We start from the raw sequence: 40,481 nt of genomic DNA on the forward strand, positions 1-40,481 counted from the left end.
GCAAATTGAGGTATCGAAAGATTCCCTCAAGCTCGCGACTTTAGTCGCGGGTAGTTGACAACGAAAGACAGGAGTCATAGAGAAAATGCGAACGATTGATTTGAACCGCTGCCTCGTGCGCTATGCACAAGGGCAGTGCGATGCCTGTGAGGCCATCTGCCCGCAGGGAGCCGTTCATCAGCATGTGATAGATCCGAAGAAATGTGATGACTGCGGGCTTTGCCAGGCCGTTTGTCCCGCGGGGGCCATTGCGGGGAACGATGATTGTGCGGGGGCTCTTGCGAGGACCCGTCATCTGACTCGTCAGGTGCTCATGTGCCGCCGGGTGGAGGAGGCGGCACCTTCCTGCCTGGGCTTTCTGAACAGAAGGCTTCTCTGGTCGCTGACGCGCGAGCGTGAGCTCGCCATCGATATCTCGCGTTGCGAAACTTGCCGCCCGGCCGTTTTTCACTGGCTCGAGCAGGAGATCGCTGCTTGTCAGCAGGTCCTGGCAAAGGAGGGCCTGCCGCCCATTCGTCTCGTGAGGGTCCATCCGCGTGAACAGGCGCCGGCAGCCCCCGTCGTGGAACGCCGCAAATTTTTTCGCTCGCTTTTCCATTCGGCGACGGAAGGACTGCAGACCCTGGCTGAAGCACAGCAGACGAAACTGTATGCCTTTGATTCCGCGCTCTGGATTGCCGCACAGGGCGGTGAACCTGGCGAGCTCTTCCCTCAGCTCACGATTTCATCGGCCTGCAATACCTGCGGCCTCTGCACGGTGCTCTGCCCTGAACGCGCTCTCTCGATGCGTCAGCCGGAGGGCATGCCGAAGACGCTGTACGTTTCGGCACTGGCCTGCAGCGGTTGCGGCCTCTGCGAGGCAAGCTGCCCGGTAAAAGCCATCACCTGCAAAAAAAACGGCGCAGATGTGCGATTGCCCGCCGATGGAGGCAGGGGAAAGCACAATGTATGTTGAATACATAAAGCATATTCCATATAATAATGTAGGATAGCTTATTTCGGTATGGATGAAGGAAGTGGGATATTGATTACGATAAATGGTGAGGCGAAAATCAACCTGACGCTTGACATCCTGGGCAAGCGCCCCGATGGCTACCATGAAGTCTCCATGGTCATGCAATCGGTGAGCCTTTATGATACGCTGCAACTGGAACGGATTCCAGAAGGCATCGAGCTCTCGATTGACGTGCCATGGCTCAAGGCTGACGACAAGAATCTCGCGTATCGTGCGGCGGCCCTGCTGCTTGCGCACAGCAGGGTACAGGGAGGTGTCCGGATCCATCTTACGAAGCGCATTCCGATGGCAGCGGGGCTGGCGGGCGGCAGCGCCGATGCGGCGGCTGTGCTGCGTGGCGTCAATGCGCTCTATGAGCTCGGGCTTTCCGTCGATGAGCTCTGTGAGCTCGCCGGCAGGCTGGGTTCGGACATCCCGTTCTGCGTGCGCGGCGGCACGATGCTGGCCACGGGGCGCGGCGAGGTCCTGAGGCGTCTGCCGCCTGTCCCTGCGTTCTGGGTCGTGCTCGCCAAGCCGCCGATTTCTGTATCGACGGCCTGGGCCTATCAGCATTACGATGCCGAGGGAGCTGAGCGCCATCCGGACAACGATGCCATGTGCCGGGCCCTTGCCGCAGGCAGCAGGGAAGAGCTTGCGCCGTTGTTGTGCAATGTCCTCGAAAGTGTTACTATAAAACAGTATCCTGTCATCGCCGCGTATAAGGAACAGATGATGCAGCAGGGTGTTCTGGCGAGTATGATGTCGGGCAGCGGGCCGACGGTCTTTGGACTGCTGGAGACGAGAGAGGCGGCAGAACGGTTGGCCGCAGCGCTTAGAGAGAAAACCGATGCAGACGTATTCGTCTGCCATACGACCCAGGAAGATTATGTTTAGAATTGAGGGAACCATTATGGATCAGAGATTAGCTCCGATTAAATTAGACAGCTATCAACCGTTACGCGAAGTCGTCTGCGAGTCCTTGCGCGATGCTATCCGCAAGGGCATCCTGAAACCCGGTGAGCGCATCATGGAAATCAAGCTGGCCGAGGAACTCGGCGTGAGCCGCACGCCTGTGCGCGAGGCCATCCGCAAGCTCGAGCTCGAGGGCTACGTGGTCATGATGCCGCGCCGCGGCACGTACGTCGCCGATATGTCCATCCGCGACATCAATGAGATCTTTGAGATCCGCACGGCGCTCGAATCGCTCTCGAACGGGCTGGCGGCCGAACATATCACCGAGGACGAGCTCGAGCATCTGCAGCGCCTGCTCGTCATCATCGGCGGCTACATCAAAGAAGGGGATATGGACAAGATTGTCGAAACGGATATCGAGTTCCACGATCTCCTCTATCATGCGGCACGCAACAACCGCCTCGTCGGCATCATCTCGAATCTGCGCGATCAGCTCACGCGTTTCCGCACGCTCTCGATGTCGTATCCCGGCCGCCTCGAAGCCACGCTCGACGAGCACCGGGCCATCGTGGAAGCGATTGCCAATGGCGATGACCGTGCAGCCCGCAAGGCTGCTGAGCACCATATGGAGAATTCGGAGAAGACCCTGCTGAAGGCCATGGATGCCCAGAAGAAGCAGCAGGAAGTCTTTGCCGCCAAGAAGAGAACGCATGCGGGCCGCAAGTGATCCTGCGGACAAGACGTGTGCGTCAAGGCATAGCCAAACATTATTAATAGATAGGAGTCGTTTGAAACATGTCAGATTTAGTAACGGTAATCCTCGCGGCCGGTAAGGGTACGCGCATGAAATCGAAGCTGCCGAAAGTCCTGCACAAGGCCGGCGGCAAGACGATGCTGCAGCATGTCATCGACGCGGCCAAGGCGGCCGGTGCCAAGCGCAATATCGTCGTGACGGGGTTTGGCGGCGACGAAGTGCGCGCAGCCATCGGCGATCAGGCGGAATTCGTCACGCAGACGGAGCAGCTCGGCACGGGCCATGCCGTTCTGCAGACGGCAGACCTCCTGAAGGATGAGCAGGGCACGGTCATGGTCCTTTGCGGCGACACGCCGCTCCTGACGGGGCCGCTGCTCAAGAAACTCTATGAAGAACATGTCGCAGCCGGTGCCAAGGCGACGGTGCTGACAGCCATCATGCCCGATGCCACGGGATATGGCCGCATCATCCGCTCGGCCGACGGCTCGGTCGAGAAGATCGTCGAGCATAAGGACGCGACGGAAGAGGAGCGCCAGGTGAAGGAAGTCAACTCCGGCATTTACTGCTTTGCCGCCCGCGATCTCTTCGAAGCACTCTCGCATGTCACGAACGACAATGCACAGGGTGAGTATTATCTGCCGGATGTGCTGGAGATACTCAAGAAGAAGGGCGAGAAGATCTGGGCCGTCGCTGCCGATGATTATGAGGATACGCTCGGCATCAATTCGCGCCAGCAGCTCGCCGGTGCCGAAAAGATCCTGCGCCGCCGCAAGAATGAGGAGCTCATGGCAGCGGGCGTCACGATCATGGACCCCGATACGACGTATGTCGATGACGATGTCGTCGTCGGCCGCGACACGATCCTCTATCCGGGGACCTGGCTCGAGCACGGCACGGTCATCGGTGAGGAATGCGAGCTCGGCCCGAATGTCCGCTTCCAGGATGTCAAATGCGGCAACCGTGTGACGGGGCAGTTCGTCTACGCGCACGAGTGCCAGATTGACGATGATGTCAAACTCGGCCAGTTCGTCCATCTGCGCCCGAATACGCATCTCTTTGAGGGCGTCAAGATCGACAACTTCATCGAGGTCAAGAATTCAAACATCGGTAAGGGCTCGAAACTGCCGCATCTCTCCTATATCGGCGACTGCGACATGGGTGAGAATGTCAACATGGGCTGCGGCACGATCACGGTCAATTACGACGGCAAGATCAAGCACCGCACGAAGATCGGCGACAATGTCTTTGTCGGCTGCAACTCGAATCTCGTCGCACCGGTGACGCTTGAAGACGGTGCCTACATCGCAGCTGGCTCCACAATCACGAAGACGGCACCGGGCGGCAAGCTGACGATTGCCCGCGCCCGCCAGACCACAATCGAGAGATGGAGTGACAAGCGCGATCAGTGAGAATCCGCGAGAACCTGTGAGATAACGGGGCAGGAAGACGCGCAGGGAAAAAAGAAATGGGCAAATTTCAAGTCCATATGTCCTTTTTTGTCCAATCGTGTTATACTGATAAAAGAAGGAAGGCAGGTTCCAGCCTGCTCTTCCGGCAGAGAGATGTACATGTAAGGATTTGGAGGTTTTTTACAAAATGGCTTTAGACACTGGAAACTTATGCATCCTGACCGGTAACGCAAACCCGGATCTGGCGAAGAAGATTGCCGATCATATCGGCGTGAACCTCTGCGATGCATATGTCGGTCATTTCAACAACGGTGAGACGCAGGTCATGATCAGTGAGAGCATCCGCGGCAAGGATATCTTCATCATCCAGCCGACGTCTTATCCAGTCAATGATAACCTCATGGAGCTGCTCATCATGGCAGATGCCTGCAAGCGCGCTTCGGCACACAGCATCACGGCTGTCGTCCCGTATTATGCCTATGCTCGTCAGGATCGCAAGACGCGCGGCCGTGAGCCGATTTCCGCAAAGCTCGTGGCAAATCTCATGACCACGGCTGGTGTAACTCGTGTCGTAACGGTTGACCTCCATGCCGGTCAGATCCAGGGCTTCTTTGATATCCCTGTCGATCATCTGGCTGCTGCCCCGGTCATTGCGAACTATTTCCGTACGCAAAAGCTCGAAGATGTCGTCGTCGTCTCGCCGGATCTCGGCGGTGTAACGCGTGCGCGTATCCTCGCCGATCATCTGCAGGCACCGATCGCCATCATCGAGAAGCGCCGTCCGCGTCCGGGCTGCGCTGAGGTCATGAACCTCATCGGCGATGTCGAGGGCAAGACTGCCATCATCATCGATGATATCGTCGATACGGCCGGCTCCCTCTGCGAAGGCGCCCGCGCACTCGAGAAACGCGGTGCCAAGCGCATCTTCGCTTCCTGCTCCCATGCCATCCTGTCCGATCCGGCAGTCCAGCGCATCAACGAGTCTCCGATTGAGAAGCTCGTCATCACGGATACGATTCCGCTGCCGCCAGAGAAGCAGTCCGACAAGATCGTCGTTCTCTCGTTGGCTGATGCCCTCGGCGATGTCATCATGCGCATCCAGAGCCATCGTTCGGTCAGCCAGCTCTTCCGCTGATTTTCGGAAGCGCAGGCAATGGATCCCGGCCCGTGTGGCCGGGATTTTTCTATCTCAGGACGTGTTTTGGACGTGTTCCCTGGCCGGAGGTCCCGGTATTGCGAGGTTTATAGATTGCTATGGCAGAAAAGAATGCGACGGACCTCTTTATCCGTCATTTTGATTTTTGGCCGCATCTGAGCGACCAGGAGAAGGCCCTTCTGAACGAGCATACGCATGCCGTCCATTACGAGGCGGGCACACAGGTGCACCGCGGGCCATTTGACTGCATCGGCGTGCTGCTCGTCAAGAAGGGGCAGCTGCGCGTTTACACGCTGTCGGAGGATGGGCGCGATGTGACGCTTTACCGCCTGTTTGCCGACGACATCGGCATCTTGTCGGCAGCCTGTACGCTCGATGCCGTGACGTTCGATGTCTACATCGATGCCGAGGAGGATACGGATGTGCTGCTCACGGATGCCGCCTCGTTCCGCCGCCTGGCTGACAACAATATCTACGTGCGCTGCTATGGCTACGAGATGGCAGCCGGCCGTCTGTCGGAGATGTTGTTCAAGATGCAGCAGGTGCTGTTTCTCTCGGCTGACCGCCGCTTCGCGATCTTTTTGCTCGAGGAGTGCGAGAAGACGAAGCAGGATGAGATCCATCTGACTCATGAGCAGATGGCGCGCTACATGGGCACGGCACGCGAGGTTGTGAGCCGCCTCGTCAAGTATTTCGGCCAGGAGGGCTGGGTGCAGTCGGCACGCGGCAGGCTGCGCATCCTCAACAAAGAAGCGCTGAAGAAGCTTGCAGGAGAATATTGATAGATAAAAGAGCCGTCCCACAGCACGATATGTGCAGAGGACGGTTCTTTTCTGTGACAGGAGTATGGGAATGTGTATGGGAGTGGGAATATGGATTTCAGCTTAACAGGGACTCTACCTTTTCCTTCGGGATGAGGCCGACGGATTCATTGACTTTCTGGCCGTTGCGGAAGACGAGCAGCGTCGGGATGCTCATGATGTCGAACTGCTGCGCGAGTTCCGGCTGTTCGTCGACGTTGATCTTGCCGACTTTGACATCCGGGTGTTCATCGGCAACCTGATCGACGATCGGGGAGAGCATGCGGCAGGGGCCGCACCAGGTAGCCCAGAAATCGACGAGTACCGTGCCGCTGGCTTTCAGGACCTCGGCTTCGAAATTCTCCTTGGTGATGACGATGGCAGACATGATAAAACCTCCTATGGCTTCGATATGAAAATCGTATTGCAAGCGCTGTGTTGGGGAAAAGCGGCGCTTTGTTATCGTTGCTTTTAGTATAGTCGGGAAAACGGCGGTTTTCTGTGATTTACTCACATTTCCGCGGGAGGAAAGCCAGATGCACTTTTTTTCGCGTTGTTTAAGTTCCGTTTACCTTGGTTTGCTATACTCGGACCATAAATAGAAGGCTGGGAGCCGCATGATTCCCGCAAAATTCCATGCATAGCCCGTGGAGCTGTGCTATAATGGGACATGCTGCAATGAAGAAAACAAACCGTAGGGGGAGAAAAACGTGGATTTAAGTATTGCCGATTTGCTTAAGACTATCATTCTGGGCATCGTCGAAGGCCTGACGGAATGGCTGCCGGTATCAAGTACGGGTCATATGATCCTGGTCGATGAGTTCATTAAGCTCAATGTCACGAAACAGTTCATGGACATGTTCCTGGTGGTCATCCAGCTCGGCGCCATCATGGCCGTCGTCGTGCTGAGCTTCGAGAAGCTCAATCCGTTCTCGTCCTGGAAGACGCGTCAGGAAAAACGGGATACCGTACAGCTTTGGATGAAGGTTATCGTGGCCTGCATCCCGGCGGCCGTCATCGGCCTGCTCTTCAACAAGTACATGGAAGAGCATTTCATGACGGCTCTCGTCGTGGCGACGACGCTGATTTTCTACGGCATCATGTTCATCATCGTCGAGAATTACAACAAGCATCGCCGTCCGCGCATCACGGATCTGCGCCGTCTCGACTACAAGACGGCACTCATCATCGGCCTCTTCCAGGTGCTCTCGCTGGTGCCTGGCACGAGCCGGTCCGGTGCGACGATCCTCGGCGGCCTGCTCTTCGGCACGAGCCGCACGGTGGCTGCCGAGTTCACGTTTTTCCTGGCGATTCCCGTCATGTTCGGCGCCAGCGCGCTCAAGATGGTCAAGTTCGGCTTCCACTATACGGGCGCTGAGATCGTCATCATGGTCGTGGGCATGGTCACGGCATTCATCGTCTCCGTCTTGTCCATCAAGTTCCTGATGCGCTACATCAAGACGAATGACTTCAAGGCGTTCGGCTGGTACCGCATCGCGCTCGGCATCGTCGTGCTCGCTTACCTGTTCCTGGTTGGCGATCCGACGGCCAACGACTGATTTTCATCAGCTTTCAGGCTGCTGCACAGGCATTTGTTGTGCAGCAGCTTTTTCATTATGGAAGCAGGGAACTTCATGGCCCGGGGCTTGGTGCTGACAGTATGGCTTCGATGTGATAAACTTATTGGTACAATGTTTGTTGACGTTTTGTTTCATAATAATAGAAAGAGGATCATTGCATGAAAATCATCGCAGGCCTTGGCAATCCGGGAACGGAGTATGCCAGGACGAAACACAATGTGGGCTTTATGTTTGTCGACGCGCTGGCGGAGGCACTGGGCGTCTCCGCCTCGGAATGGCAGGCGAAGTTCGATGCGCTCGTCGCTCCTGCCCGCATCGGCACGCAGAAGGTGCTGCTCGTCAAACCGCAGACGTACATGAATGAGAGCGGCCGCGCCATCGGACCGCTGCTCTCCTGGTACAAGCTCGAGCCGGAGGATCTCATCGTCGTGCACGACGATATGGATATACCCGTGGGCACCATCCGCATCCGCAAGAAGGGCAGTGCGGGCGGTCACAACGGTATCAAGTCCATTCTCGCGCATGTCGGGGACGAGCATTTCGCGCGCGTGCGCATCGGCATCGGCCGGCCGCTGCCGGGCTGGACGGTCGTCAATCACGTGCTGGCACCATTTTCTGACGAAGGGCAGCAGAAGATCGAGGATGCAATCAAGTACCTGGAACCCGCAGTGGAATGCATCGTGACGGATGATGTCGATGTGGCGATGAACCGTTACAATCCCAAGAAGCAGAAGAAAAAGAAGGCAAAGCAGGAAACGGCAGAGCCCGTTTCAGCAGGACAGAAGGAGCTTATAACTGTTAAATAAAATATAGAATATAATAGGTACATATGGTATCATATAAGTATGAATACCTATAAACCGAAAGATTTTGCTAAGATGCTCGGTGTGACAGTCCGGACGCTCCAGAAGTGGGATGTCGCGGGCAAATTGAAAGCTTTCAGAACCCCGACGAATCGGAGGTTTTATACACAGGAACAGTTGGATGTGTATATGGGGAACAGTACGAGAGTACAGAATCAGAAGAAAGTGATCCTATACGCCAGAGTGTCAACGGCAAAGCAGCGTGACGACTTGAAGAACCAAGTGTCATTCTTGCGCGAGTTTGTCAATGCGCGCGGTGTCATTGCCGACCGTGTCATGACGGATATTGGCAGTGGCCTGAATCTCAAGCGGAAACAATGGAATGAACTCATCAAGATAGCGGAGGAAGGCAAAGTTGCTGAAATCTATATCGCACATAAGGATCGGTTCGTCCGTTTCGGTTTTGACTGGTTCGAGCGCCATCTGGCGGAGCACGGGGCAAAGATCATTGTCGTCAACAATGAGGATCTCAGCCCGGAACGCGAGATGATACAGGACCTCATCAGCATCATTCGTATGTTTTCTAGCCGTATTCATGGATTGGGAAAATACGAAGGGAAACTGAAAGGGGATGAAGCGGTTGCTCAAATCCTTCAAGACCGAACTCCGTCTCACCGAAAGCCAAACGGATAAGGTGCGCCGTTCTCTCGGCATCTGCCGATTCCTGGCAAATCAGTACATCGCCCGTAATATCTGGCTGTGCCGCCTGTATCAGCGCGGCGTCCTTGATGAGAAACAGCCTCACTTCATTACAGCCAATGACTTCGACAAATACGTCAACCACGTGCTGAAGAAGAAATTCCCATGGATTGACCAGTGCGGCTCTAAGGCGCGCAAGAAAGTCCTCGTCAATGCGGAGCAGGCGTTCAGGCGCTTCTTCAAAGGCCCGGCGCGCTTCCCACGCTTCAAGCGGAAGAACCAGCAGAATGTGAAGCTCTACTTCCCGAAGAACAATAAGGGAGACTGGACCATCTGGCGGCACAAGATCCAGATTCCGACCATCGGCAGGGTGCGTCTGAAAGAATTTGGCTACCTGCCGCAGGGCGTGACCATCAAGAACGGGCATGTCTCCTGTGAAGCGGGTCGCTACTACGTCTCGGTCACGGCCGAGATTGAGGAGACGAGCCGCTATAACAATGACCTGGAAGCATCGTACCATCCGCAGTCGGATGGCATCGGTGTGGACCTCGGCGTCAAATCGCTTGCCATCGTCAGCGATGGCAGGATTTTTGAGAATATCAACACGTCTTCTCGGGCCAGACGGCTTGAGAAGCGGCTGAGAAGAGAGCAGAGGCGTCTCAGCCGCAAGTACGAGATACGAAAGAAGAAAGGTGGTAGTACTGCTACTGCCTCTGCAAACATAGAGAAAAAGAGATTATCGGTACAGAAACTGCATCAGCGGCTGACGAATCTTCGCCGCAATTACGAGAATCAGGTTATCCACGCACTGGTCGAGCAAAAACCACGCTTCATCACGATGGAAGACCTCAATGTGACCGGCATGATGAAAAATCGTCATCTTTCAAAGTCCGTGGCGCAGCAGCGCTTCTACTCCTTACGCGAGAAGCTCCGGCGCAAGGCAGAGATCATCGGGATTGAATTCCGCATCGCAGACCGCTTCTACCCGAGTTCCAAGACCTGCCATGCCTGCGGGCATGTGCATGGCGGCCTGAAACTCAAAGACCGCATCTATGTCTGCCCTGTATGCGGCTACACGGAAGACCGCGACTTGAATGCAGCGCTGAATCTGCGCGATACGAAGAACTATCGCATCGCCTGATTCACGTTTTCACGTCTTGATACATGTACCGATGGCTAGTCGGGAACAGGCCGTTGCCTTGTGAGGCAAGGAATACGGCCAACGCCTTTGGAGTGTACAAGAACTTGTGAGTAGTCTCAGGCTTGCCTGGACAAAAGCATACACGATGAATAAGGAATTTTTCTAGGCATAGATAATTTCTATGTTATTCTATGTTTTTAGTAGCAGAATCAGCATGAATGAGCGGATTACAGCCGTATATGCCGATGAGGACGGCAATATCCTCGATGCGCCGGGGATGACCGGCATGGGACGCACGGGCCGTGAGAATGTGCTGCTGAAGCCGGAAGACCTCATCCCGCTGCCGGAGAGCGCTGACCTCATGCTGCTGCCGGACCATCTGGCCGTGGGCATGGGGCCTGACGGCGAGGTCATGCCAATCAGCGGGCTCGCCGTCGCCGCCATCCTGCCTGCCGGCTACACGCGCCTTTATCTGCCTGCCTATGAGCGGGCGGAGGAAGCACAGCGCCTGCCGCTCTACGGGTATACGGCCGTCGTCGTCTACAAGGATGAGCTTTATTGTGCAGCCGTCTACACCGATGAGAATGACAAGTGGGATCCCGTGCACTATAATACGAAGGAGCTGGCAAGGCTCGTCAAGCGCACGAAGAAGGATCTGCCGGGCAACCGCATCGTCGAGCAGGTCGGCGGCTGCTCGCTCAAGTGGCACTGCTGCACAGCGCAGAATCTCTTTTACCGCCGCTGGGAATGCGGCATCCCGACGTCGCCCGTCTGCAATGCCAACTGCTTCGGCTGCATCTCGCTGCAGCCGGCCGAGTGCTGCCCGTCGCCGCAGGAGCGCATCAAATTCCGTCCGACGCCGGAGGAGATTGCCGAAGTCGGCATCTACCACCTGTCGGTCGCACCGGATGGCATCATCAGCTTCGGTCAAGGCTGCGAGGGTGAGCCGTCGCTGGCCGCCGACCGCATCGCTGCGGCTATTCCGATGATCCGGGCCAGGACGAAGCGCGGCCAGATCAACATGAATTCCAACGCGGGCTGGACGGAAGGCATTCAGAAAATCGTCGATGCCGGCCTCGACTCCATCCGCGTCTCGATCATCAGCGCGCGCGAGGAGGGCTACGATGCATATTACCGCGCGAGCTACCACCTGAAGGACGTCAAGGCATCCATCCGCTATGCGCTCGACCACGGCGTCTACGTCTCGCTGAACCTCCTGTATTTCCCGGGCTTCAACGACCGCGAGGAGGAGCTGGAGGCCTGGCAGGAATTCTTCCGCGAGCTGCCCGTGCAGATGATCCAGGTGCGCAACCTCAACATCGACCCCGATGCGTTCCTGGACATCATGCCGGCTGCGCAGGGCAAGATCCTCGGTACGCGCCATTTCCTGACGACGCTTCACGAGGAATTCCCACAGCTCGTCATCGGCAGCTTCAGCCATTATGTCGAAGATTGACGCCTTCTTCTCGGGGCAGCAGCGACGGGCGGCGGGTAACAAATGATACAGCCCGTTCGCCTTGTTCCATACTATAATCGGGTCATACGAACGATGCATCAGCATGACAGATTACGGTTGACAACGATTGATAAGGAGCATTTTCATGAAAGAACTCGATCTCAATAAAAGCGTGGCGGAGCTTGTCCGCGAATACCCGGAACTGCGGGATGTGCTGGCTTCCCTGGGCTTTACGGATATCCTGAGGCCCGGCGCCCTGCAGCTCATGGGCCGCATCATGACGCTGCCGCGCGGTGCAGTCGTCAAGGGCATTTCATTTGACCGCCTGGCGGAAGCTCTGGAGAAGGAGGGCTTTGTCCTGAAGAACGGCGAACAGCAGAAGCGCCAGGCGCGGCTGCGCGATTACATCGGCCGCCTGCACCGCGGTGAGGAAGCCGCGGAGGTCCGCAAGGATTTCGTGCAGAACTTCGAGGATGTGGCGCCCGAGGAAATCGCTGCGGCGGAACAGGAGCTCATCAAGGGCGGCGTGCCCGTGCGCGAGGTCCAGCGCCTCTGCGACCTGCATGCGTCGCTGTTCGAGGGACACATTGAAACGAAGCCGGCTGCGCCGAAGGGCGAAGCGGAAATCGACGATTTGCCGGCCGGCCATCCGCTCTCGCTGCTGCGCCTCGAGAATGAGGGCCTTTCGAAGGCACTCACGAGTCTCGAGCAGGCTCTCGGCAAGGGCGATATGCAGGCCGTTGCCGCTGAGACGGCCGCACTCAACGCCATCCGTTCGCATTACGCGAAAAAAGAGGAACTCCTGATGCCCTTCCTTTACGATTACGGCGTGACGGGACCCTCACAGGTCATGTGGGGCGTGGACGACGAGATCAAGAAAGAACTCGGCGTATTGACGAAAACGCTGAAGGAAGACCCCGAGAACCTGATGATCGTGCGCGGACGCCTGAATCAGGTCATCACGCGCATTCGCGAGATGATCGTCAAGGAGGACAAGATTCTGTTCCCGCTGTCGCTGCGTTTCTTCACGCAGGAGCAGTGGTATCAAGTTTACCGGGATCTCTTCGAGATGGGCATGGCCTTCGTTGATGCCGAGACGCTGCCGCGCTGGCAGGAAGGCGAGCAGTGGATCCTGAGCCAGCAGGCTCCGCCGGAGGCGCTCGACGGCCGCGTCAAGCTGCCGACGGGTGAACTCACGGTGCGTCAGCTCCAGGGCATTCTCAAGCTGCTTGACGTCGACATCACCTTCATCGACAAGGATGATATCCTGCGGTATTTCCTCAATGAAGGACGTATTTTCTCGCGTCCGCTGACGGCGCTCGGGCGCGAGGTCTACAGCTGCCATCCGCCCGAGGTTATCCCGGTCGTGCGCCAGATGCTGCTCGATTTCAAGGCGAAGAAGCGCGACCACATGGAGGTCTGGCGCCGCATCATGGGACGCCCGGTCGGCGTGCGCTACCTTGCCGTCTACGATGAGCAGGGCGAGTACATGGGCACGGTGGAGTTCGTGCAGGATTACCAGAAGGCGCTGGATCACTTCGCCAGACCAGTGCGCCCGCAGAAGGGATGACAGAATGATTGCTGTTTGATGATGGTATTTTCTTGAAATTTTCATACAATTTTACTATAATAAAGATGTAGTACAAGAAATCATCATCTCTTCTTGGAGGCGATCATCATGTTTAGACCAATCCCGTTCAATATCCGTGAGAATGCCGAGCGCGGCCGCGAGGCCGTGGAGAAAGTCCTGGATTTCGTGGCGGAGCAGCCCTGCAATCCAATCGGGCGCGTCAGCGGAGCGCTTTCGTCGTTCCGCGTCGATGTCATCGACACGCCGGACCGCTATGAGCTCTTTGCCGAGCTGCCGGGCTTCCACAAGGATCAGATCACGGTATCGTATGATGACAATAATTACCTGACGATCAAGGCAGAGCGCCCGGAGCCCGACATGGATGTCCGCTACATCTGCCGAGAGCGCCGCATGGGCACGTTCGAGCGCAGATTTGAGATTGACGGCATCCTCAAGGATGAGGTCACCGTCTCGTTTGCGGACGGCGTGCTGCACATCGTGATGCCGAAGGAGCCGGACGACAAGGGCCGCACAGTTTTCGACATCAAGTAATCGCATACACCGGCAAAGGCCGCTGCATCCTCGTGGTGCGGCGGCCTTTTTCAGCAGGACTTTTGCGGCTCGGGAAGGAATATATAAATAGACTTTTGCGTTATGGAGGTTTTTTATGTTTGCAAATCCTCAGGTGGAAACGATGGACCGTGCGCAGCTTTTGCTCCTGCAGGGACAAAAGCTCTCGAAGGCCGTGCGCTGGGCGCAGGAAAAGACGGCGTTCTTTCATGAATCGCTCGTGCGGCAGGGCGTTTCGTATACGGATATCGAAACGGCAGAGGACATCCGGAAGCTGCCGTTTCTGACGTTCAATCAATTGCATGCGGTGCCGATGCTGGATTTCTCGACGATGCCGCTTTCAAGCATGCTGCGCCTGAGCGCGCTGCGGGGCGGGAAGGGCGCGCTCACGCGCCTCTACACGAATGGCGATATCGCGCACGATATCGAGCTCGTGACGCGCTGCCTCGTATCTGCCGGCCTGCACCGGGCTGCGGTCGCCGGCTGGCTCGGGAGCGGCGCGGACAGCCGTCTGCTCGACATCCAGTACGGCCTGGAATTCGTCGGTGCCACGGTGGTGCCCATGGGCGATGACTGCTCTGCCTGGCAGCCGTTGCTCGAAGGTTCGCATCTCGATACCCTGGCCGGTGCGCCGGCACGGATCCGGGAGCTTGAAAATGTGCTGGCAGCAGGCGGGGAGGACTTGTCCGCGTATCCCGTCAACAGGCTCATCCTGCTGCATGATTCGGCGGCTTCGGCACTTGCGCCTTTGCCAAAGGCATGGAGCAGCCTGAAGATCTACCATCTTTTGGCACTGCCGGAATTCGGCACGCCCGGCATTTTCCTGCCATGTGAGGCGGGCAGGCTGGCCTTCCATGTTGCGGAAGACCTTTATTTAGTGGAAATCCTCAAGGCAGATGGAAGCGAGACCGCAGCAGGCGAGACGGGCGAACTCGTGCTGACTTCGCTCGAGGCTCAGGCCATGCCGCTCCTGCGCCTGCGCACGGGACTCATGGTCCGGAAGCTTGGAGCCTGCGCGTGCGGGCGGACGGGGCTGCGCGTCGAGCTTACAGGCATAAGTGCCGCCGAGTAATGCGGAAACGGAAAGGAAGAGAGCATGCGTTTTATCCATACAGCTGACTGGCATCTCGGCCGGTATTTCCACGGGATGCATCTGACAGAGGACCAGGCCGATCTCATCGAGCATCAGCTTCTGCCGCTCATCGCGGAGGAAAAGGCTGAGGCAGTGGTGATTGCCGGTGACATCTACGACCGCGGCGTGCCGCCCGTCGAGGCCGTGGAACTCTTTGACGAATTCCTGGCCAGGATGAAAGAGCGGCAGGTCAAGGTCCTGTTTGTGGCGGGCAATCATGACAGCGAGGGACGGCTGGATTTCGCGAGCCGCCTCATGCAGGACGCGGGGATTTTTGCAAGAGGGCGCCTGCGCCGACCGCTGACACCGGTTGTCCTCGAGGATGAATACGGCCCGCTGGCCTTTGCGCTTTATCCCTACATGGACCCGCAGACGGTCCGGGCGGCTTTTCCCGAAGAGGCTGAGAACGGCCTTGATTTTGAGACGGCGCATGAGGTGGCCATTGCGGCGGGCGTGGCGGCACTCCCGAAGGGGGTGCGCAGCGTGGCGGTCGCGCATGCCTTTCTTGCGGGCGGCCTGTCCTCGGAATCGGAGCGTCCGCTTTCGGTCGGCGGCTCTTCAAGCGTCAGCTCCGCACTTTTCCGTCCGTTCTGCTATACGGCGCTTGGCCATCTGCACAATCCGCAGCGCGCCGGTGCCGATATCATCCGCTACAGCGGCTCGCTCATGAAATACTCCTTTGATGAAGCGGAGCAGCAGAAAGGCGTGCTGAGCGTGGAGATCGATGCAGCAGGAAGGGCGAAGCACACGTTCTTGCCGCTGACCCCGCGCCATGATGTGCGGCGTATCCGCGGGACGTTTGCCGCGATACGGGATCAGCGCGAGCAGTATCCGGCTTCCGATGATTATATGGAGGTCGAACTGCTCGATACGGGCATCATCCTCGACGTCTTCAACAAGCTCAAGGCCATCTATCCGAATCTCATGCACATCTGCTATCCGGAACTGCAGCGTGAGGGGACGATGCGCCAGCAGCAGGGACAGCAGGTCCTGAAGATGACGGAGGGCGACCTCTTTGCTCAGTATTACGAAGATATGACAGGGACTGCGATTGCGCCCGAACAGCGCGCGCTCGTGACATCCTGCCTGCAGGAAATCTATCAGGAAGAGAGGGAACGCTGATGCGGCCGGAAATCTTGAAATTATGTGCATTCGGACCATATCGCAGGGAACTGGTGCTGGACTTCCGCATCCTTGCCTCGCAGCCGTTTTTCCTCATACACGGCGTGACGGGAGCGGGCAAGACGAGCATTTTCGATGCCATCTGCTATGCCCTGTACGGTGAGGCTGCAACGGAGGGGCGGACCTCGCGCATGCTGCGCAACCGGGAGGCACGTCCCGAACAGGATACGTATGTCGAATTGACCTTCGTCGTGCGCGGCATGCGCTGGCGCATCCGCCGCAATCCTGAATATGAGCGCAAGGCCAAGCGCGGGGAGCGGCTCGTGCGCCAGGCAGCCGGCGTCCTCTTGACGCGCCTCAAGGACGATGGGGAAGAGCAGAACTGGAAGAAGGAGGGAGAGGTCCGCGCAAAGATCGTCAGTCTACTGGGCTTTGAGTGCAAGGAATTCCGTCAGGTCGTGCTGCTGCCGCAGGGCGAATTCCGCCGTTTCCTCATGGCCGATACGAGCGCACGCAAGGAAATCATGCGCGTGCTGTTCAACACGGACATCTACCAGAAATTGGAAGAGAAGCTCAAGGCCAGGGCTTCCGGCGTCAACCGCGATTATGAGGCGATCCTTCAGCAGCGCGAGCTCTACCTGCAGGAGTTCGGCGTCAGCGACGAAGCGGCCTTCGCCGAGCGGCAGCAGGCGCAGGCAAAGGAAGTGGCGGAGCTTGCGGGCCTCCTGTCCCTGAAGGCGGCTGAAAAGGAGAAAACGGCCAAAGAGCTTGAGCATGGCCGACAATTGGAGGCTCTTTTCCTGGAGGATGCGCGCGCCGGGCAGGAACTGGTGCGCGCCGAACGGGCTGCGGCAGGGGATTATGAGCAGCTGGCGCGTCTGACGCTTGCCGAGCGCGCAGCGGCGCTGCAGGATGTCTGCCGTCAGGCGCGGCAGGCGGCGCAGAAGGCCCGGCAGCGCCAGCAGCTGCTGGAGAAACTCACCGCACAGGGGCGTCAGGCCAAGCAGGAGATGGAAGCAGCGGAAAAAGACCGGAAGCAGTCGGAGGCAGAGCAGCCGCAGCGCGAGGCTCGTCGTGAGGCGCTCGTCATGAAGCGGCGGGAACTGCAGGTGGCAGAAGGCCTCCGGGCGGACCGGCAGCAGCTGAAGGCGGCACATGCGGCTTTCGCGAAAGCGGAGCATGAACGTCGGGAGCTCCAGCGTCAGGGTGAGGCTTTGCAGAAGCAGCTCGATGCGCTGCAGGCACAATTGAAGGAGACTGCAACGGCGGCCGCCGACGGGGAAGCCGCCGGCCTGCTCGTGCAGAATCTGCAGCAGGCGCAGCGGGAACAGGAACTTCGCGCGCTGGCCGAGCATCATCTGAGCGAGGCAGCTGACAAGCATGCGAAGAAGCGTGCAGCGAGTCAGGAAGCCCAAGAGCGGAGCGCAAAGGCAGCAGAAAAACTGCGCCATCTGCGCGAGCTTCTGCACGAGGCAAGGGCCGCGCTCCTTGCTGAGAACCTGGCTGATGGCGAGCCCTGTCCGGTCTGCGGTTCGCTGCATCATCCGCAGCTGGCCAGGCAGATTGAAGAAGTCGTGACCGACGACATGCTGCAGCAGCAGGAAGAAGCTTGGCAGGGGCTGGAGGCCTGCCGCGAGGCACGGCAGCGGGAAGAACAGCAGGCGGCTTCACAGCTGGCTGCCTGTCAGGCCAAGCTCGATGCGCTGCCGGCAGCGCGCGACAAGCAGCAGCTCATGCATGACCTTGCCGCGGCAACCGTGCGCCTGCAGGCGGCCGAAAAGGCTTCACAGCGCCAGCTGGAGCTGAATGAAGCGCTTGCGCAGGGGAGAAAGCAGCAGTCAGAATGGCAGCAAAAGCAGGCGGATAGCGAGAAAGCCTGTCAGGACGCAGCAGCCGCCGAGGCAGCCGCCAGGGCGCGCGTGACAGACAAAGAGGCGCAGGTGCCGGCAGATGCCGATCCTGCCGTGCTGCGGCAGCAGCTTGTGCAGGAAGAAGAGGCAGTGGGACAAGCCGAGGCCCTGGCAAAAAAAATCCAGATGCGCGCGCAGCAGACGGCACTTGCGCATGAAGGACTGCGCGCGGACTGGAAGAACGCGCATCAGGAATACCAGCAGGCAGCAGTGGAAGCCGAAGCGGCGGCACATGCATTCATGAGCCGGCTTCAGGAGGCTTCCTTTGCCTCCGTGGAGGCATACGAGGCGGCGCTTGCCGGCCCCTGGCAGGATGCCGCCTACCGCCAGACGGTGAAAGCCGGACTCGAGCAGCATGACAAGGACCTGCATGCGGCCAGGGATGCGCGGCAGCGCAGTCAGTCGGCTATCGCAGGACAAGAGCGCCCGCAGGTCACTGTGCTGGAACAGGCTTATCGCCAGGCTGAACAAGCCTGGCAGGACATTTTTGCCCGTCACGGCAAAGCAGAGCTCGTCGGGAAATCCTTTGCAAAACGCGCGCAGGAGCTTGCCAATCTTGCGGAAAAGAGCACGGCGCTTATGGATTCCTATCGCTGCATCACGAGTCTGTCGGAACTCGCGAGCGGCAAGACGGGCTCGCGCATATCCTTCCAGACGTACGTGCTCCATTCGCTCCTGGACGATGTCATGGCGATGGCCAATGAACGTCTGCTGATTATGAGCCGCGGCCAGTACGAGCTTCACGCCGGCGAGCGCCTGAGCGGCAACAAGCAGGGCGGCCTCGACATGGAGGTGTTCGACCATTATTCGGGATATGCGAGGCCCGTGGCGACGCTGTCAGGCGGCGAATCCTTCCTGGCTTCGCTGGCCCTGGCCCTGGGCCTTGCCGATGTCGTGCAGGCCTATGCGGGCGGCACGCGCCTTGATACGATGTTCATCGACGAGGGGTTCGGCACGCTGGACGAGGATACGCTCGACGTCGCGCTGAAAGCCTTGTTCGAGCTCCAGAAGAGCGGCCGTCTCATCGGCATCATCTCGCATGTGGAGGAACTGCGCAGCCGCATCCCCGCAAGGCTCGAGGTGACGAAGACGAGAAGCGGCGGCAGCACGGCGCGCTTTGTGCTCGGTGCCGCGAAAGAATGAGCCGGAGAGGGCGCAGCCTGGTGTCCTCAGGGACCGTTTGTGAAAAGGTGGTTTGAAAACGTATGACAGCAACACTCGATTGTATCATCGGCCGGGCCGGCACGGGCAAGACGGAAGCCTGCCTCTCCGCCATGGAGCGGCGCCTGCGGGAAAATCCGATGGGCCCGCCGCTCATCCTGCTCGTCCCCGAGCATATGACGTTTAAGATGGAGCGTGCACTCGCCGCACGCGCGGGGAAGGGGCACGGCTTTTTCCGGGCATATGTGTTCGGCTTCCGCCGCTTTGCCCGCCATGTCCTGCTGGAAACGGGGGAACTCACGGTTCCGCGCATCAGCGAAGTCGGCAGGCGTCTGCTCTTGCGCAAGATCCTCGTGCATCATCAGCGCGAGAAGGACCTCACGGTCTTTGCGCGGGCCGTACGGCAGCGCGGCTTCACGCAAAGCCTGTCGGAGGCCATCCAGGAATTCAAGAGCTACCGTCTCGATACGGATACGCTGCGTGAAACCGCCGCGCAGCTGGCGCCTGGCAACGGCCGTCTTGCCGGCAAGCTCGAAGAGATGTCCATCCTGACCGATGAATTTGATGCGGCCATGGCAGGCAAGGCCAACGATGCCGAGGATATGATGGAAAAGCTTGCGGCCTCTTTGCCGCAGGCTTCTTTCATGCGTGGGGCGGAGGTCTGGCTCGATGGCTTCATCTTCTTCAATCCGCAGGAGCGCGAGGTCGTCAAATCACTGCTGCTGGCAGCCGACAAGGTCCATGTGACCCTGCCGATGGCCGGACGCCGCGAAGGGGAATGCATCCGGCTCGATTTGCCGGATAATACGAGAGAGGCAGGCCTCTTCCAGCGTTCTTACCGGACCTGGCTTGATTTGTGCCAGCTGGCCCGTGAGGAGCTCGGCATTCCCGGCGTGCCCGTCCGGCTGCTCGATGCGCCGCACCGCTATGCTGCGGGCAGCCTGCTCGGCACGATGGAGCGCGAGTTTTTCCGGCCGGGAAAGATGGAGCATCCAGCACAGACGGATGACGGTACGGCTCTCTGCCTCGTGCAGGCGGCCAACCGCCGCCTGGAAGTCGAGAATGCGGCGGCCGATATCCTGCGACTCGTGCGCGATGAGGGCTGGCGCTACCGTGACATCGGCGTGCTCGTGCGCGACGACGACGCATACGATGATCTCGTGCGTCTCGTCTTTGCGGATTACGGCATCCCGTTCTATCAGGATGCGAAGCGCCCGATCATCCATCATCCGCTGGCCGAACTCATGCGCTCGGCACTCGAGGTCGTGACGAAGGACTGGCGCTATGAGACGGTCTTCCGGTGCCTGCGCACGGGGTTCTTCCCGCCGGTGCGCGAGGACATCGACCGCCTCGAGAATTACGTGCTCGAGTTCGGCATCCGCGGGCGCAGGCGCTGGCAGCAGCCGGAGGCGTGGAACTGGCATCGCCGCTACACGCTCGACGACGGGGAGACCGCCGATGATGAGACGGCCGCGACGCTGACGCTCATCGATGCGCTGCGGCGCCAGGCGGTCGCAGTTCTCGTCACCTTCGAGCAGGAGGTCCGCGCCGCGCAGGATGTGCGCGGCATCACGACGGCGCTTTACCATTTCCTCGTGGCGCTCGATGTGCCCGCGCGCCTGCAGGAGTGGGCGGAGCGGGCCGAACAGGAGGGCCGCCTGGCTGATGCGGCCGAGCATCGTCAGCTCTGGGAGGACAGCATGGCCCTCTTTGATCAGCTCGTCGAGACGAGCGGGGATGAGGCGATGAGTCTCAGCGATTATGAGAACGTGCTGAGTGACGGTCTCGATGCCCTGCAGATCTCGCTGATTCCGCCAGGACTCGACTATGTGACGCTGGCTCCCTTTGATCAGAACAGCCTCGACAACATGAGCGGCCTCTACATCCTCGGTGCCGATGCCGATACCATGCCGCGACGCGTGCGCGAGCAGGGCCTCTTTTCCGATGCCGACCGTCTTCACATCGCCGAACTTTTGGCAACGCTTCCCGGTGAGCAGCGCCATACGATTTCACGCGGCGGGCAGGAGCGCAGCTTTGGCGAGAAATTCCTGCTCTATCGCGGCTTTTGCGAGGCGCGTGCATACGTATGGCTCTCGTATCCGATGGCTGATGCCGAAGGCAATGGCCTTGAGCCATCGCCAATCTTTACGGCCCTGCGGGAACGCTTCCCTGAAGCGCGCTTCCTCTCCATTCCGCTGGAAACGCTGCGGCGTGACGACGATCTTTTGCTCTCAGCCCCGCGGCCGGCACTGGCGGGCCTGGCAAACGCCCTGCGCGGCGAGAAGGAACGCGGCGTGATGGCCGGCCTCTGGCGTGATGTCTACAACTGGGCGCGGCAGCAGCCCGCCTTCGCGCAGCCGCTCAATCTTGCGCTCTCCGGGCTCTTTGCGCATGCGGGTGAGGGGAAGATCCCTGAGGAACTTGCGCGCCAGATCTATGCCAAGGGGCATATCCTGCGTGGCAGTGTGACGCAGTTCGAGAAATTCCGCCAGTGCCCGTTTGCGCATTTTGCCGCCTACGGCCTGAAGCTCCAGGAACGGCGGGAATACCAGTTCCGCTCCATGGACCTCGGGCAGCTGCTGCATGCCGTGCTCAAGGAATACGGCACGGTCGTCAAGGAACAGTATGCAAGCCGCTGGCAGGATGTCCCCGAAGAAGAGAGCCGCAGGATCTGCGAGGAGCTCGTCAATGCGCTGGCGCCGCGCCTGCAGAGCGAGATCCTGCTGAGCCGGGACAATTACCGCCATTTAAAGCAGCGCATCACGCGCACGGCCCAGCAGGCCGTCCATCATTTATCGGCCTGGGCGGCCGTTTCCGAATTCCAGCCGGCCTTCTTTGAAGAAGCGTTCGGTCACCGCGAGGACCGCGTGCATCTGAAGCCGCTGCCGCTTGCGGACGGCTATGCGCTTTCGTTCAAGGGGCAGATTGACCGGCTCGATCTGCACACGCAGGCACCGTATTTCCTGATCCTCGATTACAAGACCGGGCAGGTGGCCATTAATCTCTTTGAGGTCTACTACGGACTGCGGCTGCAGCTGCTTGTCTACCTCATGGTCGGTCAGGAACTCCTGCGCCAGCAGGGCGAGGAACGCATGCCCGCGGGCATCCTCTATTCCTTCCTGCAGAATCCCCTGATGATTGCGAAGAAGAAGTATACGGAACAGGAACTTGAGAAGCGCGTCAACGCTGAGCTGCGCATGCCGGGCTGGGTACTGGCTGACCTCGACGTCGCACGGGCCATCGATCCATCGTTCCAGTTCATCAAGCCGGGTCTGAGCCAGGTGCGCGATGAGAAGAACAAGGTCGTCAAGGATGCAGACGGCAACCCCGTCATGGATTTCGATGCCAACAGCAGGAAGTACGGCTATATCCGCAAGCCTGAGGAATTTGCCCTCATGCTGTCGTATGTCGACTATCTGCTGCGCGATACGGGCGATGCCATTTTGTCCGGCGACATCCGCATCAGTCCCTACCGCATCCGGGACAAGAAGGAGCAGAATGCCTGTGCGTTCTGCCCGTATCACGATGTCTGCGGCTTTGATCCGGAGATTGACGGCTTTTCCTATCGCGACATCGACAAGGAGGCCGATGAAGTGCTCGAAGAAAAAATGGCAGCTTGTACAGAGAAAGGACGGACACCTGATGCAATATACGCAGGACCAGGAAAAGGCAATCAAGACCAGGCATAAGAATATTCTCGTGGCGGCAGCTGCGGGCTCCGGCAAGACGCGCGTGCTCGTCGACCGCATCATCTCGCAGCTCCTCGCACATGAATGCAGTGTCGATGAGATGCTGGTCGTGACCTTCACGAATGCTGCCGCAGCCGAGATGCGCGAGCGCATCGATAAGGCTCTCGGCAAAGCTTTGCAGGAAGCGGAAAGCCGCGAGGCGGCCGCCTGGCTCGAACGCCAGCAGGTCCTGCTTTCCGGCGCGTCTATCTGCACCTTCCATGCCTTCTGTCAGCGCGTCATCCGCCAGAACATCGAAGCCATCGACGTGGACCCGCAGTTTCGCCTGGCGAGCGATCAGGAGATGACGCTGATGAAGCGGGATGTCCTTGAAGACCTGCTGGAGCAGGAATACAAGATGCCGGAGCAGGAAGAAGACCGTACCGCCTGGCAGGATTTCCTCGCCTTTGCCGACGATTACGGCGATGATCATGGTGACGAGAAGGTCTGTGAGGCCGTGCTGAAGCTTTACGAATTCTGCCAGAGCCAGCCGTACCCCGCCTCGTGGCTGCGCGAGCAGAAGGAACGCTATGCGCAGAGCGGCAGTGACATCTGGCAGACGCCCTGGACGGATACCATCGTCACGGCCTTCGGGCAGGAACTCGCGCGTGCCATCCAGGCCTTCGAGGAAACGTGCTTCCTCGTCCATGCGGGGGAAGAGAGTGATATTGCCAGGGCCTGGCAGCCCTATGTCGACCTCCTGCAGCAGTGCATCGAGCAGCTCGAGGACGTGGAGGGCATGCTGAAAAGCGCCTGTCAGGCAAGGGAACCGGGCGGCTTCGATGCACTCGGAAATATGGCGGCAGGCGTCAAGTTTCCCGCGCTGCGCGGCAAGAAATACAATGAACTCAAAGAGCAATTCCCCGAGATTCGGCAGGCCTTCGAGAAGCAGCGCGACGCGGCCAAGAAAATCTTTACCGACGCCCGCGACCGTTATTTCGGTGAAAGTGAGGCGGAAATCCTCGCGCGCATCGAGGAATGCGGCGCGACCGTACGCCGCTATGTCAATCTGACGCTCGATTTCATCACGGCGTTCCAGGCTGCCAAGAAAGAGCGCAATGTGCTGGATTTCAATGACCTTGAGCATTTTGCCCTGGCCATCCTCTGTGCGGACCCCGTGAAGCTGCAGCAGGCCGGGGCTGCAGATTTTTCCGGGCCCGGGGGCGAGGAATTGCGCACGGACGCCGCCTGCGCCCTGCGGGAAAAATACGCTGTCATCATGGTCGATGAGTACCAGGACACCAACAGCGTGCAGGAGGCCATTCTGAACCTCATTGCCCGCGAGGACAACCGCTTTACGGTCGGTGATGTCAAGCAGAGCATCTACCGGTTTCGTCTGGCTGACCCGTACCTGTTCCAGGCAAAATATGACGCGTATCCTGAAAAGCCGCAGCCCGATGATGTCAACCAGCTCATCACGATGAAGCAGAATTTCCGCAGCCGGGCGGAGGTGCTGGCACCCATCAATTTCATCTTCGACCAGGTCATGACGCGCGAAGCCATGGAAATCGAATACGATGAGAAGAGCCGCCTTTATCCGGGGGCGCAGTATCCTGCGGAGGAACACAGCCTGGCGGGCCCCATGGAGCTTGACATCATCCTGCGCCAGACGGCGGAGGAGACGCCGGCGGATACGGAAGGTCGGGATGGAGGCGAAGAGCTTTCAGGCTTTGCCCTTGAGGCGCAGCATATCGCGGACCGCATTGCATCGCTCATGGAGGAAGCACCGCTCGTCTTTGACAAGGATGCCGGCGGCTATCGTCCGCTTGCCTATCGCGATATCGCCATCTTGCTGCGCGCCGTCAAGGGCAAGGCCAACGTGCTGCTGGAAAATCTGCGCCAGAACAGCATCCCGGCTTACGCCGATGTCGACGGCGGCTACTTCGAGGCCAATGAGGTGCGCCTCGTGCTGGCACTGCTGCAGGTCATCGACAATTCCCGCCAGGAAATCCCGTTGGCCGCCGTCCTCGTCTCTCCGCTGGGAGGATTCTCGATGGAGGAACTCGCGCGCCTGCGCATGTCCGTGCCGGAGGAAGATCTTTACGGGGCATTGCTCAAAAGCCATTCTCTGGAAACCGAGCTGCCGGAGGCACTGGCCGACCGGGCAGCCACGTTCTGCGCAAGGCTAGATGGCTGGCGCAACTACGCCGTCAGCCACAGCGTGCCGGAACTCATCTGGAAGCTCTACCGCGATACGGGGTATTACGAATACGTCGGCGGACTCAAAGGCGGCCTACTGCGTCAGGCCAATCTGCGCATGCTGGCCGACCGGGCGGCCGATTACGAAAAGACGAACTACCGCGGCCTCTTCCGTTTCCTGCGCTTCATCGAGGACCTGCGCAAGCGCGATACCGATCTTTCCGTAGCCCGCACGCTTGGTGCCAGTGAGGATGTCGTGCGCATCATGAGCATCCACAAGAGCAAGGGCCTTGAGTTTCCCGTGGTGTTTCTCGCCGACGTCGCGAAAGGCTTCAACCTGCGGGACACGCAGGGCGCGTTCCTGTTCCACAAGGAACTCGGCATCGGTCCGCGCGTCGTCTCGCGCTCAGCGGCAGGACGTCAGATGTACGATACGGTTCCGGCTGAGGCTGTGGCGGCCCGTCTCGTGGCGGAAAGCAAGGCCGAGGAAATGCGCGTGCTCTACGTCGCCATGACGCGTGCGCGCGAACGGCTGATCCTGACGGGAACAGTGGCAGCGGCGCAGTGGCAGAAGAAAGCACAGGCCTGGTGCCAGAGCCTGGCGGAAACGGATACGGCTCTGCCGGCCGTGATGATCCGGCGTGCAAACAGTTATCTCGACTGGGTGGCGCCGGCCATTGCCCGCCACAAAGATGGCGAGCCGCTGCGCAAGGCTGCCGGCTGCGACTGGGGAACCTTGCTCACACTCGAGCCGGATGCGCATTTCGCCGTGCAGATCCTGTCATCGTCTGATGTTCAACCGCATGAAGAAGAAACGCAGGAGGATGATCCCATCCTGCTGGCCGTGCAGCGGGATGAGCCGCTGCCGCCGTCGGAGCAGCGGGCATGGGTGGAAACGCGCCTGAACTGGCAGTATCCGTGGCCGCAGCTTGAACACATCACGGCCAAGATGACGGTTTCGGAGATCAAGGAGCGCTTTGCGTCCATGGCACGCGAGGACGATCCCCTGCCGGGGCGCCCCCTCGTGCGGCCGGAAGAGACGGCATGGCGGCGCCCAAGCTTCTTGCAGCGCACGACGGAGCTCTCGGCCACAGAACGAGGTACCCTGTTCCACACGGTTCTGCAGCATATTGACCTCCGTGGCGATGTTGGCGCAGCCGGTGTCCGCCGGCAGGTCATGGAGATGGAGGAGCAGGGGTATATCCCCGCAGGCTGCGGAGCGTCCGTTGACTGCGGCAGATTGTCAGCGTTCTGCGGCTCAGAGCTCGGCAGGCGTATGCGCCGGGCCGTGCGTCTCTGGCGCGAACTGCCATTCAGCCGCCTGCTGCCGGTCCGCGAGGTCAATCCGAATGCTTCGGAGGAAGAAGAATCCATCTTCATCCAGGGTGTCATCGATGTGCTGTTTGAGGAAGATGACGGCAGGCTCGTGCTGCTGGACTACAAGACCGATCATGATACGCGTCCTGCGCGCGTGCGGGAGCGATATGCCAGACAGGTGGAACTTTACCGCGAGGCCGTGGAGGAGATTCTCGGACGTCCGGTCAAGGAAAGCATCCTGTATCTCCTGCATGATGGCACCGAAGTCCGTCTTTGAACAGGATTGACAAAGAAAAACGTCATCTGCTGTGCTGAAGACAGCTCGCCTTATATAAAATTTACCATAAAAGACGGTTTGTCGACTCCAGGGAATCGACGAGCCGTCTTTTTAGCGGAAGGCTTGACCTCGTTTTTTTGATGACGATACCACGCCAATACGCAAGTACTTTATACTAACGCAAGAGAAAAATCGTACTTGTAGCGTTTTCACATATTGCTTATTATATTGGTATGTAATATATGGTTTATATTTGATAGGAGGGGCTCCAATGAAAATGAAAAAAGTACTTATCACCATGCTCGCTGCGCTTTCTTTTGCCAGCATTTGCTCGGCAGCAGATACGAGTGCGAAGTCTGTCGTGCCGACGGCAGAACAGGTAGCAGCGGCACAGGAAGCGGCGGAAAAGAGCAAGATTGCCACGGCTGCTACGGCTGAAAAGGAGAAGCAGGCCTTCTTCAAGCATGTTGAGGGCAAGACCATATCTGTGAGCTATGATAGCGGCTTCAAGTTCAACATCGACTATCCGGAAGTCGGCGTGCTGAGATGGACGCCGACGACCGGTCTCTCCCTCGCGCCGTCTGATAACGAGGAGTATGAGGTTGCCGAAGTCGGCAAGGACGTCTATCAGGTCAACTGGATTGAGCAGAAGGGTGTCGTCATCTCGCAGGTCATCAACTTCAAGACCCACAAGGTCTTTGCCTACATGACCTGGAACAAGGAAGGCGAACGCGGCAACCGTGCCTCAATCTTCCATCGCGGCACCTTTACCATCCACGAGGCCAACAAGTAAGCATCTATACCAGTAAGGAGAAATCATCATGAAAGTTGCGGTTGCAGCAGCAAACGGCCGTGTGGCCAAGAAAGTCATCGCCGAGGCACTGAGCCGCGGCCATGAAGTTGTCGCATTCGGCCGCCATGCAGAGAATGACACGCAGGCGAAGGATTACCGCCAGAAGGACATCCTCGACCTCACGAAGGAAGACCTCGCCGGTTTCGATGCCGTTGTCGATGCGTTTGGCGCCTGGAAAAAAGAGACGCTGCCGCTCCATTCCACGACGACACAGCACCTTGCTGACATCCTCTCGGGGACGGATACGCGCCTGCTGATCGTCGGCGGCGCCGGTTCCCTCTACGTCGACCCGGAACACAAAGTCCAGCTTTTCGATACGCCGGATTTCCCGGATGCCTTCAAGCCGCTCGCTACGGCGATGGGCAAGGCACTCGCTGAGCTTCGCGAGCGCAACGATGTCAAATGGACCTACATCAGTCCGGCAGCCGACTTCCAGGCCGACGGTGAGCGCACGGGCAAGTACATCCTTGCTGGCGAGGAGTTCACGCTCAACGGCAAGAATGAGTCCGTCATCTCGTATGCCGACTATGCCATCGCGATGGTCGACGAGATTGAGAAGAACGCACACATCCAGCAGCGCATCTCCGTTGTCCGCGCCTGATTCCCCGCATCAAACACAGCCCCCGGCCGACTGATATGCTTAGCCCTTGAATAACGTACATAAAATTTTCCCACAAAAGACGGTTTGTCGACTCCATGGAATCGATGAACCGTCTTTGTTGTCTATATGATACTACTGATTTACTTTACTAATCAATATTACAAAAACAATATATTGACTTACCTAAGCAAACAATATATAATTAGATTAAAAGAAAATAAACAATAAAAAGAAAGGAGCAAGAAATGACGACATATTGGGGACATACTGCAGAGGATGGGCGGAAGCAGTTGTTGATCGATCATCTGCAAGGAACAAGTCAGCTGGCTGAACGTTTTGCCAGCGTTTTTGATGCAGCAGAGTGGGGGAAGACAGCTGGGCTGTTTCATGACGTAGGGAAATACAGTGCGGCTTTTCAGCAGCGAATCCTCAATGACGGACCGCGTGTCGATCATTCTACAGCAGGCGCCTTATTGATGAGGCAAATAAAGAATGTTCCACTATCACTCTGTATTGCCAGCCATCATAGCGGACTCCTGGATTTGGGAACGAATCTATCGAAGGCTGATGATGGTACGTTCAAGGGACGGCTGAAAAAAGAATTAAAAGGAAAACTCGATTATTCGGCATACAGACAAGAAATCCCTGAACCAGTATCAATTTGCAAGATACCGAATTTTTCATATTCAAAAGATCAGTTTTATTTCTCTTTCTTTAACCGTATGCTTTTTTCCTGCTTGGTTGATGCCGATTTTCTGGATACGGAACGCTTTGTGAATGATGGCAGGGTTCAGCGTGGCGGTTTTGCATCCATGCAGGAACTTCATACACGATTTTTTTCGTACTATGCGAAATTTGGCAACCCGACTACGCCTATCAATGAGAAAAGGCAGGAGATTTATCAGCAATGTTTGGCTGCAGCGGAGTGGGAACCGGGGATGTTCAGCCTCACGGTTCCGACCGGAGGTGGCAAGACCTTGTCATCATTGGCCTTTGCTTTGCAACACGCTATAAAATACAAGAAACAGCGGATTATCTATGTCATTCCCTATACATCTATCATTGAGCAGACTGCCGATGTTTTTCGTAATATTCTGGGCAATGATAACATCATCGAACATCATATGAATGTCGATTACGATGACGAACAGGAAGATGGCAGTTTGAACCGCAAGAAACTGGCGACGGAAAATTGGGATGCACCAGTCATCGTGACGACAAATGTGCAGTTTTTTGAATCCTTATTCGCTGCCAAGACCAGCCGCTGTCGCAAGGTGCATAATATCGCCAACAGTGTTCTCATTTTTGATGAGGCGCAGATGCTTCCAGAGCCCTATCTGCGGCCCTGTATCCGGAGTATTGGCGAATTGGTGGCCAATTATCGCTGTACGGCCGTACTGTGTACAGCCACACAGCCGAGCCTGGAAGCGTATTTTTCTCAAATTGGTAAAGGGCTGCATGTGCGGGAAATTTGCCCGGATGTACAGAACTTGTATGAATTTTTCCGGCGCGTCACCTATCAATTTACCGATATAGACTCATTGGAGTCATTGGCGGAACAGCTGAACAGCCAGAAACAGGTTCTGTGTGTCACCAATTCCAAGAAGGATGCCAGGGAGTTGTATCGGATGATGGAGGGTGACGGATGCTATCATTTGTCGACGTTTATGTATCCGGCTCATCGACGTCATGTTTTAGCTGTTATACGTCAACGCCTTAAAGATAGACTGCCTTGCCGTGTTGTTTCAACCAGCTTGATCCAGGCTGGCGTTGATGTGGATTTTCCCGTCGTTTATCGTGAGATTTCTGGCTTGGACAGTATCATTCAGACTGGCGGACGTTGTAATCGGGAAGGAAGACAACAGCCAGAAGACAGCATTGTGTATATTTATGATTTGCATAAATCTATGAATCGAATTCCGGCTTTTGTTCGGCGTCCTATCGAAATAACGCAGATGGTGGCAAAGAATCATGATGATATAGCCAGTGTAGCGAGCATCAAAGCCTACTTTGATCAGCTCCATTACACGACTGGCGACGATCAGCTGGACCGTAAAAATATCTTGAAACGGCTGGAAGATGGAACCCTTGATTTCGCAGGCATTGCTAATGATTTCAAGTTGATAGAAGAAGATAGCAAGCCTGTATTCATTCCGATTGCGGATGATGTAGATAACCAAAGGATCCTGTCACAGTTGAGAGCGGGGGTTCGCACTCGTTCCCTTCTTCGCAGGGCCAATTTGTATATGGTCAGCGTCTATACTAATCAGTTCAAGAAACTTTATGAAACAAATAAGCTGGACGAATTGGATTTAGAGCTGTATCTGTTGAGCGATTCTGCTGCATATGATTCAGCTACAGGGCTCATTGTCGATATGGACGATGGAGCAGGCATATTTTTGTAAATAAGGGAGATGGTGAGATGGCAATACGAGTAGAAGTTTGGGGAGATTATGCTTTGTTTTCCCGACCAGAAATGAAAACCGAACGCGTCAGCTATGATGTCATGACGCCGTCTGCAGCACGTGGTATCATTGAAGCGATTTATTGGCATCCTGGACTTAAATGGATTATCGATAAAATCTATGTTCTCAGTCCGATAGAATTTACCAATATCCGGCGCAATGAAGTCAAGGCAAAGTCCAGTGCCAGCCGGGCAAAGCAGGCTATGACCAAAAAAGGCGTGCCGTTATATTTGAGTACCAAGGAAACGATTCAGCAACGAGCATCCATGATATTGCGCAAGGTACATTATGTGATTGAAGCGCATTTTGAAATGACTGATAATGCGAATAATTCGGATAATGCTGGGAAATTCCAGGCCATCATTCGCCGTCGTCTGAAGCGGGGGCAATGTTATCACACGCCTTATTTTGGCTGTCGCGAATTTCCGGTTAATTTTCGTGAATATGAATTTGACCATGTGCCGACAGCCTATGATGGAGAAGATAAGGAATTAGGCTTTATGCTGTATGATATGGACTATTCCGATTTACAGCACATACGTCCCATGTTCTTTAAAGCAACTTTACATAACGGAGTCTTGGACTTACGGGATTGTGAGGTGCACTCATGATTTTACAATCTTTGGTAGATTATTATGAAATCTTGGCCCGAAAGGGTGCGATTGCCAAACCGGGGTGGGGGACATATAAGATTTCCTATGCGGTGAATCTGAATCGGCAGGGCGAAGTAATCGGCATTCTATCCTTGGAAAAGGAAGTGATGCGTGGGAAAAAGACAGTGTCCGTGCCTACCATCCATATGCTGCCGGAAGGAGTCAAAAAATCATCGGGTATCCGTCCACAGTTTCTTTGGGCCAATGCCGCTTACTGTTTGGGGCTGCCTAAAGAGAATAGAACAGCAGATATGGCGGACGATGCGCTGACAAAATGGAAAAAGGATAAAAAACGCAGTGTAGATTGCTTTGAAGCCATGAAGGAATACCATTTGAATATTTTAGATGCTGTCCATACACCGGCAGCAGATGCTTTGAAGCTGTTTTTTTCGACTTGGAATCCAGAGGCAGCGGAAGAGGATCCTATCTTGAAACCGTACTTGGAAACAAATCTGCTGACAGCTAATGTGATGTATGCCGTTGAGGGTGTTTTTGTCCAGGATGATGCGGCCATCAAGGATGTCTGGGATGCTTATTATAATCAACCGGCTGTAGACGCTGTCAAAGGGCAGTGTTTGGTAACAGGGAAAATAGCATCAATAGCCCGCATCCATCCCAGTATTAAAGGTGTACGTGGAGCTCAGTCCTCAGGAGCTTCATTAGTATCCTTTAATGCCGAAGCTTTTGAATCGTATGGTCATTCTGGAGGACAGTGCTATAATGCTCCCGTCAGTGAACGCGCTGCTTTCGCGTATACGACGGCATTGAACCAGCTGATTGCGGATGAGAAACATTGTAAAGTCATTGGTAATACGACTGTCGTCTATTGGGCGGCCAATGGAGAAAAGGCATACCAGGATTTGCTTCATAGTGCTTTTTTCGAAGAGGACGATACCATCGATGACAAGACACTCGATGACCTGTTTTCTCATATACAAAAGGGACAGCCATTTGATTTCCAAGGCGTTTCCATTTATCCAGATACTCGTTTTTTTATTCTGGGGTTGGCGCCAAACGCAGCAAGACTTTCCGTCCGCTTCTTCTTACAGGATACGTTTGGCCATTTTATTGACCATGTGCGCAAGCATTACGAGAGATTGGAAATTGTTACGCCTAAACAGCATCGGGCTTATCTGCCATTATGGAAACTGCTGGGAGCAACTGTAAACCCAAAGAGCAAGGATAAAGCATCATCACCGCTCCTGGCAGGTGCTGTGATGCGAAGTATCCTTTCTGATACTCCTTATCCACAGGCTCTGTATAGCAATGTCCTGCTTAGAGTCAAAGCAGACCAGGACGATAGTGATAAGCACATCTACAAGATCAGTGCTGAAAAAGCCGCTATTATCAAGGCTTGTTTATTGAAGAATTTTTCGAAAGGAGAGGAAGTAACTGTGGCATTGAATGAAGAAAGCACGAATACAGCCTATGTGCTGGGCAGATTGTTCTCCGTATTGGAACAGATTCAGGAAGAAGCAAATCCCAATATCAACAGCACCATCAAGGACCGGTACTTTAACAGTGCCGCTGCGACACCAGGCGTGGTGTTCCCCATTTTATTGAAAGTAGCCAACCATCATTTACGTAAATTAAATGACAAAAAAGGATTAAAGATTAAGCTGGAGAAAATGGTTACGAATCTGGAAGGAAAAATTGAGATGAATGATCATCCTATTCCAGTGCGGATGAACTTGAATGATCAGGGCTTGTTTATTTTAGGCTATTATCATCAGACCCAGAAACGGTATGCGAAGAAGGAGGAGAAATAAGATGTCAGAACCCATTAAGAACCGTTATGAATTTACCATCCTGTTTGATGTAGAGAATGGCAATCCCAATGGAGATCCCGATGCAGGCAATATGCCGCGCGTAGACCCTGAAACGGGATACGGACTGGTTACAGATGTATGCTTGAAACGTAAGATCCGCAATTGTATCGAAACGATTTGCGAAGATAAGCCAGGTTATCGTATTTATGTCAAAGAAGGCGTTCCTTTGCAGCGTAGCGATAACGAAGCTTTAAGCTACGTGGGCATTGATGAAAAAACGGATGTTAAGAAGATGAAGAAAGACGACTCGGAGCTGGACCGTAAAATCTGTGACTTTATGTGTCGGAATTTCTTTGATATTCGTACCTTTGGTGCTGTAATGACGACCTTTGTCAAGAGTGCTCTCAATTGTGGACAGGTACGCGGCCCTGTTCAGCTTGGGTTTGCCCGCAGTATCGACCCCATTGTAACACAGGAAGTTACCATTACCCGCGTAGCGATTACAACGGAAAAAGATGCAGAAAATAAGAATACTGAAATGGGCAGAAAATACATCATTCCTTATGCGTTATATCGTGTGGATGGTTATGTATCGGCAAATCTGGCACGGAAGGTGACTGGCTTTAGCGAAGATGATTTGCAGCTTTTATGGAAGGCAATCATCAATATGTTTGAATATGACCGCTCCGCTGCCAGAGGCAATATGGCTGTACGTGAACTCATCGTATTCAAACATGAAAGTGAATTGGGAAATGCGCCAGCCTATAAACTCTTTGACACTATTCACGTTCAGAAAAAAGAAGGCGTTGTTGCTCCTAGAAGTTATATGGATTATGATGTTACCATAGATGAAGCTAAGATGCCAGAACGCGTTACTTGTATTCGCATGATTTAAAAGGGATATATAGTGTCGCGAAGTGGCATCACACATGAAATGTCTGATACCTTCGCGATACTGTGATTTCCTAGGTAAGAGAATGATTGCTGGATAGTTTGCTCGTGCGGTTGATTTTTCATTTACAGGTTCGCAATACAACCGTCGTAAATTAAGTCTGTGACTGAGTTAATTTGAAGGCCGTCGCACCCTTCATGGGTGCGTGGATTGAAACCAACAGGTTGCCGTTTTTATCGAAATCTGCATCTGTCGCACCCTTCATGGGTGCGTGGATTGAAACTTGTCTGGATTGGTGTGTGGCGTAGCATCTTGGGGTCGCACCCTTCATGGGTGCGTGGATTGAAACCCCGCTTACGATGATACGAGCATTGCGGCGAGGAGCGGTCGCACCCTTCATGGGTGCGTGGATTGAAACTCCGCGTGTACAGTCCATTCGCCGAGCTTCGGGATAGTCGCACCCTTCATGGGTGCGTGGATTGAAACTGTCAAAGTGCCGGAATGTATCTAATACTTCGCGACGTCGCACCCTTCATGGGTGCGTGGATTGAAACGTCTCGGCATCAGTCTCCGGAGGATCACTGTATCGGTCGCACCCTTCATGGGTGCGTGGATTGAAACGCAGATGACGGCAAGCCGGTGACGGTCCAGCAGAGGTCGCACCCTTCATGGGTGCGTGGATTGAAACTGCGCGGGAAAATGGAAGGGCTCAGCGATGTACAGCAGTCGCACCCTTCATGGGTGCGTGGATTGAAACCCCTTGCGATTGGCCAGAAGAACGTTGTTTTTTGGGCGTCGCACCCTTCATGGGTGCGTGGATTGAAACAACAACCTGATCGTTACTTTCCCAGCGCTGTGAAGTCGCACCCTTCATGGGTGCGTGGATTGAAACCGTTCGGCTCGACGCTGGCACCGACGATCCGCGCGAGTCGCACCCTTCATGGGTGCGTGGATTGAAACACGTTTTGGTAGAATTCAGAATCAAGATTTCCCTGAGTCGCACCCTTCATGGGTGCGTGGATTGAAACCTTCGTCCCGAACAGGTCGAACGGAATCCGGCGAGGTCGCACCCTTCATGGGTGCGTGGATTGAAACAATGAATGCCGATGCTTCCGCCTTGCCGATATACGGTCGCACCCTTCATGGGTGCGTGGATTGAAACTCGTGCGAGCTCGGCGCTTGCCGCAGCATCATTGGCGTCGCACCCTTCATGGGTGCGTGGATTGAAACGTTATCGTCACATGCACATCAATGGCTTGATAGGTTGTCGCACCCTTCATGGGTGCGTGGATTGAAACCGCGATGTCACGTCATTGTCGCGTGAAACCCTGGTCGCACCCTTCATGGGTGCGTGGATTGAAACTGCGACGAACGCGACAACCGGCCTCAAGAGCCGCGGTCGCACCCTTCATGGGTGCGTGGATTGAAACCACCAGCGATGCAGACAGCACCGAGCATGATGCTAGTCGCACCCTTCATGGGTGCGTGGATTGAAACACATGGCTGAAAACGCGATACATCTTGACCGACACGTCGCACCCTTCATGGGTGCGTGGATTGAAACATTGCAAAATCCTCCTCAAGATGTGATAAAATAGGTCGCACCCTTCATGGGTGCGTGGATTGAAACACTTTTCCGCCACACAGCAAAAGCCTTCAGCACTTGTCGCACCCTTCATGGGTGCGTGGATTGAAACTTAAAACGACGGCCATCATCGCGCCTGGCGTTGCTGTCGCACCCTTCATGGGTGCGTGGATTGAAACACAAATCAAGACGGCCTTGAGTGGCTGGCTGAACGTCGCACCCTTCATGGGTGCGTGGATTGAAACTATTGATGATACCGGAACCAGAGATAGAGGAAGAAGTCGCACCCTTCATGGGTGCGTGGATTGAAACTCCACGCCGGTAAAGTCTACGAGATTGACAGCGTTGTCGCACCCTTCATGGGTGCGTGGATTGAAACTTCGGTTTGATCTGTACCTGTCTAAGCTGTGGTACGTCGCACCCTTCATGGGTGCGTGGATTGAAACCTATTATATACTGTGTTACACAACCCAAAGGGCAATGTCGCACCCTTCATGGGTGCGTGGATTGAAACAAAGATCCGTAAATATCGTGAGGCTTACGTCCAGGTCGCACCCTTCATGGGTGCGTGGATTGAAACAGCCAACTGCGTATAATCCGTCGGTTACGATAAAGTCGCACCCTTCATGGGTGCGTGGATTGAAACTTGACTGCATAAATTGCTGGCCCTGATGGTTGGTAAGTCGCACCCTTCATGGGTGCGTGGATTGAAACACGATATTGGCAGCCGTTGCCGTTGCGTCAGCTGGTCGCACCCTTCATGGGTGCGTGGATTGAAACCCCTTGCGATTGGCCAGAAGAACGTTGTTTTTTGGTCGCACCCTTCATGGGTGCGTGGATTGAAACGTCGGTTAAGGTCACTTCGTACGGATCGCCGTGGCTGGTCGCACCCTTCATGGGTGCGTGGATTGAAACTTTGGGCAAACGTACCCAGCCGGGTGCATCCGGCCAGTCGCACCCTTCATGGGTGCGTGGATTGAAACCAATAATAAGAGCAATACGAGCAGCAGCGGACGTAGTCGCACCCTTCATGGGTGCGTGGATTGAAACAACTCCCTTGTCCTACTGACTGGCAATAAGACAGGTCGCACCCTTCATGGGTGCGTGGATTGAAACGAATTATTGTTTATCCAGAAAGCGTAACCTGTCTTGTCGCACCCTTCATGGGTGCGTGGATTGAAACTGTCTGCGGTCAAGGATCGTCAGATTAAGGTTGAGTCGCACCCTTCATGGGTGCGTGGATTGAAACTTCGTGCCGTAGTCGCAGGCAATATAGCGGCGGCACGTCGCACCCTTCATGGGTGCGTGGATTGAAACATGATGTCCATGCGCTGGTCCAATAGCTTGCCGATGTCGCACCCTTCATGGGTGCGTGGATTGAAACCTTGCGTCCATGACGTCGGCTGCATCTTCATCGTCCTGGTCGCACCCTTCATGGGTGCGTGGATTGAAACTTCTGACACCGCTGTCACCGTTACTGTTGCCGAGGTCACACCCTTCATGGGTGCGTGGATTGAAACAACAGATATGCTTGACGCGGTAATTCTGGCCACAGAGTCGCACCCTTCATGGGTGCGTGGATTGAAACTATGTTGGTTCGATGTTTGACTACGTTGCTTATTGTCGCACCCTTCATGGGTGCGTGGATTGAAACATCGTTTGTCTTTATGGTTGCCGCCATCTTATCAGTCGCACCCTTCATGGGTGCGTGGATTGAAACTACGAGGTCTCGGCCGTCAATGAGCCAGCCTACGTCGCACCCTTCATGGGTGCGTGGATTGAAACTCTCCTCCAAAAGCAACCAGTATACAGTGGGGATGTCGCACCCTTCATGGGTGCGTGGATTGAAACAAAAGCTCGATAGAGCAAGTGCCATTGCAAAGATGGGTCGCACCCTTCATGGGTGCGTGGATTGAAACCTGCGCTCGAAAGTCCGGCAGAAACCTTCGCACCGTCGCACCCTTCATGGGTGCGTGGATTGAAACTACCGCTGGGCGAAGGATGCGCTGATCACGAACCTGGGGTCGCACCCTTCATGGGTGCGTGGATTGAAACCTTTTGCCTCGATGACATCACCGGTTGCAATGTCGATGAGGTCGCACCCTTCATGGGTGCGTGGATTGAAACCATGCAGACTGATGACAAAAAGAAAGAGAAATATGTCGCACCCTTCATGGGTGCGTGGATTGAAACATCCGCGCCGCCCGCGCTGGCTGTCGTATTTTTTAGTCGCACCCTTCATGGGTGCGTGGATTGAAACAGATAATCTTGTTCTTTTTCCGAGAGGAACAACTCGTCGCACCCTTCATGGGTGCGTGGATTGAAACTCCGGTACATGGGTCGAAGAATACGCAGATAGCATGTCGCACCCTTCATGGGTGCGTGGATTGAAACTCGTCCAAGTGGCGTCCAGAAGATTATCAGACCAGTCGCACCCTTCATGGGTGCGTGGATTGAAACTTCCACGCCGCGATAAAAACTACTGTCAAGGTTCCCCGTCGCACCCTTCATGGGTGCGTGGATTGAAACTTGATACAGGTATTTTTAAAGACTATAAGGGCTTGTCGCACCCTTCATGGGTGCGTGGATTGAAACATCAGCGTCAGCGGGTCTGTGTAGGCGTACTGGAAGTCGCACCCTTCATGGGTGCGTGGATTGAAACTTCAGTCAGCCAAGCATCCCACTTGCTAGGCCTGCCGTCGCACCCTTCATGGGTGCGTGGATTGAAACAGCAGGGCCGATGATACATTGAAATAGCCGAGGCACGTCGCACCCTTCATGGGTGCGTGGATTGAAACGCAGGCCGGCTGAACCAGGGAAGAGAAAAACCGAGGTCGCACCCTTCATGGGTGCGTGGATTGAAACTCAAGCGCTACCCGATGCAGCTCGATGCCAAGGAGTCGCACCCTTCATGGGTGCGTGGATTGAAACGGCGAGAAGCAGGTGGAGAAGCGCCTGCAGCTCAGTCGCACCCTTCATGGGTGCGTGGATTGAAACTTGAGCTCGCCCACCTTCATCCAGCGCGTGATCTCGTCGCACCCTTCAGGGGTGCGTGGATTGAAACGAAAAATCCGCATAGTTTACCTTGAAAATCTGAACGTCGCACCCTTCATGGGTGCGTGGATTGAAACATTCAGTAGTCTTACCAAACGGTTTGCGATATCAGTCGCACCCTTCATGGGTGCGTGGATTGAAACTGGCTGAGAGTCAAGGATGGCCTCGGCGATCATCGGTCGCACCCTTCATGGGTGCGTGGATTGAAACACTGGCCCACGTGACGAAAAGACGGCCCCCGCTCGTCGCACCCTTCATGGGTGCGTGGATTGAAATACCGAACGCTTTAGCGTATTCCGTCAGTACCTTAGTCGCACCCTTCATGGGTGCGTGGATTGAAACGCCGCCGTAAGCAATCGACAGATCATTGATATCCTCGTCGCACCCTTCATGGGTGCGTGGATTGAAACATCCAGCGCGTAATCTCCGGATGGACTTCTTTCAAGTCGCACCCTTCATGGGTGCGTGGATTGAAACTCGCCGAACTCCGTGCTCAGCATATCGGCCAAAGTCGCACCCTTCATGGGTGCGTGGATTGAAACAGTCGCTGGGAGTGAAATCAGAGAAAGACGGAAAGTCGCACCCTTCATGGGTGCGTGGATTGAAACATAAGGTGTCCAGCGCGTAGCTACGTCGCACGGCCCCGTCGCACCCTTCATGGGTGCGTGGATTGAAACTTGTCGCGTTCGCGCTCCATCACGAGATAATGGAAGTCGCACCCTTCATGGGTGCGTGGATTGAAACTCAACATGTCAGATGATATCGTGCTGATTGGCGACGTCGCACCCTTCATGGGTGCGTGGATTGAAACTAAGACATGCTGCAACACGACTTTCAGCCGCGCGTGTCGCACCCTTCATGGGTGCGTGGATTGAAACTTGTAAATTGCGACAGCCCCCAGGACGATGGCAGCCGTCGCACCCTTCATGGGTGCGTGGATTGAAACACGGTTACCTACAATCGGCAAACATTACAATCATGTCGCACCCTTCATGGGTGCGTGGATTGAAACACCATCCACTTGATGTCGCGTACGCCGCGCTTCGGTCGCACCCTTCATGGGTGCGTGGATTGAAACTCCGCACGGTCCGAGTCAGCATCCGTACCATCCGCACGTCGCACCCTTCATGGGTGCGTGGATTGAAACTCCTCGCGGATCTCGTCGAGGTCCTTTTTGGGGGGGGCGCACCCTTCATGGGTGCGTGGATTGAAACAATGGCGTCCTTCAGCCGCTCAATATCGCTAAGATGTCGCACCCTTCATGGGTGCGTGGATTGAAACCGAACCGCTACACTACTTCCGCATCCATCGCTGGAGGTCGCACCCTTCATGGGTGCGTGGATTGAAATTCCGTATGATTCAGATAGGGATTCATGGCCATCACGTCGCACCCTTCATGGGTGCGTGGATTGAAATTTTGACCAGCATGACGATGGCGGCAGAAGGTAGGGAGGTCGCACCCTTCATGGGTGCGTGGATTGAAATTACCACGTATGCTACGGCAGCAAATCGAGCAGGCAGTCGCACCCTTCATGGGTGCGTGGATTGAAATGGTGGCAGAATATCCAGTAGTGAGACGCTTTGTAGATGTCGCACCCTTCATGGGTGCGTGGATTGAAATGCGTGAGGGCATTGAGAAGGCAAAGGCGATGCTCGGTCGCACCCTTCATGGGTGCGTGGATTGAAATGCTTATGCGGGTTCCTGTGACGAATTCGGTCAGTGTCGCACCTTCATGGAACGCATTGTAGCAGACATCATTGAACGATTAAAGTTCAATAGCGTTCGAAACATGGCCAAGTCTTCCTTAAATGTGATATAATAAATAGTTGTATTCTTCTTAATCGTACAAATTAAAAGAAAATTTATTTTGCCTTGTTGTTAGCTTCGGCTTTTTCGTTGCATTCTTCATGGATGCGTGGATGATAAAACAGTAGGGGTGTTCGCGTCGGGTGAAATTCGCCAAATTGCGTCGGTCGAA

Annotated in this window: 25 protein-coding genes and 1 CRISPR repeat array; of the genes, 24 read left to right on the forward strand and 1 reads right to left on the reverse strand. The window is 55.8% G+C overall.

Annotated elements, in window-relative coordinates; translation table 11 throughout:
* The first annotated feature begins 85 nt into the window (after positions 1-85).
* The 6 genes from DWZ54_RS11090 (at position 86) to DWZ54_RS11115 (ending at position 6,007) form a co-directional block, all read left to right on the forward strand.
* Positions 86-955, forward strand: a complete 870-nt coding sequence (locus DWZ54_RS11090; protein ID WP_118476349.1) for a 4Fe-4S binding protein — start codon at positions 86-88, stop codon at positions 953-955.
* Positions 956-1,024: 69 nt separating this feature from the next.
* Positions 1,025-1,888, forward strand: a complete 864-nt coding sequence (gene ispE / locus DWZ54_RS11095; protein WP_199663371.1) for a 4-(cytidine 5'-diphospho)-2-C-methyl-D-erythritol kinase — start codon at positions 1,025-1,027, stop codon at positions 1,886-1,888.
* Positions 1,889-1,904: 16 nt separating this feature from the next.
* A complete protein-coding gene (locus tag DWZ54_RS11100) occupies positions 1,905-2,633 on the forward strand; it encodes a GntR family transcriptional regulator (RefSeq protein ID WP_118476353.1) in 729 nt (242 codons plus the stop codon).
* Between the two features lie 68 nt (positions 2,634-2,701).
* On the forward strand, positions 2,702-4,069 hold the full coding sequence (gene glmU, locus DWZ54_RS11105) for a bifunctional UDP-N-acetylglucosamine diphosphorylase/glucosamine-1-phosphate N-acetyltransferase GlmU (RefSeq protein WP_118476355.1): 1,368 nt from the start codon (positions 2,702-2,704) through the stop codon (positions 4,067-4,069).
* A 187-nt stretch (positions 4,070-4,256) separates the two neighbouring features.
* Positions 4,257-5,204 (forward strand): ribose-phosphate pyrophosphokinase, encoded by a 948-nt coding sequence (locus DWZ54_RS11110; protein ID WP_118015313.1) that lies wholly within the window; start codon positions 4,257-4,259, stop codon positions 5,202-5,204.
* 119 nt (positions 5,205-5,323) lie between these two features.
* Positions 5,324-6,007, forward strand: a complete 684-nt coding sequence (locus tag DWZ54_RS11115) for a Crp/Fnr family transcriptional regulator (RefSeq protein ID WP_118015314.1) — start codon at positions 5,324-5,326, stop codon at positions 6,005-6,007.
* A gap of 97 nt (positions 6,008-6,104) precedes the next feature.
* Here DWZ54_RS11115 and trxA read toward each other — a convergent pair whose 3' ends face one another.
* Positions 6,105-6,413 (reverse strand): thioredoxin, encoded by a 309-nt coding sequence (trxA, locus tag DWZ54_RS11120; protein WP_118476357.1) that lies wholly within the window; start codon positions 6,411-6,413, stop codon positions 6,105-6,107.
* 322 nt (positions 6,414-6,735) lie between these two features.
* Between trxA and DWZ54_RS11125 the strand changes: the two genes are divergently transcribed.
* The 18 genes from DWZ54_RS11125 (at position 6,736) to cas7c (ending at position 33,866) form a co-directional block, all read left to right on the forward strand.
* Positions 6,736-7,584: an undecaprenyl-diphosphate phosphatase gene (locus tag DWZ54_RS11125; RefSeq protein ID WP_118015316.1), complete on the forward strand. Its 849-nt coding sequence runs from the start codon at positions 6,736-6,738 to the stop codon at positions 7,582-7,584.
* 179 nt (positions 7,585-7,763) lie between these two features.
* Positions 7,764-8,411, forward strand: coding sequence for an aminoacyl-tRNA hydrolase (gene pth, locus DWZ54_RS11130; RefSeq protein ID WP_118015317.1), 648 nt, complete (start codon positions 7,764-7,766; stop codon positions 8,409-8,411).
* 39 nt (positions 8,412-8,450) lie between these two features.
* Complete coding sequence (locus tag DWZ54_RS11135; RefSeq protein WP_118476359.1) at positions 8,451-9,101, forward strand: IS607 family transposase; 651 nt, start codon at positions 8,451-8,453, stop codon at positions 9,099-9,101.
* A complete protein-coding gene (locus DWZ54_RS11140) occupies positions 9,040-10,248 on the forward strand; it encodes an RNA-guided endonuclease TnpB family protein (protein WP_118476361.1) in 1,209 nt (402 codons plus the stop codon). The genes DWZ54_RS11135 and DWZ54_RS11140 overlap by 62 nt, the downstream gene beginning before the upstream one ends.
* A gap of 214 nt (positions 10,249-10,462) precedes the next feature.
* The gene (locus tag DWZ54_RS11145) at positions 10,463-11,704 is read left to right on the forward strand and encodes a radical SAM protein (RefSeq protein WP_118476362.1); all 1,242 of its coding nucleotides are present in this window, start codon (positions 10,463-10,465) and stop codon (positions 11,702-11,704) included.
* A gap of 145 nt (positions 11,705-11,849) precedes the next feature.
* The gene (locus DWZ54_RS11150; RefSeq protein ID WP_118476364.1) at positions 11,850-13,274 is read left to right on the forward strand and encodes a DUF438 domain-containing protein; all 1,425 of its coding nucleotides are present in this window, start codon (positions 11,850-11,852) and stop codon (positions 13,272-13,274) included.
* A gap of 108 nt (positions 13,275-13,382) precedes the next feature.
* On the forward strand, positions 13,383-13,826 hold the full coding sequence (locus DWZ54_RS11155) for an Hsp20 family protein (RefSeq protein WP_118476366.1): 444 nt from the start codon (positions 13,383-13,385) through the stop codon (positions 13,824-13,826).
* A gap of 115 nt (positions 13,827-13,941) precedes the next feature.
* Complete coding sequence (locus DWZ54_RS11160; protein WP_118476368.1) at positions 13,942-14,916, forward strand: phenylacetate--CoA ligase family protein; 975 nt, start codon at positions 13,942-13,944, stop codon at positions 14,914-14,916.
* Between the two features lie 24 nt (positions 14,917-14,940).
* Positions 14,941-16,098 carry an exonuclease SbcCD subunit D gene (locus DWZ54_RS11165; protein WP_118476370.1) on the forward strand — a complete coding sequence of 386 codons (1,158 nt, stop codon included), beginning with the start codon at positions 14,941-14,943 and terminating at the stop codon, positions 16,096-16,098.
* A 14-nt stretch (positions 16,099-16,112) separates the two neighbouring features.
* Positions 16,113-19,151 (forward strand): SbcC/MukB-like Walker B domain-containing protein, encoded by a 3,039-nt coding sequence (locus DWZ54_RS11170; protein ID WP_147369920.1) that lies wholly within the window; start codon positions 16,113-16,115, stop codon positions 19,149-19,151.
* Positions 19,152-19,213: 62 nt separating this feature from the next.
* The gene (gene addB, locus DWZ54_RS11175) at positions 19,214-22,858 is read left to right on the forward strand and encodes a helicase-exonuclease AddAB subunit AddB (RefSeq protein WP_118476374.1); all 3,645 of its coding nucleotides are present in this window, start codon (positions 19,214-19,216) and stop codon (positions 22,856-22,858) included.
* A complete protein-coding gene (gene addA, locus DWZ54_RS11180) occupies positions 22,812-26,630 on the forward strand; it encodes a helicase-exonuclease AddAB subunit AddA (RefSeq protein ID WP_118476376.1) in 3,819 nt (1,272 codons plus the stop codon). Before addB ends, addA begins: the two co-directional genes overlap by 47 nt.
* A gap of 277 nt (positions 26,631-26,907) precedes the next feature.
* Positions 26,908-27,423: a MoaF N-terminal domain-containing protein gene (locus DWZ54_RS11185; RefSeq protein ID WP_147369921.1), complete on the forward strand. Its 516-nt coding sequence runs from the start codon at positions 26,908-26,910 to the stop codon at positions 27,421-27,423.
* A 28-nt stretch (positions 27,424-27,451) separates the two neighbouring features.
* Positions 27,452-28,084: an NAD(P)-dependent oxidoreductase gene (locus tag DWZ54_RS11190; RefSeq protein ID WP_199663373.1), complete on the forward strand. Its 633-nt coding sequence runs from the start codon at positions 27,452-27,454 to the stop codon at positions 28,082-28,084.
* Positions 28,085-28,329: 245 nt separating this feature from the next.
* Complete coding sequence (cas3, locus tag DWZ54_RS11195) at positions 28,330-30,489, forward strand: CRISPR-associated helicase Cas3' (RefSeq protein ID WP_118476382.1); 2,160 nt, start codon at positions 28,330-28,332, stop codon at positions 30,487-30,489.
* 17 nt (positions 30,490-30,506) lie between these two features.
* Positions 30,507-31,160: a type I-C CRISPR-associated protein Cas5c gene (gene cas5c, locus DWZ54_RS11200; protein WP_118476384.1), complete on the forward strand. Its 654-nt coding sequence runs from the start codon at positions 30,507-30,509 to the stop codon at positions 31,158-31,160.
* Entirely contained in the window at positions 31,157-32,971 is a 1,815-nt protein-coding gene (gene cas8c / locus DWZ54_RS11205; RefSeq protein ID WP_118476386.1) for a type I-C CRISPR-associated protein Cas8c/Csd1, read from the forward strand. The genes cas5c and cas8c overlap by 4 nt, the downstream gene beginning before the upstream one ends.
* A gap of 1 nt (position 32,972) precedes the next feature.
* The gene (cas7c, locus tag DWZ54_RS11210) at positions 32,973-33,866 is read left to right on the forward strand and encodes a type I-C CRISPR-associated protein Cas7/Csd2 (RefSeq protein WP_118476388.1); all 894 of its coding nucleotides are present in this window, start codon (positions 32,973-32,975) and stop codon (positions 33,864-33,866) included.
* A 182-nt stretch (positions 33,867-34,048) separates the two neighbouring features.
* Positions 34,049-40,190: a CRISPR direct-repeat array (repeat unit 32 nt; unit sequence GTCGCACCCTTCATGGGTGCGTGGATTGAAAC).
* Positions 40,191-40,481 lie beyond the last annotated feature (291 nt).

It is taken from the genome of Mitsuokella sp. AF33-22 (genome assembly GCF_003475755.1).
Classification (GTDB): Bacteria; Bacillota; Negativicutes; order Selenomonadales; family Selenomonadaceae; genus Mitsuokella.

What these genes read in the sequence shown, in the direction of transcription:
- DWZ54_RS11090 (WP_118476349.1), top strand. Translation starts at nt 86, where the DNA reads ATGCGAACGATTGATTTGAACCGCTGCCTCGTGCGCTATGCACAAGGG.
- DWZ54_RS11100 (WP_118476353.1), top strand. Translation starts at nt 1,905, where the DNA reads ATGGATCAGAGATTAGCTCCGATTAAATTAGACAGCTATCAACCGTTA.
- glmU (WP_118476355.1), top strand. Translation starts at nt 2,702, where the DNA reads ATGTCAGATTTAGTAACGGTAATCCTCGCGGCCGGTAAGGGTACGCGC.
- DWZ54_RS11110 (WP_118015313.1), top strand. Translation starts at nt 4,257, where the DNA reads ATGGCTTTAGACACTGGAAACTTATGCATCCTGACCGGTAACGCAAAC.
- DWZ54_RS11115 (WP_118015314.1), top strand. Translation starts at nt 5,324, where the DNA reads ATGGCAGAAAAGAATGCGACGGACCTCTTTATCCGTCATTTTGATTTT.
- trxA (WP_118476357.1), bottom strand. Translation starts at nt 6,413, where the DNA reads ATGTCTGCCATCGTCATCACCAAGGAGAATTTCGAAGCCGAGGTCCTG.
- pth (WP_118015317.1), top strand. Translation starts at nt 7,764, where the DNA reads ATGAAAATCATCGCAGGCCTTGGCAATCCGGGAACGGAGTATGCCAGG.
- DWZ54_RS11135 (WP_118476359.1), top strand. Translation starts at nt 8,451, where the DNA reads ATGAATACCTATAAACCGAAAGATTTTGCTAAGATGCTCGGTGTGACA.
- DWZ54_RS11140 (WP_118476361.1), top strand. Translation starts at nt 9,040, where the DNA reads ATGAAGCGGTTGCTCAAATCCTTCAAGACCGAACTCCGTCTCACCGAA.
- DWZ54_RS11145 (WP_118476362.1), top strand. Translation starts at nt 10,463, where the DNA reads ATGAATGAGCGGATTACAGCCGTATATGCCGATGAGGACGGCAATATC.
- DWZ54_RS11150 (WP_118476364.1), top strand. Translation starts at nt 11,850, where the DNA reads ATGAAAGAACTCGATCTCAATAAAAGCGTGGCGGAGCTTGTCCGCGAA.
- DWZ54_RS11155 (WP_118476366.1), top strand. Translation starts at nt 13,383, where the DNA reads ATGTTTAGACCAATCCCGTTCAATATCCGTGAGAATGCCGAGCGCGGC.
- DWZ54_RS11160 (WP_118476368.1), top strand. Translation starts at nt 13,942, where the DNA reads ATGTTTGCAAATCCTCAGGTGGAAACGATGGACCGTGCGCAGCTTTTG.
- DWZ54_RS11165 (WP_118476370.1), top strand. Translation starts at nt 14,941, where the DNA reads ATGCGTTTTATCCATACAGCTGACTGGCATCTCGGCCGGTATTTCCAC.
- addB (WP_118476374.1), top strand. Translation starts at nt 19,214, where the DNA reads ATGACAGCAACACTCGATTGTATCATCGGCCGGGCCGGCACGGGCAAG.
- addA (WP_118476376.1), top strand. Translation starts at nt 22,812, where the DNA reads ATGCAATATACGCAGGACCAGGAAAAGGCAATCAAGACCAGGCATAAG.
- DWZ54_RS11185 (WP_147369921.1), top strand. Translation starts at nt 26,908, where the DNA reads ATGAAAAAAGTACTTATCACCATGCTCGCTGCGCTTTCTTTTGCCAGC.
- DWZ54_RS11190 (WP_199663373.1), top strand. Translation starts at nt 27,452, where the DNA reads ATGAAAGTTGCGGTTGCAGCAGCAAACGGCCGTGTGGCCAAGAAAGTC.
- cas3 (WP_118476382.1), top strand. Translation starts at nt 28,330, where the DNA reads ATGACGACATATTGGGGACATACTGCAGAGGATGGGCGGAAGCAGTTG.
- cas5c (WP_118476384.1), top strand. Translation starts at nt 30,507, where the DNA reads ATGGCAATACGAGTAGAAGTTTGGGGAGATTATGCTTTGTTTTCCCGA.
- cas8c (WP_118476386.1), top strand. Translation starts at nt 31,157, where the DNA reads ATGATTTTACAATCTTTGGTAGATTATTATGAAATCTTGGCCCGAAAG.
- cas7c (WP_118476388.1), top strand. Translation starts at nt 32,973, where the DNA reads ATGTCAGAACCCATTAAGAACCGTTATGAATTTACCATCCTGTTTGAT.